Consider the following 57,060-nt stretch of genomic DNA (forward strand, 5'->3'; position numbering starts at 1 on the left):
TACATGCTGCCTTCGCAAGATGCACTCGCCATCGGCCCGCTGCTGCAACAGCGCTTCGGCCTGCCGTTCTGGCAGATCGCGACGACGGCGACCGATGCCAACCGCTTTGCGCTGCGCGTCGCCCGCGCCATCACCGGCCGGGAAAAGATCCTGGTCTTCAACGGCTGCTATCACGGCTCGGTCGACGAGACGATGGTGCGGCTGGTCGATGGCAGACCGGCCAACCGGCCAGGACTGGCCGGCGAATTCCGCGACCTGACCCGGGCGACCGATGTCGTCGAGTTCAACGATGTGCCGGCGCTTGAGACAGCACTCCGGGATCAGCAAATCGCCTGTGTCGTCACCGAGCCGGTGCTGACCAATTCCTGCATGGTGCTGCCCGACCCTGGCTTCCACGAGGCGCTGCGGCGTCTTACCCGCGCGGCCGGCACCCTGCTGCTGATCGACGAGACGCACACGATCTCGACCGGTCCCGGCGGCTACACTAGGAAACACGGCTTGGAGCCGGACCTGTTCGTGCTCGGCAAGCCGATCGCTGGCGGTGTGCCGGCCAGCGTGTGGGGGATGAGCGAAGACGTCGCCGCCCGCTATGCCGACTATGTCAGGACCAAGGAACCAGGCTATTCCGGCATGGGCACGACGCTCTCAGCCAATCCGCTGCAGTTCGCGGCGATGCGCGCCACGCTCGAAGAGGTGATGACCGACGAGAATTATAGCCATATGGACCATCTGGCGCGGCGGCTCGACGCCGGGCTGACCGCCGTCATCGACCGTTACCGCCTGCCTTGGCATGTTGCCCGGGTCGGAGCCCGCGTCGAGTTCATCTGCGCGCCCGGCCCGCTGAGGAATGGCGGCGAGGCGGAAACAGCGCACGCGCCTGAGCTCGAAGCGGCGATCCATGTCGCGCTGGTCAATCGCGGCGTGCTGATCGCGCCGTTTCATAACATGATGCTGATCTCGCCGGCGACCAGCGCTGCCCAGGTGAACCGCCTGATCCCCGCCTTCGGCGCGGTTGCGGCAAGGCTCGCGGCATGAGACAAGCTTGCACATGAGAGAAGCGCACAAGCAAACTTTGAACGCCATCATCGCCTCCGCTTCGGGCTCGACGCCCGCCGAGGCGCAAACCTTTCTCGACGCCCATCCCGAGATCGAAGCGTTCGACATCGTGCTGACCGACGCCAATGGCGTCGGGCGTGGCAAGATCGTGCGCCGGCACGAGTTGATGAGCATCTTCGAGGGCGGCAGGCATATGCCGATCTCGATCCTCGGCCTCGACATCACCGGCGAGGACGTGCACGAGACCGGACTGATCTGGACGACGGGCGACGGCGACCTGCGGGCATGGCCGATCCCCGGCACGCTGGTGCCGCTGTTCGGCACACAGCCGCCGCGCGGCCAGGTGCTGATGGCGATGTACCATCTCGATGGTCAGCCCATGTCCTCCGACCCGCGCCTGGCGATGGGCCGGCAGGTGGAGATACTGGCGGCCAAGGGTCTGCATCCGGCCGGCGCCTTCGAACTCGAATTCTTCCTGCTCGCCAACGAGCGCGACGCCGACGGTAAGGTGCAGCCGGCGCACGCGGTGCTCGACGGCCGCCGCTCGGCCAAGACAGAGGTCTATTCCGTCGACCATCTGCACGGCATGGAGCCGCTGTTTTCCGACATCTATGCCGCGGCCAGGGTGCAAGGCATCCCGGCCGAGACGGTCATTTCCGAATATGCGCCCGGCCAGTACGAACTGACGCTGAACTATCGCAAGGACGTGATGCGGGCGGCCGACGATCTCGTCATGCTGAAGCGGCTGGTGCGGGCACAGGCGCGCCGCCACGGCGTCACTGCCTGCTTCATGGCCAAGCCGATCGAGAAATATGCCGGCTCCGGCATGCATTTCCATGTTTCGCTGCAGGACAAGGCCGGCAACAACGTCTTTGCCGAAGCCAGCGGCGAGACCTGGTCCTTGCCGCTGCTGCGCGGACTGGGCGGCCTCATCCAGACCATGGCGGAATCGATGCTGGTGTTTGCACCGCACGCCAACTCATGGCGGCGTTTTGTTTCGCAATCCTATGCGCCGGTGGCGCCGACCTGGGGCGTCAACAACCGCTCGGTGGCGCTGCGCGTGCCGGCGGGTGATGCAAAAAACCGGCGCATCGAGCACCGGCCGTCGGGCGTCGACGCCAATCCCTATCTGGTGGCGGCAACCGTGCTGGCCGGCATCGTCAAAGGTCTCGATGAGGGCCTCGATCCAGGCCCCGAAACCACCGGCAATGGCTATGAATCCGCAATCACGCGCACCACCATGCCGGTGGACTGGCGCGCCGCGATCGAGGCGGCAAGAGCCTCGACATTCCTCAAAGGGGCCCTGGGGGAAGACCTGCACCGGACCTTCGTGGCGATCAAGCAATCCGAATATCTGCGGGTGGCGCGCACGGTCAGCGAACTGGATTATCATCTCTACCTGCACGAGGTGTGAGGCATCGCATCGCCGGTCGTTCGCCCGGCGAAAGCCGGGACTCGGCTATTTGAAGGAACCTTTCCGGGGCTTCGCTCATTCCGCATCTGATCGCAGCAGCGGGCGAGGCCGCATCAGCCATGATCGCCAGGATGCAGACAACTCCCACGCCACACCACGCCAAGGTGCAGGCAAGACGCTGGCGCAAGGATGAATTGCCGGAGACGGCGGAAGACGATGGCGCAAGCACCATTCCCGAACTCAGCGAAGTGGCTAAGGCCTGCCGCCGCTGCCCGCTGTGGCGCAACGCAACGCAGACCGTGTTCGGCGAGGGGCCTGACAGGGCCAAGGTGATCTTCGTCGGTGAACAGCCCGGCGACCAGGAGGATCTGGCCGGCAAACCTTTCGTCGGCCCGGCGGGAAAGGTCTTCGACGCCATCCTGGACGATGCCGGCGTGGACCGGCTGAAAGTCTATGTCACCAATGCGGTCAAGCATTTCAAATTCGAGCCGCGTGGCAAGCGGCGCATCCACTCGAAGCCGAATGCCGGCGAGGTGCAGGCCTGCCGCTGGTGGCTCGACAAGGAGCTCGATCTGATCAAGCCGAATCTGGCGGTGGCGCTCGGCGCAACGGCGGCGCAGTCGCTGCTCGGCAAGGTCGTGCCGATCATGAAGATGCGCGGCACGGTCGTGCAGCGGGATGATGGCTTGCCTGTGTTCGTCACCATCCACCCGTCCTTTATCCTGCGTATTCGCGAGCCGGCGAACAAACAGGCCGAACGCGAGCGGTTCCTGCAGGACATGAAGGCGGTGAAAAAGCTGATGGCCGCCTGATCCCTAGCTGATCAGGATTGCCCTCAAATCATTGACGTTCGTCCCGGTCGGGCCGGGCACGAAGAGATCGCCGACGGCGTTGAATGCCGTCCAAGCATTGTTGCCGGCAAGCATCGCCTTGGCATCGACGCCTGCCGCCCGCATCCGCGACACCGTCGAGCCGTCGGCAAAGGCGCCGGCATTGTCCTCCGAACCGTCGATGCCATCGGTGTCAGCGGCCAGTGCATGGACACCCTCCATGCCGCTGATGCCGATGGCGAAGGCGAGCAGGAATTCCGAGTTACGGCCGCCCTTGCCCTTTGCCCGCAAGGTCACCGTCGTCTCGCCACCCGACAAGACCAACACCGGCTTTCGGAAAGGCCGGTTGCGCGTCGCGACTTCACGGGCGATCGCCGCATGAAAACCGCCGACCTCGCGCGCCTCGCCCTCAATGGAATCGGAGAGGATGACCGGCTCGATACCTTGGCGCCTGGCTTCGGCTGCGGCCGCTTCCAGCGATACGTCGGCCGAGGCGATCAGATGCACTTCGTTGCGCGAAAAACGCGGATCATCGACGCGCGGCGCATCGGCGGCCGGCGAATTGATATGCGCCATGACAGAGGCCGGCAGTTTCATGCCATAGGCGGCGATCGATGCCAGCGCCTCTTGGCGGTTGCCGGAATCGGCAACGGTCGGGCCGGAAGCCACCAGCGCCGGGTTGTCGCCCGGAATGTCGGAGACCACCAAGGATACCAGCTTTGCCGGATGGGCCGCTGCCGCCAGCCTGCCGCCTTTGATCGTGGAAACATGCTTGCGGATAGTGTTCATGGCAGCGATCGGCGCGCCGGACGCGAGCAGCGCCTCGTTGACGGCGATCTCGTCGGCCAGCGTCAGACCTTCGGCGGGCGCCGGCAGCAGCGCCGAGCCGCCGCCGGAGATGAGCGCCACGACCAGATCGTCCGCGGTCAGCCCCTGCACCTTCTCGAGCAGCCGGCGCGACGCTTCGAGCCCGGCGGCATCCGGCACCGGATGCGCCGCCTCGATGATCTCGATGCGCTGGCAGGTCGCGCCATAGCCGTAACGGGTGACGACCAGCCCTTCGATCGGGCCGTCCCACATTTTTTCGAAAGCCGCCGCCATCTGCGCCGAGCCTTTTCCTGCACCAATGACGATGGTGCGCCCGTTCGGCATTGCCGGCAGATGATCCCTGATCGTCCTCTGGGGATCGGCGGCGGCAACGGCAGCATTGAAGATGGCGGCAAGGAAGGTCTTTGGATCGATCTTTGTCATTTTGCTTCCGGCGGCAGTGTCAGCTCGCGCCCGTCGACGCCGAGGTGGCTGCAGAGCGCATCCACTACGACGCCGTGATCCTCGCGTTCCGGCAGGCCCGAGACCGCGATCACACCGATCACGCCGGCACCTTTGACCGTTATGGGAAAGCCGCCACCGGCCAGCACATAGTCTGATATGTCAAGCCCCTCGCCCGGCTTGAAGCTGCGGTCGGGACGCTGCTGCTCCAGCACCATGCGGTAGGTGCTTTTCAGGAACCGCTGCACCACATTGATCTTGCGCCGCGCCCAATCCGGATTGGAGGCGTTCGAGCCCGGCATTGCCGCGTAGAACAGCGGCCGGTCGAAGGTCCTGATGTCGACGATGATCGGCAAGCCCTGGGCCAGTGCCCGGTCGCGGATCGTCGAGCCGATCTTGAAGGCGACAGCTTCGTCGAAGACCGAGAAGACAAGCTCGGCTTCCTGTTTCTGGATCAGAGCGATGTCGTCCGCAACGGCCATGTCGTTCCCCTGTCAACTTCGCTTCAGGCTTTGACCGATGGCTGCCGCGGGGTCAAGCCGGACGTGTGGGATAGCTAAGCCGCCATATCCGGCTTGGCTGCCCGCCCGGCGACGTAGACCTCGCGCACGGCGCGATCGTCGCCCAGCGTCTGCAGCAGAAACAGCTCCTCCGCCAGCGTGTCCGCCGTCTCCATCCGCAGCCGCATCGCCGGCGTAGCGCACGCGTCGAGGACGACGATGTCGGCATCGCTGCCTTGGTCGAGCGTGCCGACCCTTTCCACGATCGACAGCGCCTCGGCATTGCCGCGGGTGAGCTGCCAGAACGACTGGAACGGATTGAGCTTCTCACCGTTGAGCGCGATCACCTTGTAGCCCTCATCCATGGTGCGCAGCATCGAGTAATTAGTGCCGCCGCCGACATCCGTGGCGGTGGCGATGCGGAGTGGTTTTTCGCGGCGGCGGTAACGCTGATAGTCGAACAGGCCCGAACCGAGGAACAGGTTCGAGGTCGGGCAGAACACGGCGACCGAGCCCGTGTCCGAAAGCGCATCCGCCTCGCGTTCCGACAGATGGATGCAGTGGCCGAACAGGCTTTTGCGCCCGAGCAGCCCATAGTGCTCGTAGACATCGGTATAGTCGCTGGCCTTTGGATAGAGTTGCAGCGTAAAGGCGATCTCAGCGTGATTTTCCGACAGGTGCGTCTGCATGTGCAGATCGGGATGTTCCCGGCAGAGCGCGCTTGCCATTTCCAACTGCTCGGGTGACGAGGTGATGGCGAAGCGTGGTGTGATGGCATAGTGCTGGCGCCCCTTGCCGTGCCACTCGGCGATCAGCGCCTTGCTGTCGTCATAGGCCGATTGCGGCGTGTCGAGCACGCCCTCCGGCGCGTTGCGATCCATCATCACCTTGCCGGCGATGTTGAGCATGTTTCGGTCATGCGACTCGGCGAAGAATGCTTCGGCCGATTCCCTGTGCACCGAGCAATAGGCGGCGACCGTCGTCGTGCCGTGGCGCACAACCTCATCCAGAAACAGCCTGGCGATGCGGCGGCCATGCTGCGCGTTCTGGAACTTGGTTTCCTCGGGGAAAGTGTAAGCGTTCAACCAATCGAGCAGCTCGGCGCCGTAGGAGGCGATGACCTGCATCTGCGGAAAGTGCGCATGCGGGTCGATGAAACCAGGCAGCAGCAAGTGCGGGCGATGGTCGATCTTTTTTGCGCCTTCATCAGCCTTTTTCTCGACGTCGGCATAGGCGCCCGCGGCAACGATCCTGCCGTTGCGGAGCAGCAGGCCGCCGTCGTCCTCGTAGCGCCAGGCGGAATGGTCGTCGACGGTCTCGGGCCAGCGCAGGAAGGACAGCGTGCGGCCGCGCAGGAGTGTGCTGGTCATGCTTATTTCCCTGCCTCCTCGAACCATGCCACCAGCAGCGCCCGCTCCTTGTCGGTGATATGGGTGACGTTGGCGGGCGGCATCGCGCGGCTGCGGCCGGCCTGCATGTAGATCTCGCGGGCTTGCTCGGCGATACCGGCGTCCGTGTCGAGCATCACACCTTTCGGCGCGTGATAGATGCCCTCGTAGGATGGCTCCTGCGCATGACACATCGAGCAACGGCCAAGTACGGTGTCGCGCACTGCGGAAAAATGCGCCGAGGCGATATAGACCTGTGCCGTCGAGGACGCCTTGACGTCGCCGGTCAGCACTTTCGGCGCCGTTGACAGCCAGATGATGACGACGAACAGGACGGCGGCGGCCAGCCAGATCCAGGTCCGGTTGCCCTTGCGCGCATGCATGGTGTTGAAATAGTGCCGGATCAGCACGCCGATGATGAAAACCAGCGAGGCGATCACCCAGTTGAATTGGGTAGCAAACGCCAGCGGGTAGTGATTGGACAGCATCAGGAACAAAACGGGCAGCGTCAGGTAATTGTTGTGCAGCGAGCGCTGCTTGGCGATCTTGCCGTATTTCGGGTCGGGCTTGCGACCGGCGATCAGGTCGGCGACGACGATCTTCTGGTTCGGGATGATAACCATGAAGACATTGGCCGACATGATCGTCGCGGTGATGGCGCCAAGATGCAGGAAGGCGGCGCGGCCGGTGAACAGATGGGTAAGACCCCAGGCGATGAACACCAGCACGCCATAGAGCACCAGCATCAGGCCGGTGTCGCTCCCGCCAAGCGGCGAACGGCATAAGAGATCGTAGACCACCCAGCCGACGCCGATCGTTGCCAGTGACAGCAAGATGCCTGTAGGCACCGACATGGCAAGCACGTTGGGATCGATCAGGAAGAGGTCCGCCCCGGCATAGTAGACGACGCACAGCATGGCAAAGCCCGACAGCCAGGTGGCGTAGGATTCCCATTTGAACCAGGTCAGGTGCTCGGGCATTTCGGCCGGCGCCACAAGATATTTCTGGATGTGGTAGAAGCCGCCGCCATGCACCTGCCATTCCTCGCCGAAGGCGCCGACAGGCATTCCCGGGCGCTGGCGCAAGCCGAGATCGAGTGCGACGAAATAGAAGGACGAACCGATCCAGGCTATGCTGGTGACGACATGCAGCCAGCGCACGGCGAAACTCAGCCAGTCCCAAAAAATCGCGAAATCCAACATTGAAAAGTCGTCCCTGCCGATCGGGTGACTTTACGGACTGGAGCGCAAACGGAAAGGGCCGAGCTGCACGATGACTTTCAAAAAAAAATGGAAAATACTAGGCTCTTCATACGCAGCTGCATGAGAGCCACGAATCCGCATGGCCTATCTCGACAACATCGCCGTTTTCGTCCGTGTCGTCGAGCTCGGCAATCTGTCGGCGGCAGGCCGCGACATGCGCATTTCGCCGGCGGTCGCCTCCAACCGTATCAAGGAGCTCGAAAAGCATCTCGGTGTCAGGCTGTTCAACCGCACGACGCGGCAGTTGATGCCGACCGAGCACGGCACCGTATTCTATTCCGGCGCCAAGCAGGTGCTTGAAGCGGTCACCGAGGCCGAAGCCGCTGTCAGCGCTTTGTCCGGCCAGCCGCGCGGCACCATCAAGGTGACAGCGCCGCTCGGGCTTGGCCGGCGGCTGGTGGCGTCGGGAATCCCCGATTTCCACGACAAATATCCTGACATCGAAGTTCGGCTGAGGCTTTCCGACCACAATGTCGACATCATGAAGGAAGGCATCGACGTTGCCTTCCGGCTCGGCATCATCGAGGATTCCAGCCTGAGAATGCGCGGCATCATGGAGTGTGAGCGGGTGCTGGTGGCAGCGCCGAAATATCTCGAAGCGCGCGGCGAGCCGGCCGAGCCGCAGGAACTGATCGCCAGCAAACACGACTGCCTGATGCTGCGCTACGCCGGCGCGCGCGAATATGTCTGGACGCTGCAAACGGCCGACGGTCCGCGGAAATTCGAGGTGCACGGACCCTATGACACCGACGATGGCGACGTTCTGACCGGCTGGGCGCTGTCGGGCCGCGGCATCATCAACAAGCCGCGCTTCGAGGTCGAGCCGTTCATCCGCGACCGGCGGCTGAAGGTGATCCTGCCCGACACGCCACCGACGCCGGTCCAGTTCGCCGCCGTCTACCCGCACAAGAAGCTGCAGGACCCGAAGGTGCGGCTACTGCTCGATTTCATGGCCGAGCGCTGCCAACGGCTGATCAAGGATATTCTGGCCGGCAGGTGAGCGTTGCTCGAATTCTGGCCGTCAGCCGGCCATTGTCTTGCCACGGGAGGTCGGGTGCGGCGCGGCTCGTGCGCCAGCATGGGCGGCCAGCGCCGTCATGATCTCGGCCGCCGCCAAGGCCGCGATCACTTGCGGACGCTTGTCCCTGACCGCATCGCCGCCAATCGGCGAGACGAGGCGGGCAAATTCCGCCTCGCTGCCGTCCGCCGACTTCAGGAACCAGTTCCTGAACGTCGCCTTTTTGGTTTTCGAGCCGATCATGCCGACATAGGCGGCATCCCGACGTTTCAGTGCCTCGGCGACGATCAGGAAATCCAGTGCGTGGTCGTGAGTGAGGACGACGAACGCGGCGCCAGCCGGAGCTTTGCGCACCAATGCCTCGGGCATCGGCGTCAGACTGGTTTCGACCGCTTCCGGCATACCCTCCAGCGCCTCGGCCCGCGTCTCGACAACGACGACACGGACCGGCAGCAAGGCCACCGCCGATGCCAGCGCCTGGCCGACATGGCCGCCGCCGAAGATGTAGACATGCGGCAGCTGCGCCTGCTCGGCTTCCGCCGCCGCGACAATCTCGGCTTCGAGCGCCGCATCGACCAGCCGGATCAGCACTTTTACCCTGCCGCCGCAGCACTGACCGATTTCCGGCCCGAGCGCGACATCGAGCGTGGCGCTGACATCCCTCCCCCTCGAGAGGAGTGTGGCGGCGAAGCCGCCGCGTGGGCTCGCCGCGGCAGTGCTCGACGCTCTGGCGGTGCCTTCTGAGACGACCCCCTCTGGCCGCTTCGCGGCCATCTCCCCCTCAAGGGGGGAGAAGAACAGCTGCCGCGCCTTGTCGATCGCCATGTATTCGAGTTGGCCGCCGCCGATCGTGCCAAAAATCGCCGCGCCCGAGACGAGCATGAAGGCGCCCTTCTCGCGTGGCGTCGAGCCTTTTGTCCCGGCCACCTCAACCAGGGCGACCCGGCCGGCGCGCGCAAGAAAGGCTTTCAGGCTTTGCACTTTCGAGGTCATGTTTCACTTTCCCTATTGGGAAATATAGAGTTTTTCGGCCTAAATTGCACGCTTCCAAGGATTCCGAGGCCGGGTTCACGTGTTGGCCTTGGCTTCCCACTTCAGCCGCTCGATCGCCATTAGCACCCGCTCCGGCGTCGCCGGTGGGTCGAGGCGCGGGCAGATGCGGTGATCGGCAACGCTCGCCACCGCATCCGACAGCGCATGCAGTACCGACATGCCGAGCGGGAACGGCGGCTCGCCGACCGCCTTGGAGCGGTGCACCGTCGGCTCGCTCGCTTCCGGCCAGTCGGCCAAAGTCACGTTGAAGATCTTCGGCCGGTCCGAGGCCAAGGGGATTTTGTAGGTCGACGGCGCATGGGTGCGCAGCCGGCCCTTGTCGTCCCACCACAATTCCTCCGTCGTCAGCCATCCCATGCCTTGGATGAAGCCGCCCTCGACCTGGCCGAGGTCGATGGCGCGGTTCAGCGAGCGGCCGGTCTCGTGCAGGATGTCGGTGCGCTCGACCATGTATTCGCCGGTCAGCGTATCGACCGACACTTCCGAGCACGCGGCGCCGTAGGCAAAATAATAGAAGGGGCGACCCTCGCCCTTGTCGCGATCCCAGTGGATTTTCGGCGTCTTGTAAAAGCCCGCCGCCGAAAGCTGGATGCGCGCCATATAAGCCTGCCTGACGAGATCGGCGAAGGCGATTTCCTGGTTGCCGATGCGCACCCGGTTGGGCAGGAACAGTACCTGGTCGCGCGGCACCTGGTATTTTTCAGCGGCAAAATTGGTCAGCCGCTCCTTGATCTGCCGGGCGGCGTTCTGCGCCGCCATGCCGTTGAGGTCGGAACCGGAAGACGCGGCGGTCGCCGAGGTGTTCGGCACCTTGCCGGTCGTCGTCGCGGTGATCTTGACCTGGTCGAGGTCGATCTGGAATTCTTCCGCCACCACCTGCGCCACCTTGACGTAGAGGCCCTGCCCCATTTCGGTGCCGCCATGGTTCAGATGCACCGATCCGTCGGTGTAGACATGCACGAGCGCGCCGGCCTGATTGTAATGCGTTGCTGTGAAGGAGATGCCGAACTTGACCGGCGTCAGCGCCAGTCCGCGCTTGATGAAGCGACTGTTGACGTTGAAGGATTCAATGGTGCGGCGACGCCTTGCATAGTCGCAACTCGCCTCCAGTTCGGCGACGATGCGGTGGATGATGTTGTCTTCGACCGTCTGGTGATAAGGCGTGATGTTGCGGTCGCTGGTGCCATAAAAGTTCTTCTTACGGATTTCGAGCGGATCCTTGCCGACGGCAAAGGCGACCTCGTCGATGACGCGCTCGGCGCCGACCATGCCTTGCGGCCCGCCGAAGCCGCGGAAGGCGGTGTTCGACACGGTGTTGGTGTAGAGCGGCGCCGATTGCGCATGAACCGCCGGCCAGAAATAGGTGTTGTCGCAGTGGAACAGCGCGCGGTCGGTGACCGGGCCGGAGAGATCCGCCGAGAAGCCGCAACGCGCGGCGAACATGAAATCGACACCAAGAATATTGCCCTCGTTGTCGAAGCCGACCTCGTAGTCGACAAGGAAATCGTGCCGCTTGCCGGTGGCGATCATGTCGTCGTCACGGTCGGGCCGGATTTTCACGGCGCGATGGTGTTTTTTCGCAGCAATCGCCGCGAGCGCGGCAAACTGGTTGCCTTGCGTTTCTTTGCCGCCGAAAGCGCCGCCCATGCGGCGGATCTCCACCGTCACCGCATGGCTCGGCACGCCGAGCGCATGGCTGACCATGTGCTGGATTTCGCTCGGATGTTGGGTCGAGGAATAAATCGTGACGTCCTGATCCTCGCCGGGAATGGCCATGGCGATCTGGCCCTCAAGATAAAAATGGTCCTGACCGCCGATGCGCATTTTTCCCTTCAGCCGGCGCGGCGCGGCGTTGATCGCAGCCGCGGCATCGCCGCGCCTCAGGGTCAGCGGCGGCGTGACCAGCTTGTCCTTCCTGGGGTCGAGGGCGGCGATGTCGGTGACGAAAGGCAATTCCTTGTATTCGACCTTGGCCAGCCTTGTGGCGCGGCGCGCCTGCTCGCGGGTTTCGGCGATGACGCAAAAGATCGGTTGGCCGAAAAACTGCACCTTGCCGGTGGCCAGCACCGGCTCGTCGTGGCGGCCGGTCGGCGAAATATCGTTTTCGCCCGGCACGTCGCTGGCCGTCAGCACGTCAACGACGCCGGGCGCGGCGCGCACCGCCGACAGGTCCATGCTGGTGATGGTGGCATGCGTGGCGGTCGAAAGCCCAAGGCAGCCATGCAGCGTGCCGGATGGTTCCGGCATGTCATCGATATAGACAGCGGTGCCGCGGACATGCTTGTGCGCGGAATCATGGCGCTGGTCGGTGGCAACGCCACCCGAGATTTTTTGCGCCTTGAGGTTGGGAGCGTGCGTGGTCATTACGCCGCCTCGTACCGCGATATCTGGATCGGCGCCTTGGTGGCGCTGGTCTCGGCGAAGAAGCGCAACAGCAGGTTCCGCGCTGCCAACGCCCGGTATTCGGCGCTCGCTCGCATGTCGGTCAGGGGGGTGAAATCTTTGGCGTACTCGGCCATCGCCACCTCGACCGTCGCCTCCGTCCAGGCCTTGCCGAGCAGCGCCTTTTCCACGCCGAAAGCTCGCTTCGGCGTTGCCGCCATGCCGCCATAGGCGATGCGGATATCCGTCACCGTGCCGTCGCTGGCCAGGGTCAGCAGGAATGCGCCAAGCGCTGCGGTGATGTCCTCGTCACGGCGCTTGGTGATCTTGTAGACGGCGAATTTGGTATCGCTGCCCGGCACTGGGACGTGCACTGCCTCGACGAACTCGCCCGGCTGCCGATCCTGCTTGCCGTAGGCGATGAAGAAGTCTTCAAGCGAGATCGTCCGCCGCTTGTTGCCGCGGCGCAGCGTCAGCCGCGCGCCGAGTGCGATCAGCGGCGGCGGCGTGTCGCCGATGGGCGAGCCGTTGGCGATGTTGCCGCCGATCGTGCCCATATTGCGCACCTGATCGCCGCCGATGCGGTCGAACAGCGGCCCCAGCGCCGGGATGCGTCTCGCCAGCGTCGAGAAAGCCTCGGTGTAGGTGACACCAGCGCCGATCGAAATGATGCCGTTGTCTTCGGAAATCGCGCAGAGCCCGTCGAGATTGCCGATGAAGATCGCCGGCGAGATCTCGCGCATATGCTTGGTCACCCACAGGCCGACATCGGTCGAACCGGCGACGATGGTGGCGCCCGGCTCGTTGTCGAGCACGGCGGCGAGATCGTCGGCATTGACCGGCACGACCAGACGCTGCTTGCCGGCGCCGATCTCGATGCGCGAACCATCTTTCATCGCTGCGAGCTTGCTCGTGATGGCTTTGCGCTCGGCCGCCAGCGGATCCTTTGCCGCCTGGCCGTAGCTGGAGATGGCACGTGCCGCCCGCATGATCGCCTCGTAGCCGGTGCAACGGCAGAGATTGCCCTGAAGCGCCTTTTCGATGGCTGCATCCGAAGGCTCGGGCGACCGCATCCAGAGAGCATAGAGCGACATGACAAAGCCCGGCGTGCAGAAGCCGCATTGCGAGCCGTGCGAATCGACCATCGCCTGCTGCGCCGGATGCAGTTTTTCGCCGTCGCCGCGCAAATGCTCGATGGTCACGACATGCGTGCCATCGAGCGAACCGAGGAAGCGGATGCAGGCATTGACGCTTTCGTAGACCAGCCGGCCGGCCGAGAGCCTTCCGACCAGCACGGTGCAGGCGCCGCAATCGCCCTCGGCGCAACCTTCCTTGCTGCCGCGCAGCGAGCGCTCGATCCGCAGCCAATCGAGCAAGGTCTCGTCGGGCGCAACCTTGGTCAACGCAACGTTCTCGCCATTGAGGATGAAGCGTATCTCGCTGCGTGTTTTGAGTCTCGTCATGTCTCAGCTCCCCCGATAGGTCGAATAGCCGTAGGGGGATATAAGCAGCGGCACATGATAGTGCACCGGCTCGGCCATGCCGAAGCGTATCGGCACGCTGTCGAGGAAGGCCGGTTCCGGCAGTCTCAGGCCCTGCCGGCGCAGATAGTCGCCGGCGGCGAAGACCAGCTCGTATTCGCCGGTGCGGAATTCCGCGTCGGCAAGCAGCGGCGTGTCGCAGCGACCGTCGGCATTGGTGACCGCGGTCTTCAGATGCGTCCGCATGTCGTCGTTGATGCGGTAAAGCTCGATCGACAGGCCGGCAGCCGGCCTGCCGGTCGCGGTGTCGAGGACATGGGTCGTCAGACGTCCGCCTTCGGCTTTCGAGGTTTCCGCCACTGGCTGCTCCCATTCCCGGTACAGTCGAACATGTTTGACGAATTGTGCGCCAATTAAAGGCGATGCATAAGTCCCGGTCGAGCCAAGTGCTGCAAAAACACTTTCAAAAATTTTCGGGGGAATGCGCAAGCAATCCTTTCGACTATCCTGATCACACTATCCGGCAGGAGCGACAATGCGTTACGAACGAGACATGCGCGGCTACGGCGCCAATCCGCCGGATCCGAAATGGCCTGGCCCGGCGCATGTCGCGGTGCAGTTCGTCGTCAATTACGAGGAAGGCGGCGAAAATTGCGTCCTGCATGGCGACAACGCTTCGGAAGCCTTCCTGTCCGAGATCGTCGGAGCTGCACCCTGGCCCGGGCAGCGTCACTGGAACATGGAATCGATCTACGAATATGGCGCGCGCGCCGGCTTCTGGCGATTGCTGCGCCTGTTCACCGAGGCTGCGGTGCCGGTCACCTGCTATGGCGTCGCCACAGCGCTGGCCCGGTCGCCCGACCAGGTCGCGGCGATGCAGGAGGCCGGCTGGGAGATCGCCTCGCACGGACTAAGATGGATCGACTATCGCGACCATGCGCCGGAGGACGAGCGCCGCGACATGGACGAGGCAATCCGGCTGCACTACGAGGTGACAGGGGCACGGCCGACCGGCTGGTATACCGGCCGCACATCGATCAACACCGTGCGGCTGGCGGCGGAAGAAGGCGGCTTCGACTATGTGTCGGACACCTATGACGACGAACTACCTTACTGGTTCGAGCCTTATGGGCCGGATGGGCCGGATGGGTCGGCGAAGCCGCAGCTCATCATCCCCTACACGCTCGACGCCAACGATATGCGTTTCGCCACGCCGCAGGGCTTCAACTCGGGCGACCAGTTCTTCGCCTATCTCAGGGATAGTTTCGACACGCTCTATGCCGAGGGCAAGGCAGGGCGGCCGCGCATGATGAGTATCGGCCTGCATTGCCGTCTCATCGGGCGCCCCGGCCGCGTCGCAGCGCTCAAACGCTTCGTCGATTACGTCAAATCGCACGACAGGGTATGGCTGGCGCGGCGCATCGACATTGCCAGGCACTGGCAGGAGACCCATCCGTTCCGACGGCCGGCGCTGCGCCCGTCGAAAATGGAATTTGAGGCTTTCGTCCGGGCTTTCGGCGGCGTGTTCGAGCATTCGCCGTGGATCGCCGAGCGCGCCTACGGGCTGGAACTTGGTCCGGCGCATGACAGTGCCGGCGGTCTGCATAATGCATTGTGCCGTGTCTTTCGCGGCGCCAGCGAGGCCGAGCGGCTCTCCGTGCTCGACGCCCATCCCGACCTTGCCGGCAAACTGGCGCAGGCCAAAACGCTGACAGCGGAATCGGCCAGGGAACAGGCTTCCGCCGGGCTCGACGCGCTGACCGACAAGGAGCGCGAGCTGTTCTCAAAGCTCAATGCCGCCTACGTCGCCAGTTTCGGCTTCCCCTTCATCATCGCGGTGAAAGGCAAGACCAAGGCAGACATCCTGGCGGAGTTCGAGGCCCGCATCGGCAACAGCCGCGGCGTTGAATTCGAAACCGCCTGCAAACAGGTCGAGCGCATCGCGCTGCTTCGCCTCAAGGACATGCTTCCGCAATAGGCCTTGGCTCCCGCAATAGGCCTTGGCTTCCGCAACTGGCTTTGAACTGATGGGTACGATGATAATGGCCTACCGAACCTATTACGCGCCACATGGCGGCCACCCCGGCCAGAGTGAGCTGCTGACCGGCCGGGCCGTCTTCACCGAGGCCTATGCGGTCATCCCAAGGGGGGTGATGCAGGACATCGTCACCAGCGCCCTGCCGTTCTGGGACAAGACCCGCGTCTGGGTGCTGTCGCGCCCGCTGTCCGGGTTTGCCGAGACGTTTTCGCAATACATCGTCGAGGTCGCGCCCGGCGGCGGCAGCGACCGGCCGGAACCGGATGGCGGCGCCGAAGGCGCCCTGTTCGTGGTCGAGGGCGAGCTCAGCGTCTTGCTGGCTGGCGAGAAGCATGTCTTGCAGCCGGGCGGCTTTGCCTTTCTGCCGCCGGCCAGCGGATGGACTGTTCGCAACGAGAGCGGCGCCGCTGTCCGGTTCCACTGGATCCGCAAGGCCTACGACGCCGTCGAAGGCATTGATGCCCCGCAAACCTTCTTTGCCAACGAACAGGACATTGCGCCGACGCCCATGCCCGGCACCGAGGGCCGTTGGGCGACGACGCGCTTTGTCGACCCTGAAGACATGCGCCACGACATGCATGTCACCATCGTCACGCTCGAGCCGGGTGCGGTGATCCCCTTCGCCGAGACGCATGTCATGGAGCACGGTCTCTACGTGCTGGAGGGCAAGGCGGTCTACCGCCTCAACCAGGACTGGGTCGAGGTCGAGGCCGGCGACTATATGTGGCTGCGCGCCTTCTGCCCGCAGGCCTGCTATGCCGGCGGCCCCGGAAAATTCCGCTACCTGCTCTACAAAGATGTCAACCGGCACGCCAAGCTCGGTATGGTGGGCTTCGGGGGTCGCGCGCGGTGACCCGCATCGTGGCGCGGCCGCTGACCCGCGAAAATTTTGCCGAGTTCGGCGACGTCATCGATATGGGCGGCGACAATCACTACCCGATCAATGGCGGCAAGGCCGAGCGCTACTACGACCTCGCCACGGCGCAAGCGCTGGGGCCAAATGCGCGCGTGCTGATCTCCATGGTGCGCGGCACGCCTTACGAATTTCCGCTAAAGCTGACCATGGTCGAGCGTCATCCGTGCGGCAGCCAGGCTTTCATCCCGCTGTCGCCACGGCCGTTCCTGGTCATCGTTTGCCATGATGGCGACGAAGGTCCAGGAGAGCCGCACGCCTTCATCACCGCGCCCGGGCAAGGCGTCAACTATCCGCGCAATCGGTGGCATAGTGTGCTGACGCCGATCGGCGAGGTCCAGGATTTTCTCGTCGTCGACCGCAGTGGCGACGGCTCCAATCTCGAAGAGTTCCATTTCTCGCACGCTTACGAGATCCATCTCCCCGACGGGACCGCATGATGACCGACATTCCGCTGATCGACCGCCTGCTCGACGTCATCGAGCGTGACATCGTGCCGAAGACAGCCGAAGGCGTCGCCCATGGCAACAAGCTGTTCGGCGCGGCGATTCTGCGCAAGGACGACCGCGCGCTGGTGCTTGCCGAAACCAATAACGAGACCGAAAATCCGCTCTGGCATGGCGAAGTGCACTGCCTGAAGCGGTTCTACGAAATGCCGAAGGCTGAGCGCGTCGACACCAAGGACGCGATTTTTCTCGCCACGCACGAACCCTGCTCGCTGTGCCTGTCGGCGATCACCTGGACCGGCTTCGACAATTTCTACTATCTGTTCAGCCACGAGGATTCGCGCGACAGCTTTGCTATCCCGCACGACCTGAAGATCCTGAAGGAGGTCTTCACCCTCGACCCCGGCGGCTATAATGCCGAGAATGCCTATTGGAAGAGCTTTTCGATCCGCAAACTGGTGCGGTCGCTGCCCGAGGCCGAACGCCAACGGTTGGAAGCGCGGATCGGCAATATCTCGGCGCGTTATGACGAACTGTCCAGCGCTTACCAGGCAAGCAAGGCCGACAACGACATTCCGCTGAGTTGACGCGGATTGACCAGCCGATTTCGTTGGCTGGCCCACGACGCATCGGCAGCAGCTACATCATGTGGCCGCATGAAAACCGTCACTGAATTTCCCCGCAAGGTCGTCGAATTTCCTAACATGGGGATCGTCATGCCGGATGGCTGCCGGCTGTCGGCGCGGGTGTGGATGCCGGACGATGCTGCCGACGATCCGGTGCCGGCGATCCTCGAGCACCTGCCTTACCGCAAGCGCGACGGCACGATCTTTCGCGATCAGCTGACGCATCCCTATTTCGCCGGCCACGGGTACGCCTCGATCCGCGTCGACATGCGCGGCAATGGCGATTCCGAAGGGCTGATGGACGACGAATATTCCGAGCAGGAATTGCAGGACGCTTGCGACGTGATCGCCTGGGCGGCCACCCAGCCCTGGTGCAACGGCAATGTCGGCATGATGGGCATCTCCTGGGGCGGCTTCAACTGCCTGCAGACGGCAGCCAAGCAGCCGCCGGCGCTGAAGGCGGTGATCAGCCTGTGCTCGACCGTCGACCGCTATGCCGACGACATCCACTACAAGGGCGGCTGCCTGCTGATCGAGAATTTCGGCTGGGCCTCGACCATGCTGTCCTACTCGTCGCGGCCGCCGGATCCGCTGCTGGCCGGCGATAACAGATGGCGCGACCTGTGGCTGACCCGGCTGGAGAACCAGCCCTTCCTGGCGCCGCTGTGGCTGAAGCATCAGCACCGCGACGCCTATTGGAAGCGCGGCTCTATCTGCGAGGACTATTCCGCCATCCAGGCCGCCGTGCTGTCGATCGGCGGCTGGCATGACGGCTATCGCAACACCATTTCCCATCTCGCCGCCAATATCGAGGCGCCGGTCAAAGGCATCGTCGGCCCGTGGATCCATAAATACCCGCATTATGCGGCGCCCGAACCGCGCATCGGCTTCCTGCAGGAGGCGTTGCGCTGGTGGGACCGCTGGCTGAAGGGCATCGACACCGGCGTTGAGGCCGACCCCGCCTACCGCGCCTATGTCATGGACAGCGTGCGCCCCGCGCGCTGGCATCCCGAACGTCCGGGCCGCTGGGTCGCGGAACGGGTGTGGCCGTCGCCTGAGATCAAGACGCAGGAAGTCGAGCTGATTCCCGAAGGCAGCAAGCCGGCCATCGTCGCGTCGCCGCAAAGCTGCGGCCTTGCCGGTGGCGAATATTTTCCCTTCACCTTCGGCCCGGAATTGCCCGGCGATCAGCGCCCCGACGATGCGTTGTCGGTGTGCTTCGACCAGCCGGTGCTGACGGAGGCGATCGACATTGTCGGCGCCCCGGAGGTTCTGGTCCGGGTCTCGTCGGACCGGCGCCAGGCGAACATCGCGATCCGGCTGTGCGACGTGCACCCCGACGGCGCGTCGGAGCTGATCTCCTATGGCGTGCTCAACCTGACGCACCACAACTCGCACGAATTCCCGCAAGCGCTGGTGCCGGGCGAATCCGTCACCGCCCGGATCGTGCTCGACCAATGCGCCTATCGCGTGCCATCAGGTCACCGCCTGCGCATTGCCGTTTCGAACGCCTATTGGCCGATGATCTGGCCATCGCCGGAGCCGGTCCGGCTCGACCTGTCGGCGGCAACGCTGACGCTGCCGCTGCGCTCGCTGGCGCAAGGCGACGAAGTCATGTTTCCCACGCCCGAAGCAGCTGCGCCCTGGATAACCGAAACGATCCGCGCCGCCAATTCCGAGCGTCATGTCGATCGCGACGAGAAGACCGGAATCGTCACGCTTTCCATAACAGACGATTTCGGCGAGGTGCGCGATCTGGAGCATGGCCTCGCCAATGGCAGCATTGCGCGAGAGACATGGGCGATCCACCCCGACGATCCGTTGTCAGCGTCGGGCAAGACTCACTGGACGCAGACGCTGTCGCGGAATGGATGGTCGGTGCGCACCGAAACATCAGCCGAGATGCGGTCCGACGCGCAAAACTTCATGGTTAACGCCAGAATCGAGGCCTATGAAGGCGAGAAACTGGTTTTCGAGCGTAATTTCGAGGAGAGCATTCCGCGCGCACTGCTTTGAGCACTTATGCGGATTGGTCCAATTGCGACGTACGATTTACGCCACGGCATGTCGCATTCGGTCTTGCTTACGGCGTTCCCTTGCGGTCATTATTCTCCCCACAAGAAACCATAAAAAAGACCATAAGGTCGAACCAACAGAGTGAGGAACTCAACATGTCGAACGAACTGGAATTTCTTAGCCGGCGCGTCGCATCCGGCAAACTGAGCCGTCGTGATTTTCTCGGCCGGGCGGCAGCGCTCGGTGTCACCGCGACCTTCGCCAACTCGCTGCTTTCAAGTGCGGCGCGCGCCGCGGGTCCGGTCAAGGGCGGCACGCTGAAGGCCGGCCTGGTCGGCGGCGAGTCCACTAACAGCCTCGATCCGGCCCTGTTCATGACCCAGGTGCCGTTCGCCTTCGGCAAGATGTGGGGCGAACTGATCGTCGAGCTTTCACCGGAAGGCACTCTCGAGAACCGTATCGCCGAGGAGATCGGCTCGTCGGACGACGCCAAGGTGTGGACGCTGAAGATTCGCGACGGCGTCGAATTCCACAATGGCAAGACGGTGACCGCCGAGGACGTGGCTGCCACCCTCGAACGCCATTCGGACGAGAAGTCGAAGTCGGGCGCGCTCGGCTACATGAAGGGCATCGAGAGCATCAAGGCCAGCGGCAAGGAAGTCGTGCTGACGCTGAAGGAAGCGAATGCCGACCTGCCCTATCTGCTCAGCGACTACCATCTGATCGTCCAGCCCAATGGCGGCAAGGACAAGGCCGATGCCGGCATCGGCGCCGGGCCTTACAAGATCACCACCAACGAGCCTGGCGTGCGTCATGGCGGCGAGCGTTTCGCCAATTACTGGCAGGGCGACAAGATGGGCCATGCCGACCAGATCGAGATCATCGTCATCAACGACGCCACGGCGCGCACCTCGGCGCTGCAGGGCGGCCAGGTCAATATGATCAACCGCGTCGAGCCGAAGATCGTCGACCTGATCAAGCGCCTGCCCGGCGTCACCATCCGCAACCATGCCGGACCCGGCCACTACGTGTTTATCATGCATTGCAACACGGCGCCGTTCGACAACAACGACCTCAGGATGGCGCTGAAGCTGGCGATCGACCGCGAGGAGATGCTGGACAAGATCCTGCGTGGCTATGGTTCGCTCGGCAACGACTTCCCGATCAACGCGTCCTATCCGCTGTTTACCGAGATCGAGCAGCGCAAATACGACCCCGACAAGGCCAAGTTCCACTACAAGAAGTCGGGGCACGACGGCACCGTGCTGCTCAGGACCTCGGATGTCGCCTTCCCCGGCGCCGTCGACGCATCCCAGCTCTTCCAGCAGAGCGCGGCCAAGGCCGGCATCAAGATCGAGCTCAAGCGCGAGCCCGGCGACGGTTACTGGAACGAAGTCTGGAACAAGCAGCCCTTCTCCGCCTCCTATTGGGGCGGACGCTCGACGCAGGACCAGATGTATTCGACCGCCTATCTGTCGACGGCCGACTGGAACGACACGCGATTCAAGCGTCCCGACTTCGACAAGTTGGTGCTGGCGGCGCGTGCCGAGCTCGACGAGGCCAAGCGCAAGCAGATGTATCACGACATGGCTGTCATGGTGCGCGACGAGGGCGGCCTGATCCTGCCGATGTTCAATCAGTTCATCGACGCGACGGGTGCCAAGGTCGCCGGCTGGGTGGACGATCCGCATCAGGAACTGATGAACGGATACGCTCTGGCAAAGTGCTGGCTCGAAGCCTGAGCCCGGCCTTGCGGACATGTCCTCACCCATCGTGAAACTGGTGGCCCAGCGCATTGCGCTGGGCATCCTCCTTTTGTTGGCCGTATCGGTCCTGATCTTCGCCGGCACCCAGATCCTGCCCGGCGATGTCGCGCAAGCCATTCTCGGACAGTCGGCGACACCGGAATCGCTCGCCAATCTGCGCGAGCAGCTCGGCCTCAACGATCCGGCCCTTATCCGCTATTTCCGCTGGCTCGGCGGCGTCGTGACCGGCGACCTCGGCTCTGCCATGTCGAGCGGGCAGGATATTGCGACGTCGATCAAGGGACGGCTGTGGAACACGCTGTTCCTCGCCTTCTGGGCGGCGGTCGTGGCCGTGCCGCTGGCGATCATCCTCGGCCTGATCGCGGTGCGTTACCGCAATGGCTGGGTCGACAAGCTGATCTCCGGACTGGCGCTTGCCTCGACATCGTTTCCCGAATTCTTCATCGGCTACGTGCTGGTCTATTTCTTTGCCGTGAAGTACCAGATCTTCCCCGGCATCTCGACGGTCTATGACGGAATGCCTTTCGGCGAGCGCATGCAGGCGATCATGCTGCCGGCGGCAGCACTGACGCTGGTGGTGCTCGCCCATATGATGCGGATGACGCGCGCCGCGATCCTCAACGTCATGCAGTCGGCTTATGTGGAAACCGCCGAGCTCAAGGGGCTTTCGGCATTCGCCGTCATTCGCAGGCATGCCTTTCCCAATGCGATCGCGCCAATCATCAACGTCGTCATGCTCAACCTCGCCTACCTCATCGTCGGCGTCGTCGTGGTCGAAGTGATCTTCGTCTATCCCGGCATGGGGCAATATCTCGTCGACCACGTCACCAAGCGCGACGTGCCGGTGGTGCAGGCGGTCGGCCTGATCTTCGCCGCCGTCTACATCAGCCTGAACATCATTGCGGACATAGCGGCGATCGTCGCCAATCCGCGTCTCAGACATCCGAAATAGGGGGGAGCGGGCATGCTCGACTTAAAACGCATCCCCGTCCCGGCGCTGATCGGCCTTGTGCTGACGGCGCTGTTCGTGCTGGCGGCGATCTTCGCGCCGTGGATCGCGCCCTACGGCAATGGCGAGATCGTTGGCGATGTCTGGGGGCCAATGTCGGCGACACATTGGCTGGGCACCGACAATCTCGGCCGCGACCTCCTTTCGCGCATGATCTACGGCGCGCGCATCACGCTGTTCATCGCGGTGCTGGCCACCGCGCTGTCCTTCTCGCTTGGGGCCATCCTCGGCTTCTCGGCGGCGGTTTTCGGCGGCTGGTTCGACACGCTATTGTCGCGCCTCGTCGATCTCCTGATGTCGATCCCGACGCTGATCATGGGCCTCGTCGTGCTCTCGGTGCTGCCGACCAATCTGGTGACGCTGATCCTGGTCATGGGCATTCTCGACTCGACCCGCGTCTATCGCCTGTCGCGGGCGGTCGCCGTCGACATCAACGTCATGGATTTCGTCGAGGCGGCCAAGCTGCGCGGCGAAGGCAGCGCGTGGATCATCTTCCGCGAGATCCTGCCCAACGCGCTGTCGCCGCTGGTTTCGGAACTCGGCCTGCGCTTCATCTATGCCGTGCTGTTCTTGTCGACGCTGTCCTTCCTCGGCCTTGGCGTGCAGCCGCCTAGCGCCGATTGGGGCGGCATGGTCAAGGAAAACAAGGATGGTATCGTCTTCGGTATAGCGGCGGCACTCATCCCTGCCGCGGCGATCGCGATGCTGGCGATCTCCGTCAATCTGGTCGCCGACTGGGTGCTCAACCGCACGACAAGCCTTAAGGGAGGGCGCGGGTGATGGCTGACCAGCGAGCAAAGTCCATGCTGCTCGACATCCGCAATCTGCGCATCGAGGCCACGGTGTTCCCGCCGGGCGAGGCGCCCAAGAACATCGTGCTGGTCCATGACGTTTCGCTGACGCTCGAGAAGGGCAAGGTGCTCGGCCTGATCGGCGAGTCCGGCGCCGGCAAGTCGACCATTGGCCTGGCGTCGATGGGCTATGGCCGCGGCGGCGTGCGCATCACCGGCGGCGAGGTCATGCTGAACGGCCGCGACATCCTCAAGGGCGGCAAGGAGGGTTTTCGCAAGCTGCGCGGCCGCGAAGTCTGCTATGTCGCGCAATCGGCTGCCGCCGCCTTCAACCCGGCGCACAGGCTGATGGACCAGGTGGTCGAGGCGACGCTGCTGCACGGCACGGCAACCCGGGCCGCGGCCGAAAAACGCGCCATCGCGCTGTTCAAGAAGCTCAGCCTGCCGAACCCCGAAAGCATCGGCGAACGCTTTCCGCACCAGGTGTCCGGCGGCCAGCTGCAGCGCGTGATGACGGCGATGGCGCTGTGCTCCGAGCCCGACCTGATCGTCTTCGACGAGCCGACCACGGCGCTCGACGTGACGACGCAGATCGACGTGCTGGCGGCGATCAAGGACGCCATCCGCGACACCCATGTCGCGGCGCTCTACATCACCCATGACCTTGCCGTCGTCGCCCAGGTCTCGGACGAAATCATGGTGCTGCGTCATGGCCGGCTGGTCGAATGGGGCGGCACCCGCCAGATCATCAAGGAACCGCGCCAGGAATACACCAATGCGCTGGTCTCGGTACATGAGATCGAGCACCAGGAGCAGAAGCCCGGCACGACTCCGTTCCTGTCGGTCAAGAACATCACCGCTGCCTACGGCCGCAGCCATATCAAAGTGCTGAAGAACGTCTCGGTCGACATCTATCCGGGCCAGACGCTGGCTGTCGTCGGCGAGTCCGGTTCGGGCAAGTCGACACTGGCGCGCGCCATCACCGGCCTCCTGCCACCCGAAGAGGGCACCGTCACGTTCGATGGACGTCCGCTCGCCAACCGGCTTGCCGACCGGCCCAAGGAGGATCTGCGCCAGTTGCAGATGATCTATCAGATGGCCGACGTGGCGATGAACCCACGCCAGACCGTCGGCACCATCATCGGCCGGCCGCTCGAATTCTATTTCGGTCTGCGTGGAAGGCAACGTGACGCCCGCGTCGCCGAGCTGCTCGACAAGATCGAGATGGGCAAGGGTTTCATCGACCGCTACCCGGCCGAGCTTTCCGGCGGGCAGAAGCAGCGCGTCTGCATCGCCCGCTCGCTCGCCGCCAAGCCGAAGCTGATCATCTGCGACGAGGTCACCTCGGCGCTCGACCCGCTGGTGGCCAACGGCATCCTGAAACTGTTGCTCGAGCTGCAGAAAGAGGAAAACGTCGCCTATCTGTTCATAACCCACGACCTCGCCACGGTGAAGTCGATCGCCGATTCGATCGCGGTGATGTATCGCGGCGAGGTGGTGCGCTACGGCGCCAAGAGCCAGGTGCTGGCGCCGCCGTTCGATGCCTATACCGACCTTCTCTTGTCCTCAGTCCCCGAAATGGAGATCGGCTGGCTGGAAAAGGCGATCAAGGGACGGCGCATGGCCAGCGCCGGCAATTAGACACCCCGGTGGCGCTGAAGACAAAACTTCTGCTGATCGTCCTCGACGGCGTGCCTTACCGCAACTGGCGCCGGCTGATGGGCAATCTCGAAGGCTGGGTGCAATCGTGCGAAGCGTGCATCTGGAAGATGCGTTCTGTGCTGCCGTCGACCTCGGCCAGCTGCTATGCCTCGATCCACACCGGCGTGGCGCCGCAGGTGCATGGCATCCTGACCAACGAGAACCGGTTCCGCGTCGAGCAGCCGGATATCTTCTCCGAGGTCAGCAAGGCCGGTGGCAAGACCGGCGCGGTCACCCATTCCTACTGGTCCGAATTCTTCCGCGCCTATCCTTTCGATCTCGTCGAGGACATGGAGTTCGACGAGCCGGGCGGGCCGATCACCCATGGCCGGTTCCACACCATGACCGGCTACAATGCCCGCAACCAGATGACGCCGAGCGACGTCGACCTGTTCGCGACGCTGACCATGCTGACCAGACGCCACGGTATCGACTACGGCATCCTGCACACCTGCACGCTGGACTCGATGGGCCACCGCTTCGGCCACAACTGCCATGAGATGGACCATGCCGTCTATGCGATGGACGGCATGCTGGCCACCTTCCTGCCGCGCTGGCGGGAAGCCGGCTACGAGGTGATCGTCACCGCCGATCACGGCCAGAGCGATCGCGGCCATCATGGCGGCCACGACGACGAGATGCAGGATTTTGCCTTGTATTATTTCGGACAGGGCAAGGGTCCGGAGCCCGACACGCTGCTCGACCAGCTGCAGCTTGCGCCGACGGTGCTTGCGCGCCTCGGCGTGCCGGTGCCGGCCACGATGAAGGCCAGGCCGTTTCTCGACTGATTTGGTGCCTGGCCCGCTTCCTTGCGGAGAACATGAAGCCCAGAGGCAAATGCGCAACGCCAAATGGAGGCCAGATACAGCAGTCAAAGTTCGAGACAGACCTTGCCAAAATGCTTTTGGGACTCGTAGTGCTTGAAGGCATTGGCGATCTCCTGCAGGGGAAACCGCGGTCGATAGCAGGCTTCAAACGGTTGACCTCTATGGCACGAATCATGTCTTCTTGGTCTGCCCTGCTACCAATCGAGATTCCGCTGACCCTAATCTGATTGGAAAAACAGGGCCGGGATCGAAACTTGTCCGGCAAAGCCAGTCAAGACACCGATTACTGCGATGTGGCCGCCCATCCTGCAAGCTGTTATCGACTGCGCCAACGTGCCGGGCCCGCCAACCTCGATCACATGATCGACGCCGCGTCCGTCCGTCAAAACCCTTGCCTTCTGGCCCCAATCCGGCACTGCCTTGTAATTGACGACAATGTCGGCTCCAAACCGCTTGAGCTTTTCCAGCTTCTCCTCCGATGAAGAGGTGGCAATAACCCGAGCGCCCGCAATCTTTGCGAATTGCAGCGCGAACAGCGATACACTGCCCGTCCCAAGGACCAGCACCGTGTCACCGGGCTTCACCTGGCCGCACACCATCAGGGCTTTCCAGGCGGTGACGCCGGCACAGGTAAGCGTTGCCGCCTCTATATGAGTGAAGTCTGCCGATGCCCTTGTGAAGGCGTGCCACGGCATGCACACATATTCGCGGGCATAGCCGTCAGCATCATCTCCCAATTCGCCACTCTTGTTGGCTGGCGTAGGTTCGCCTGCCAGCCAATGGGGCCAATAGGTGCTGACGACGGCATCTCCGGCCTTGAATTCTTGGACATCTCTCCAGCGCCATCGGACAGCGGGATGCGGCCATCGGCGCACGGTTTCTTTCCCAGCGCCACCATGCTGTCGTGGAAATTCAAGGAACATGCCCGTATCCTGACAAGCAACTCACCCGGCCCTGGTTCCGGGCGATCCTCCTCGACCAGCTTGAGACTTTCCAAGCCTCCCGGGGCCTTCAGCCTAATCTGTCTCATGGAAAGCTCCTTCCGACCGCGCAAGGCTTCATGCGCCCCACCAGTCGCGTGGACGCTCTGACCGCGTTGAACACCGGCATCGGCGATCGATCCACGAGAATCGCGGCCGCAAAGCTGTTGTTGGTCATGACATTCTTCAGCTGGGTTGTGGTTGCGATCGGGACCTTAGTCCCCCGGCAGCGGACCGGTGAGTTACAAAACTGTCGGGAATCCTTGCGCGGAGGTGTCGTCCAATGACGCTCCGTCCGAGGCTGAACGACTGCACCTTGCCCGACGCGGATGACGGCCGCCTTTTGCTTGGCGCCCCGGACCGAGACGGGACCCTAAAAACCGGGAGAACGGTACACTCTGGCAACCTCTCCGCTCTTCGGTTAGCTTTTGAAAATCCGGGCGGAAAGCAGTGAACTTTTTGGGCCGATCGGCGACAGAGCAGACAGCAGCCAGGCGGCTCGACCGGCCATGACGGCAGCGACGGAGACCGATCGGGCGCTTGTCGGCCGGATCGCGAAATCTCTCAACATATGGCGGCGGAGAAGGCATCCGAGAAGCGTCTATCAAGTGAAATTGGCCCAACGGAGATTGGACGACTAGTTTACCGAGGGTTTTCAACTTCTAGGACGGCTTTTATGATATGAACGAGGGTGGCAGACGTCCGCAAATGGATCGAACGCGGTTATTCCGGACGTCTACGCAGGCGCGCCGCCGACCGATCCCCTGACCACCAGGTCGACCGGCCAGACTTCGCCGCGGGCGCCCTCCTCCAATCCGGAAATCCGCGCCGCCAGGCGCTCGGCGACGCGCGCGCCGGCGAGGCGGATCGACGAACGTGTCGTCGACAGCGGTACGGAGAAATTCTCTGGCTTCAGCCAGGGGAAGACGTCGTCATGGGCGATCAGTGACAGGTCGCCCGGAATGGTCAGGCCGAGATCGCGCACCGCGCGCACGACGCCGAGCGCCATGATCAGGCTGGAGCAGACGATCGCGGTCGGCGCATCGCTGCGCTCGAGCAACCGTCTGGCGGCGCGATAGCCGTTCTCCTCGGTCATGGCGAGGGAACAGACCTGGCCTTCGTCAAGCACCAGGCCGCTCGCCGCCAGTGCTCGGCGCACGCCACGCTCGCGGTGGATGGCGAAGGTCTCGCGGCGGTCGCCGTTGATCAGCGCCAGCCGCCGGTGACCGAGCTGGACGAGCAGCCGTGCCGCCTCGTGGAAGGCGCCCTCATTGTCGATATCGGTGAAGGGGTAGTCGAAATCGAGCCCTTCGCTGCGGCCATGGACGACAAACGGGATGCCGAGCGTGTTGACCAGCGCCACCCGCCGGTCGGTCGGCCGCGGCGAGGAGATGTAGATGGCGTCGACCTGCCGGTTGGCGACGATACGCCGGTAGGTCGTCTCCTGGTCGTCGGCATCGGCCGGGGACAGCACCAGGTCGAGTTCGTGAGAACGGGCGTAGTCGCCGAGACCCGAGAGGAATTCGACGAAATGCGGGTCGATGTCGACGGCCGTCCCGGTCGGCAAGACATAACCGATCATCCCGGTCTTGCCGGTGGCCAGCCGGCGCGCGCTCGGGTTGGGGCGGTAGCCGTGGCGCTTGGCGGCGTCGATCACCCGCCGGCGCGTTTCCTCGTTGACTTCCGGGTAGCCGTTCAGCGCGCGGCTTACCGTCGTCTGCGAAAGCGCCAGCATGTGGGAAAGCTGTTTGAGGTTCACCGGAGGCCTCCAAGCCCCAAAGCGCTTTAACTATGGATTGCTCGAGCCGCGGCGGCCCGCGCTGCTGATGCGAGATCATAAGCACCTTTCTAACCGGTTTGAAGCAAATTTGCTTTTGCAGCGCCAAAAACGGTGCTGCAGCGCACTTTGTTTGCTCAGGCGGCCATGGTATCAAATCGATTAAGTTGCCACCCTCTTGACTTCTGATTAATTCAGTGGCGTGATTGAAAGCACCAAAGCGCTTTGGAAGGCTCTTCGAAAGGTTGCGGTTCCTTTGCGAGTGAGTCACAGTCCTGCGGCGTCGGCGGACGGAATGGAGGTTCCGTCCCGTGTTTGTCACCACTGGGAGGGAATACCAATGAGGAAAATGCTTCTGCTGAGCGCCGCCTTTGTCGCGCTCGCCCTGGGCGCACCGGCGCAAGCCGAACTGAAATTCAAGCCGGGCGAAGATCCCCGCTTCAACTGGGCGAATTACGAAGAGCTCAAGAAGGTCGACCTCAAGGGCGAGACGCTGTCGATCTTCGGGCCGTGGCGCGGCGAGGACGAGGGCCTCATCCGCACCGTTCTCGACTATTTTTCGGAAGCCACCGGCGCCGAGGTCAAATACTCATCGTCGGAAAATTACGAACAGCAGATCGTCATCGACACGCAAGCCGGCAGCCCGCCCAACATCGCCGTGCTGCCGCAGCCGGGCCTGATCCAGGATCTGGCGTCCAAGGGCCTGCTGACGCCGCTCGGCGACGACACCGCCAACTGGATCAAGGACAATTACGGCGCCGGCCAGTCATGGGTCGATCTCGGCACCTTCAACGACAAGGACGGCAAGCCGGGCTTCTTCGCCTTCCCCTACAAGGCCGACGTGAAATCGCTGGTCTGGTACTCGCCGGACAATTTCGAGGAAGCCGACTACGAGGTGCCGAAGACGCAGGAAGAACTCGCCGAGCTCGAAAAGCAGATCATCGCCGACGGCGGCACGCCATGGTGCATCGGGCTCGGTTCGGGCGGCGCCACCGGCTGGCCGGCGACCGACTGGGTCGAGGACATCATGCTGCGCACCCAGACGCCCGAGACCTACGACAAGTGGGTGAAGAACGAGATTCCGTTCAACGACCCCGCGGTGGTCAATGCCATCGACATTTTCGGCAAGATCGCGACCGACGACAAGATGGTCGACGGCGGCGCCAAGGCGGTGGCGGCGACCGATTTCCGCGACAGCCCGAAGGGCCTCTTCTCGGTGCCGCCGAAATGCTATTTACACCATCAGGCGTCGTTCATCCCGACCTTCTTCCCGGAAGGCACCGAGATCGGCCAGGACGCCGACTTCTTCTACTTCCCGCCTTACGCTGCCAAGCCCGACCTTGGCACCCCGGTGCTCGGCGCCGGCACGCTGGCCATGATCACCAAGGATAGCAAGAGTGCCCGCGCGTTCATCGAATTCCTGAAGATGCCGCTCGCCCATGAGATCTGGATGGCCCAGGGCGGCTTCGTGACGCCGTTCAAATCGGTCAACAAGGAGGCCTATGCCAGCGACGCGCTGAAGAAGCAGGGCGAAATCCTTGCCGAGGCCTCGACCTTCCGCTTCGACGGGTCCGACCTGATGCCGGGCAAGATCGGCGCCGGCGCCTTCTGGACCGGCATGATCGATCTCGTCGGCGGCAAGTCCGCCCAGGATGTCGCCACCGACATCCAGAAGAGCTGGGACGCGATCAAGTAGGCGTCCCGGCTGACGTGCGGACTACGATCCTGCATGGATCCGGGCCTTAGTGGCCCGGATCCGACCGGCGGCCCGCGCCGCAGCAATTTTTATGAGCACATTCCGGCATGACGCGCGACCAGCAAGAGCAAAACCCTGCCTTGCATCCGGTCGCGTTCCAAACAACTGAATCGGCCTATAATCGCATCGTCAAAGCCATGCTCGATTGGCGGATCATGCGCAGAGGGAGGGACCCGTGGCGGCTCAGATTTTTTCGGCCATATTTGTCATCGTCGTCGGCGTCGGCGGCTGCGTCGCCTATTTCTGGGGTGCCAACAAACTGGTGGACATCATCTTTCCGTCGCGCGGCGTTGCAGGTGCGGCGGCCATCGACAATCTGCGCCGGCAGGGGATGATCCGGCCGTGGTTGTTCGTCGGCCCGGCCATGATCATCCTCACCATTTACCTGATCTACCCGGTCGTGGAGACGCTGAGGCTGTCGTTCCTCGATCGCGGCGGCGCCAATTTCGTCGGCTTCGCCAACTATGAATGGGCGTTCGGCGACCGCGAGTTCCGCAACGCCATTTTCAACAACATCATCTGGCTGGCGGTGGTGCCGACCGCCTGCACATTCCTCGGGCTTATCATCGCCGTCCTCACCGACAAGATCTGGTGGGGCACCATCGCCAAGAGCCTCATCTTCCTGCCGCTGGCCATCTCCTTCGTCGGCGCCAGCGTCATCTGGAAATTCATCTATGAGTATCGCGGCGAGGGCCAGACGCAGATCGGCCTGCTCAACGCCATCATCCAGTATTTCGGCGGCCAGCCGCAGGTCTGGATCTCGCTGCCGTTCTGGAACAATTTCTTCCTGATGATCATCCTGATCTGGATCCAGACCGGCTTTGCCATGGTCATCCTGTCCTCTGCCTTGCGGGGTATTCCCGAAGAGACGCTCGAAGCGGCCGTCATCGACGGCGCCAATCCGTTCCAGATCTTCTGGAAAATCATGGTGCCGCAGATCTGGGGAACGATCGCCGTCGTCTGGACCACCATCACCATCCTGGTGCTGAAGGTGTTCGACATCGTGCTGACCATGACCAACGGCCAATGGAACAGCCAGGTGCTGGCAAATCTGATGTTCGACTGGATGTTCCGCGGCGGCGGCGATTTCGGTCGCGGCGCCACCATCGCCATCATCATCATGATCGCAGTCATTCCGATCATGATCTGGAATATCCGCCAGGCGAACAAAGAGACGGGAGGGCATTGAGATGGCTGTGGCGACTGGAAAGTCCTTTGCCAGCCGTTTCGGCGTCCATATCGCGGTCTTCATCTTCGTCGCGATCTGGACGATCCCGACGCTCGGCATTCTCGTCTCGTCGCTGCGTGACAAGGATCAGATCATCGCCTCGGGCTGGTGGAACTCGTTCGCCAGTTCCACGCAGACTGAAGCGGGGCGGCTGCCACCCGCCTCGGCGCAAGTCGAGAAGGACGGCAAGTTCGTCCTCGAGGGCAACATCTTCGGCGACGATCCGGCCCGCGACATCAGCGCCTTCGGCGTCAAGTCGTCGGCGCCGACGCAATATCCCGCCCGCACGATAGCCGATCTCGGCGACGGCGAGACCTTGCAGCTCAACGCCGACGGCAGTTTCGTCATGACGTCGACCAAGCCGTTCGAGGGCGAGCGCGGCCAGCGCGTCTACTACGCCTCGTCGGCGCCGCCGAAATTCACCACCGACAATTACAATACGGTGCTGTTTTCGGAAGGCATCGGCCGCTCCTTCATGAATTCGCTGACAGTCACCATTCCGGCGACGGTCATCCCGATCCTGATCGCGGCGTTCGCCGCCTATGCGCTGACCTGGATGCGCTTTCCCGGCCGGGCGTTGCTCATCGCGGTGATCATCGGGCTCTTGGTCGTGCCGCTGCAGATGTCGCTGATCCCGCTGCTAAAACTCTACAACGGCGTCGGCAGCTTCTTCGGCGTGCCGTCGAAAACCTATCTCGGCATCTGGCTGGCGCATACCGGCTTCGGCCTGCCGTTCGCCATCTATCTCCTGAGAAGCTACATTGCCGGCCTGCCACGCGAAATCATGGAATCGGCGCGGATCGACGGCGCCAGCGATTTCGAGATTTTCGTCAAGATCGTGCTGCCGCTGTCGTTCCCGGTGCTGGCCTCCTTCGCCATCTTCCAGTTCCTGTGGGTGTGGAACGACCTGCTGGTTGCGATGGTTTTCCTCGGCACCGAGGGCGATCAGATCGTGCTGACCGCCAAGCTCAACGCGTTGCTCGGCTCGCGCGGCGGCGACTGGGAGATCCTGACGACATCGGCCTTCATCACCATTGTCGTGCCGCTGATCGTGTTCTTCTCGCTGCAGCGCTATTTCGTTCGCGGGCTGCTCGCCGGCTCGGTGAAGGGAGGTTGAGATCATGCGATCCGCTGTGAAGGCGACCTTGAAACCGGACCTCGCCGTCGACCGCGACTGGTGGCGAGGTGCCGTGATCTACCAGATCTATCCGCGCAGCTATCAGGATTCGAATGGCGACGGCATCGGCGACCTCAGGGGCATCATCGGCAGGCTGCCCTATATCGCGGCGCTCGGCGTCGATGCTATCTGGATCTCGCCGTTCTTCAAATCGCCGATGAAGGATTTCGGCTACGACGTGTCAGACTATTGCGACGTCGATCCGATGTTCGGCACGCTGGCCGATTTCGACGCCCTGACCGCCGAGGCGCACAGGCTCGGGCTCAAGGTGATGATCGACGAGGTGCTGTCGCATACCGCCGATGTCCACCCGTGGTTTAGGGAAAGCCGCTCGAGCCGCACCAATCCTAAGTCGGACTGGTACGTCTGGGCCGACGCCAAGCCCGACGGCACGCCACCCAACAACTGGCTGTCGATCTTCGGCGGCTCGGCCTGGCAGTGGGACACCAGCCGCCAGCAATATTATTTGCATAATTTCCTGGCCGAGCAGCCCGATCTCAACTTCCACAGCCGCGCGGTCCAGGACGCGCTGCTCGACGTCACCCGCTTCTGGCTGGAGCGCGGCGTCGACGGCTTCCGCCTCGACACCATCAATTTTTACTTCCACAGCCAGGGCCTTCAGGACAATCCGCCACTGCCGCCCGAACAGCGCAACGACCAGACTGCTCCTTCCGTCAACCCTTACAACTACCAGGACCATCTCTACGACAAGAGCCGCCCCGAAAACCTCGGCTTCCTCGAACGCTTCCGCGCCCTGCTCGACGAATATCCGGCGACGGCGGCGGTCGGCGAAGTCGGCGATTCGCAGCGTGGGCTGGAGGTGGTGGCGGCCTACACCGCCGGCAGCAAGCGCGTGCACATGTGCTATTCGTTCGACTTCCTGGCGCCCGAAAAGATCAGTGCCGCAAAGGTGCGTTCGGTGCTGGAAGCCTTTGGCAGGGTCGCCAGCGACGGCTGGTCGTGTTGGGCCTTCTCCAACCACGACGTGATGCGCACTGCCTCGCGCTGGGCGGCCGGCGAGGCCGACCAGACCGCTTATCTCAAGGTGATCTCGGCGCTGCTGATGTCGCTGCGCGGCTCGGTCTGCATCTATCAGGGCGAAGAACTCGGTCTTGGCGAAGCGGAATTGCAATTCGAGGATCTGCAGGACCCCTACGGCATCCGCTTCTGGCCGGAATTCAAGGGCCGCGACGGCTGCCGCACGCCGATGGTCTGGATTGGCGACGACAGCAATGGCGGCTTCTCCACGGCAAAGCCCTGGCTGCCCGTGCCTGCCAAGCACCTTTCGCTGGCGGTCGATGTGCAGCAGGGCGACGACAGCTCGCTGCTCGAACACTACCGGCGCTTTCTCGCCTTCCGCCGTCTGCATCCGGCGCTGGCCAAGGGTGAAATCGAGTTCATCGAAAGCCAGGGCGATACCGTCGCCTTCACGCGCCGCGAGGGCAACGAGCAGATCGTCTGCGCCTTCAATCTCGGCAGCAGACCGGCCGAGGTCAATCTCGGCGGTCGCTCGCTGCAGCCCTTGCCGGGGCACGGGTTTTCGGGACAGACTGGCGCCGGCTCTATCCACCTCGGCGGCTACGGCGCCTGGTTCGGGCGCATCGACTGAGTTGGCAATTCACTGGAGGGAACCCATGGCCGATGTCACGCTAAGGCAGGTGAAGAAATCATACGGCAATCTCAATATTCTCCACGGCATCGACCTCGACATAAAGTCGGGCGAGTTCATCGTCTTCGTCGGCCCTTCGGGCTGTGGCAAGTCGACCTTGCTGCGGTCGATCGCCGGGCTTGAGGAAATCACCTCCGGCGAGCTCAAGATCGACGGCGAGGTGGTGAACGACGTGCCACCGTCGAAGCGCGGCATCGCCATGGTGTTCCAGTCCTATGCGCTCTATCCGCACATGACCGTCTACGACAACATGGCGTTCTCGATGAAGATCGGCAAGGAGAGCAAGGCCGAGATCGACAAGCGGGTGCGCCAGGCGGCGGAAATCCTGCAGCTGACCAAATATCTCGACCGCCTGCCCAAGGCGATGTCGGGCGGCCAGCGCCAGCGCGTCGCCATCGGCCGCGCCATCGTGCGCAACCCCAAGGTCTTCCTGTTCGATGAGCCGCTGTCGAACCTCGACGCGGCCCTGCGCGTCGCCACCCGCATCGAGATCGCCAAGCTAAAGGAGTCGATGCCTGCCACAACGATGATCTACGTCACCCACGACCAGGTCGAGGCGATGACGCTGGCCGACCGCATCGTGGTGCTCAAGGAGGGCCATATCGAGCAGGTCGGCACGCCGATGGAGCTCTACAAGAGACCCGGCAATCTGTTCGTCGCCCAGTTCATCGGCTCGCCGGCCATGAACATCCTGCCGGCGACGATCGACAAATCAGGCAACCCGACCATCGTCAGCCATGTCGGCGGCCGCAAGGCGACGGTGCCGATCGCCACGCCGGCGTCGGCGACGGGCGCTTCGGTGAGCTTCGGCGCGCGGCCGGAGGATCTGAGGATTGCCACCGGCGCAGATTATCTATTCGAGGGAACGGTGGACTATGTCGAGCAGCTCGGCGAGGTCCAGCTCGTCTATGTCGACATCGGCCGCGCCGATCTGCCGCTGGTGACCAAGCTGCCCGGCAATGTCGAGGTCAAGCGGGGTGCTGCGCTGCGGTTGAATGCCGATGCCGGCGACCTGCATATTTTCGATGCCGACGGACATTCATTCACGCTCCACAAAGCGGAAGCAAAGGCAGCCTGAGAGCGGCAGCCGAACTGCTGGTGACCCAAAAACGAGAACGGCGGGCAAAGCCCGCCGCTCTTGTGCGTTCCGGTCGCTGTTAGAGCAGTTCCAGGAAAAGTGTGAAACGGTTTTCCCGGGAAAAGCGCATTGCGCTTTCCCTAGCGAATTGCGCAAAAACAAAGAGATAGAGCGGTTCGGCGTTTCCGTGAAACGATGAACCGCTCTAGCGGCCGAACAGGTTCCGGTCGCTGCCCTGGGGGGCGGACTTCTGTACGTCGCCCGAAGAGTTGAGCAGCTTGTAGACCGGCGAACCGGTATTGCGCACCGAAGACGTCTGCGTGTTGTCGACGTTGATGGTCGCCTGCTTGTTGATGTCGGTTCCGCCAACGTTGTCGTTGCGGGCGTAGGCGCTGCCGGCAACAATCAAAAGCGCGGCGGCGGTAAGAACGATCTTCTTCATTTTCAAAACTCCTGGACTTTCTTATTCCACCAGCGCGGCGGTCAAATGCCGCCGCTGCCGTTGGACCGGACTGTTAGTTGTTGCCGAACAGGTTACGGTCGCTGCCATTGACGGGTTTCTCGTCAGCCGGAACCGGATTCTGCGCCGAAGCCGAATTCCGAATCGAAGCCGTGTACGAGTTGCTGTCGACCGCAGCGGCCGGCTGGCTGGCACCGTTCGATCCAAAGTTGTCGCTGCCGGCAAAAGCGCCGCCTGAGACGGCCACAATGGCTGCGGTGGCAAGAATGAGCTTCTTCATTTCTATTACTCCTGAATCCTCAGATCCCGAGCGGCTGACCTGGCAGCCGCTCTGTCTTTTCCGAAAACCGGTTTCCGCTTTTCGGGATCATGGTTTGGGATCAGCTGTTAATTGTTACCGAAAAGGTTGCGGTCGGCGCCCTGGACGACGGGCTGCTTTTCAGCGTGAGGCGGCTTCTGAATGGAAGCCGTGTACGAGCTGTCAACTGTAGCAGTCGGCTGGTTGGCGGCGTCGGACCCATAATGGTCGCTGCCAGCAAAGGCGCTGCCGGTGATGGCCAGAACGGCGACGGCAGTAAGAGCAATCTTTTTCATTTTTAGCACTCCAGCATCTTAGTTTTCCGTCCGTCTGGCGGCGTGTCTTGGGAGGAATTCGCGTCGTTCGGACAGCCCCGATGTGGGAAGGCCATTCGGCGGATTCCAATCACGAAGTTGTTCCGTGTGGACCAAGAATCTACACCTTGAAATTGTACCAGAGACATCCACAGCAATGGTTTTATGGCTTACTTTTCAGTGACTTATGCCAAATGCGCCATTCGAGGATTTGACGGATTGGCCGACCTGCGTTCACAGCGTGCTGCACGCATTGTCAATAAAAACGAACCGTTCGGTTCGATTTTAGAGGCGGCTAATAGTCACTTTTGTAAACTATTTACCTTCCTGGTCTCCGCCGCGGGTCGGATTCGATGTCACGACAGCCGACAATGGCCGCCGACAAAGCGAGGTCGTCAGCCCTGCAGATATGAACCTGTACGTTTCGCCGGCCGTGTCGCGCCGCATGGATACGATGTCGCTTTCATGCCGACAGTCAGCCGGCCGCCGTGATTAGATCACGCCATCTCAGGTGCCGCTTGGTGACGACGAAGCGGAGAATTGGGAAGCCGGTCAGAACCCGGCGCTGCCCCCGCAACGGTGGTGGAGTTCAAGTCGCAACGGGAGACCACTGGGCCACAAGCCTGGGAAGGTGTCGCGATGAGTCCGCAAGGACACTCCAGAGCCCGGAAACCAGCCCGAGATTTCTAGACTCGACTGATCGCGGTGGGCGGTCAAGAGGTGGATGATGCATGTCCGGCGCTGTCGCCGGCCTGCAAGCGGTCCTCCCTCCATCACCACCAGTTCAGTCCTTACACGAGGACAGGACATGGACGCGCGCAACGACATGCTGAGGCTCCTACACGGCCGCAGGCAAGGCTATTCGCTCGAGCAGCCCTTCTACACCGATCCAGATTTCTTCAAGCTCGACATGGAGCTGATCTGGTATCGCGACTGGCTGTTCATCGGCCACGATTGCGAGTTGCCGAAACCTGGCAGCTACATCACCGCCCAGATCGGCGACTATCCGCTCGTGCTGGTCCGCGACCAGCAGGGCAAGATCAATGCCTTCCACAATTCCTGCCGGCATCGCGGCAGCCGCGTCTGCAATGCCGACAAGGGCACTGCGGCGAAGCTGGTCTGCCCCTATCACCAGTGGACCTACGAGCTGGACGGCCGGCTCTTGTTCGCCCGCCAGATGGCGGACGGCTTCGACAAGGGCCAGTTCGGCCTGAAGCCGGTGGCTTGCGAAAGCGTTGGCGGCTACATCTTCATCTGCCTGGCCAACGAGCCGGCCGACTTCGCGCCGATGCGCGCCATGATCGAGCCTTACCTCCTGCCGCACCGGCTGCGCGAGGCAAAAATCGCCTTCGAATCGACCATCGTCGAGAAGGGCAACTGGAAGCTCGTCTGGGAGAACAACCGCGAGTGCTATCATTGCGCCGGCAACCATCCGGAACTCTGCAAGACATTCCCGGAAGCGCCGACCGTGACCGGGGTGCAGGGCGCCGACAGCGATCCGGAGATGCTCGCGCACTGGGCGAAATGCGAGGCGGCGGGCCTGCCGAGCAAGTTCCGCATCGATCCGGCCGGGCAGTATCGCGCCACCCGCGCGCCGCTGCTGCGCGACGCCGTCAGCTATACGATGACGGGCAGACGCGCGGTGAAGAAGAACCTTTCCGACGGCGTTTCGACCGACCGTATCGGCTCGCTGCTGCTCTATCACTATCCGACGACCTGGAACCACATCCTCGGCGATCATGCCGTCACCTTCCGCGTGCTGCCGATCAGCGCCACGGAAACGGCCGTCACCACCAAATGGCTTGTCCATAAGGACGCGGTCGACGGCGTCGACTACGACCTCGCCGAGCTTACCCATGTGTGGACCGAGACCAACGACCAGGACCGTCGCATCGTCGAGGAAAACGCCTTCGGCATCCTGTCGCCGGCCTATCAGCCCGGCCCCTATTCGGAACTGCATGAGGGCGGCGTCATCCAGTTCGTCGAATGGTACGCCTCCTTCATAGGGCCGCGCCTTGCCGAGGCCGGGCGGCCAGCGCTGCGCAGCGTCGCCTGAACGAGGTCAAGGGGATGAATGCGATGACGGACCTTGGCCTCTACCGCCATCTCGACGAGATGGCGCCCTGGAACGATAGGATCCAGGTGCTGGAAGTGATCGGCGTCAGCGACGAGGCACCTGACGTGAAGACCTTCACCTTCCGCTCTGACAACCAGACCTGGTTCCGTTACAGACCGGGGCAGTTCGTGACGCTGGAACTGCCGACCACCGAGGGCCCGCTGATGCGGACCTATACGCTGTCGTCCTCGCCGTCGCGGCCGTTCTCGATCGCAGTGACGGTGAAAGCGCAGGCCGGCAGCCTCGGCACACGCTGGATGTTCGACAATCTGAAGCCCGGCGTTCACGTGAAGGCCTATGGGCCGGCGGGCGACTTTTCGCTGCACAGCCATCCCGCGGCCAGCTATCTGTTCATTTCGGCCGGCTCCGGCGTGACGCCGATGATGTCGATGCTGCGCTGGCTGAACGATTGCGCGCCATGGACAGATGTCGGCTTCGTCAACTGCGCGCGAAAGCCCGAGGAGATCATCTTCCGCAAGGAGCTCGAGCTGCTCGGCAGCCGCATGCCGGGCCTGACGCTCGGCTTCATGATCGAGGAGCGGTCCAGCCGTGAGGGCTGGTTCGGCCATATGGGCCGGATCGACGCGATACGGCTGCCGCTGCTGGCGCCCGATTTTCGTGAGCGCGAAATTTTCTGCTGCGGCCCCGACCCGTTCATGCGCGCCGTGCGGCAGATGCTGGAGGCTGCCGGCTTCGACATGGCCAACTATCATCAGGAAAGCTTTGCGGCCCCAGGGGTGGAGCAAATACCAGCCCCGTTCGGTTCGCCGGCAGAGGCTGGCCCGGCTACGGGTGGGCCGGCAGAGGGCGGGATCGATGTCCCTGCTGAGGCCGCAACGCCGATCCGCTTTTCGCTTTCGGATGTCGATGCCGACTGCGTTGCCGGCCAGACCGTGCTGCAGACGGCGCGCGCTTCGGGCGTACGAATTCCCGCAGCCTGCGAGTTCGGCCTGTGCGGAACCTGCAAGGTGAGAAAGGTCTCGGGCAAGGTCGAGATGAGCCACAATGGCGGCATCCTCGATCACGAGATCGATGACGGTTTTATTCTCGCCTGCTGTTCAAGGCCGCTGTCGGCGCTCGAAATTGAGGTCTGACAGGTGGGGGCGCTTAAACCCCGTAACGTTCGGTGCGGATGAGGCCTGCCGGAACGCCGGCATCGATTAGCGCCTGGGCGGCGGCCGACACGAAGGCATTCGAACCGCAGACAAAGGCGAACCTTGGCGGCGCGGGCAGCCGCAGCATCGACTGCTCCATCATCGCGGCATCGATCCGCCGCGAATAGTCCGCCGGGCGTCGGGCGGCCTCGCGGGTCAGCGCCAACACCAGATCGAAACCGTCCCGGCGATCGTGGAAGTCGATCAGCTCGTCGCGAAAGATCACCTCGTCCCAGACCCGTGCGGAAAATACCAGTGCCACGGGCACCGCCGATCTGCGCGCGGCGCGAAGGCGGATCATCGCCATCAGCGGCACCACGCCGGACCCGCCGCCGACCAGCAGAAGCGGGCCGCCGTCGCTGTCGGACCAGACGAAGTGGCCGCCGAGCGGTCCGCGCAGTTCGACCTCATCGCCGACCGCCGCGATATCGTGGAAGAAGGGTGAGACCTCGCCGTCATCGAGCCTTTCGATCGCCAGTTCGATCGTCTCGCCGGCTTCCGGCGCCGAGGCGATGGAGTAGGAGCGGCGCGCCTGATAGCCGTCCGGCGCCGTCAGCCTGACATCGACATGCTGCCCGGCACGATAGGCAAAGGGCCGCGACGGCTCGAGGAAAAAGCTGGTGACGCGCGGCGTGCGCTTCTCGATGCGGCTGATGGTCATCGTCTGCCAGGGCGACTGCGCCGCCGGCCCGTCGCTCATGGATCGCCCGTATAGCGCTGCTCGCGCCACGGGTCGCCATAGATGTGATAGCCGCGCAGTTCCCAGAACCCCGGCTCGTCACGCTCGGTGAACTGCAGCCCATTCAGCCATTTGGCCGATTTCCAGAAATAGAGATGCGGAACCAGCAGCCGCGCCGGGCCGCCATGGTCCGGCGTGATCGGCTTGCCTTCATAAAGCAGCGCCACCATCGCCTTGCCGGCGGTGAGATCCTGCGTCGGCACGTTGGTGGTGTAGCCGTCGAAGGACAGCGCCAGCGTGAAGCCGGTCGGCGGCTCGACGCCAGCATCCGCCAGAATATCGTCGACCAGCACACCCTGCCACGCCGTGTCGAACTTGGTCCATGCGGTCACGCAATGGATGTCGCGGGTCATCTTGGTCAAAGGCAGCGCGTTGAACTCTGTCCAGTTCCACGTCTTGATCGGCCGCGGTCCGTGCTTGAGCGTGAACGACCAGTCCTCGGTGCGCACGCGTGGCGTCGGCCCGGCCGACAGCACCGGAAATCCTTGCTCGAGATACTGCCCCGGCGGGATACGGGCATCCGCATCCGTCGGGGGCTTTCGTCCTGAAGAGAAGCCGCGCGTGACCATCGAGACAATCCGTTTGCATCAGGCCGCCTGTCGGCCTTCACCAGTCTTCTCGAAGATGCTCTGGCGGGCAACCAGATTCTTGGCGGAACCTGCGACCAAGCTTGCTCTCAGCCTCGCGGGACTGCCAACATCCGCAGCGGCGCCGGCCTGGATGCCGGAAGCCGACGCCGCCCTGTCAGGATCGACGCTGTCCACCAGCGCGCCGCGCTAGTTGGGCGTCAGGTTCATCGCCTGTCGCACATCCGGCGTGACGTCCATCGGACCGAAGCCGATCGCAGAAGCACGAAGGCCCTGCTGTGCGGATGGCGAAGATCTAATTTAATGGGTCAGTGTCGTCAGCTCGCTGCATTCGAACCCCTGATGAGGGGAATGACGCCACCCTGAGACAAAAAACTGCCTCGCGGCGGGTCGGTGGCGCGAGTCAGCGCCATGCAGAAATAGATAGCATAGTTGCCGGCACAAAACAAGAACAAAATTGCTGACGGGATCACGAGCCCGTTTTCTTCCCGGTTCCGTCCTGCCATCGAAGGCTCTACGCGTCGTCTGTTCGCCTGAGATAACCGGTGGCGATCTCGCGCATCCGTTTGGCGTCGAAACTCGGGCCGTGGCCGCCATGGCCGATGCGGACCGGCAAATCGAGCAGCCGCTGCATGGTTCGGCGATAGGCTGATCGGTCGGAATCCGGCAGGTCGTCGATCAGCATGGCGTCGTAGATGGCGTCGCCGGCGAAGAACAGGCCGTCGGCCTCATCGAACAGCGCGATCGAATCGGGCGAATGGCCGGGCAGATGCAGCACGCGGAATTGCCGGTCGCCGAGGTCGACCAGATCGCCCTCGCCAAGCTTCCGCGTCAGCGGCGCCGGCGGAATCTTGTAATCGGCTGCTCTCCAGCCGGGCGCCGGCAGCTTCGAGACGGCGCCGTCGAGATCATGAAACATGTGGGCGTAGGTGACGGCGTCATCCATGCTGTCGAATTGCGCGGCACTCATTCTCGGCCCCGCCCGCAGCGGGAATTCGTGCAGCGAACCGACATGGTCGAGGTGGATATGGGTGGCGACGACGAGCAGCGGCTTGCCATCAGGCGTGTCGATCTCCGGCGCCAGCGGGCAAATCCCCATGCCGGTGTCGACAAGCAGGTCGACGTCGCGGCCGCGCAGACGCCAGATGTTGGCGCGCACGAAATCATGGACGAACGGCTCGGTCAGCATCGTCGTATCGGCGTCGATGACGGTCTTGCTGAACCAGTCAAGCATCTAGCAGATATCCGGCATCACGAGATTTCCGGCATCCGAGGCGAGCTGGCATCAGACGAACGGCTTTCCGACCTTGTACTTTTCGGGGACCAGCCGCTTCAGATAGGCCATTCCAGCATCGGAGAGCTGGTTGGCATCCGGCAGCATGAAATCGTCGGGCATGTGACGGGTCTTGCCGGCAACGTTTTTCAGCGGCACCTTGTTCAGCACGGTTTTCTCGCCGTCATATTGCAGCGCCACCGAGCCGCCTCCCTCTTCCGCCACCTTGACGGCGAAAGCGCCGGCATCGAAGGCTTCCTGCGCATCGACGGCATTGATGGCGCCGACATAGCCGCGCGGCATGTAGCCGAGCGCATCGACGCGCGCCCGCTTGCCCGGCAATCCTTCGGCCAGCGCGCGCTCGAGGGCGGCCGGCAGGTCGCTGCCCGACAGCTTGACGTTGCCATGCGCATCGCGCTCCAGTTTGTCCGGCGGCACAAGGCTTTCGACCAGCGCCTTGCCGTCGGCGGTGCTGACGCCTTCGGAGACTGCGACGATGCAGCGCTTGTGGCGATCGAGCGTGGCGCGCACGTCGTCGATGAAGGCCGCGGCCGAGAACGGACGCTCCGGCACATAAACGAGATGCGGGCCGCTGTCGGGATCAAGTTGCCATGCGGCGGCGGCGGCGGTGAGGAAGCCGGCGTGCCGGCCCATGACGATGCCGACATAGATGCCCGGCAGGGCACGGAAATCGAGGTCGACCGAGAGAAAAGCGCCAGCGACGAACTCGGCTGCCGAAATGAAGCCCGGCGTGTGGTCGTTCTCCTCGAGATCGTTGTCGATGGTTTTCGGCGCATGGACGAAAGCCATCTTGCCGCCGGCGGCGTCGGTCAGGATCTGCTGCGTGCCGGACGTGTCGTTGCCGCCGATATAGATGAAGGCATCGGCGCCCGCCTTCTTCAGGCCGTTGAGGATGATCTCGCAATAGGCCTCGTCCGGCTTGTCCCGCGTCGAGCCAAGCGCGGCGCTCGGCGTCGCCGCAATCAACCGCAACCGGTCCTCGGCAATCGCCGAAAGATCGACATAGTTGCCGTCGCGGATGCCGCGCACGCCATGGATGGAGCCCAAAACCTTGGCGCCGGGATGCCGCTTGCGAATCTCGAGCGCGGCGCCGACCACCGTCTGGTTGATGACGGCGGTCGGGCCGCCGCCTTGCGCGATGACAAAAGTTCCGGACATGCTTCACGTCTCCCGAGCAGTGGCTTTGCAAGCCACATTCGCCTGTCTTGCGAGATCGCGCAACGGGAGAGTCGAGCGGCCGCGCCAGCCGCCTTGAGGTCAGACGATAACCGGGAGGGTTAGACGACGACGACCGGGTTCTTCCTGGAGACGCGGCTGTAGAGGTCGATGATGTCCTGATTGATCAGGCGAACGCAGCCCGACGACATCGCCTGGCCGATGCTCCACCATTCGGGCGAACCGTGGATGCGGTAGCCGGTGTCCTGGCCGTTCTGGTAGATGTACAGCGCACGCGCGCCGAGCGGGTTGTCGAGGCCGCCGGGCTGCCCGGCCTGCCATTTCACCAGTTCCGGCTTGCGGGCGATCATCTCGGCCGGCGGCCTCCAGGTCGGCCATTCCTTGCCGTACTGGATGTTGGCGCGGCCGGACCAGCGGAAGCCTTCCTTGCCGATGCCGACGCCGTAGCGGATCGCGTCACCGCCGGGCTGCACCAGGTAGAGCAGCCGCTCCTGCGAATGGACGACGATGGTGCCGGGCTGCTCGCCGGTCGGGTCGACGACGATCTGGCGGCGGAACTCCGGCTTGACCTTGAGGTAGGGCACTTCCGGCAGCGTGAAGCCGCCGTCGGTGACGGAGGCATACATCACACCAGGGCTGGTGATGTTCTTGTCGACGCTGATGCTCGGGCGGATGGGAGTGATCGCGCCAGTGGTGACGCCGTCGAGTTGCAGCGCCGACAAATCGAGCGTCTGGCTACAGCCGGCGACGCCGAGCAGCGCCAGCGCACCGGCGCCGGACAACACTGCGCGGCGGGAAAGCTGGAGTTCGGAAATTTCGAATTCGTCGCCATTGGTCGGCGGCGTCAGACCTTGCGGCAACTCACGCATCTAACCCAAACCCTACGCTGTCGGCGGGAAACACGCTCCGGCCGGATAGAGTGCATTTTCACCAATCATGGTTGAAAAAGCGTGAAGAACCGCTGCCTGATGTTAACCAGGGGCATTTTCGATTTTTGCCCCTTTACATCTTTGCGAGGCCAAGGATTTATCCTCTTCTTTGAGCTCAAGGAGACGAACATGTCCTTCGAAAACTGGGCCGCCTTTGCCGCCGCCTCGACGATCCTTCTTGTCATTCCCGGCCCGACCATCCTTCTGGTCGTGTCCTATGCGCTCGGCCAGGGCTGGCGCACCGCGCTGCCGATGGCGGTTGGCGTGGCGTTTGGCGATTTTACCGCGATGACGCTGTCGATGCTGGGCATCGGCGCGCTGCTGGCGGCGTCGGCAACCGTGTTCACGGTGCTGAAGGTGGTCGGCGCCGGCTATTTGATCTATCTCGGCATAAAGCTGTTTCGCGCCGGTGGCACGCTCGAGGCCGAGCCGCGCCTGGACGCGGTGTCCTCGGCCAAGATGATCGCGCATGCCTGGCTGGTCACCGCGCTCAATCCGAAAAGCATCACCTTCTTCGTCGCCTTCCTGCCGCAGTTCCTCGACCGGCACGCCGATTTCTGGACGCAGATGCTGATCTTCGAGGCGACCTTCCTGGCGCTCGCCTTCGCCAATGCCTTCGGCTACGCGCTGATCGCGGCAAGGGCGCGCAACGTCGTGCGTAATCCCCAGGCGATCCGCATCTTCAACCGCACCGGCGGCACGCTGCTGGTCGGCGCCGGTATCGCCACGGTGGCGATGCGCTCGGGCAATTGAGGACATGACGTGGCAGTCAGGGATGCATTCGGGCTGACATTTTCTGGCGCGACTGAGGCCGGGTTCTCGTCCTACAGCCAGGCTGTCCGCGAACTGCAATGCTTCATCGGCGATCCGGTCGGCTCGGTCGATCGCGCCATCGCCGAGGATCCCGGCTTCGTCATGGCGCATGTGTTCAAGGGCTATCTCTTCGGTCTCGCCACAGAGCGTGAGGCGACAGCCGTGGCCAGGACATGCCACGAGGCGGCACTGCCGCTTGCCGCCACGCCGCGCGAGCAGGCGCATGTCGCAGCACTTGGCCATCTTGCCGCAGGACGCTGGCATGAAGCCGCTCGTCTGCTCGAGGATATCGCCATCGAGTTTCCGCTCGATGCGCTGGCGCTGCAGACCGGGCACCAGATCGATTTCTTCACCGGCAATGCCCGCATGCTGCGCGACCGCATCGGTCGCGCGCTGCCGTCGTGGCAAAGCGGCATGCCAGGCTACCACGCCATACTCGGCATGCAGGCGTTCGGGCTGGAGGAAATGGGCGACTATGCGCGCGCCGAAAAGCTTGGCCGCAAGGCAGTCGACATCGAGCCGCGCGACGGCTGGGCGCAGCACGCCGTCGCTCATGTCATGGAAATGCAGAGCCGGCAAAGGGACGGCATCGCTTGGATGCGCGCCAACCCCGACGCGTGGACGCAGGAAAGTTTTCTGCAGGTGCACAATTGGTGGCATCTGGCGCTGTTCCACTACGATCTCGGCCAGACCGACGAGGTTCTGGCGCTCTATGACGGGCCGATCTACGGCGAGCGCTCGATGCTGGCGCTCAACATGGTCGATGCGTCGTCTATCCTGTGGCGGTTGCATCTCGGCGGCGTCGATGTCGGCGGCCGCTGGGCAGCACTTGCCGCCAACTGGGCCAAGGCCAGCGCCGGCAACTATGCCTTCAACGATGCCCACGCAATGATGGCTTTTGCCGGCGCCGGCCAAGAGGCGCCGGTTCGCGGCTTACTCGAGGCGCAGCGCGAGGCCATGCACGGCAACGACGACAACGCCGCCTTTACCCGGGATGTCGGCTATCCCCTGACGCTCGCCATTAAGGCGTTCGGCGACGGCAACTACACCGAGACGGTCCGCCTGATCCGGCCGATCCGGGCGATCGCCCACCGCTTCGGCGGCAGTCATGCGCAACGCGACGTCGTCGACCTGACGCTGATCGAGGCGGCGCTACGGTCGGGCGACCATGCGTTGGCAAGGGCACTCGCCGCGGAACGCGCGCTAGCGCGGCCCGACAGCCCGCTCTCGGCGCTGCTTTCGCGGCGCGCCACCAATTTGTCGGAGAATTGACCGGAGGCGGATCTTGTCTTAAAAACTGCCAGTCAGATTTTTTCGAGATCCGAAAAAATTAATGGTATTTGGGAGGACACCATGTATCTCGGCCTCGATCTGGGCACGTCGGGCGTCAAGGCGCTGTTGATCGATGCCGGGCAGAGCATCATCGGCTCCGGCCACGCGTCACTCGACGTGTCGCGGCCGCACCCCGGCTGGTCGGAGCAGAACCCCGCCGACTGGACCCGCGCCTGCGAGGAAGCGATCACCGAGCTCAAGGTTTCTCATCCAGAACAGCTCGCCGCCGTCAAAGGCATCGGCCTGTCCGGCCAGATGCATGGCGCTACATTGCTCGATGCCGGCGACCAGGTGCTGCGCCCCTGCATCCTGTGGAACGACACGCGCAGCCATGTCGAGGCGGCCAAGCTCGACGCCGATCCGCGCTTTCGCAAGCTGACCGGCAACATCGTCTTTCCCGGTTTCACCGCGCCAAAGCTGGTCTGGGTGAAAAACAACGAGCCGGATGTTTTCGCCAAGGTGACGAAGGTCTTGCTGCCGAAGGATTTCCTACGGCTCTGGCTCACCGGCGAACATATTTCGGAGATGTCGGACTCGGCCGGTACGTCCTGGCTCGATGTCGGCAAGCGAGGCTGGTCATCCGACCTGCTTTCCGCCACGTCGCTCGACGAGAAGCAGATGCCGTTACTGGTCGAAGGCACTGAGAAGGCCGGCGCGTTGCGCAGCGAACTGGCCTCGAAATGGGGAATGCAGGCGGGCATCCCGATCGCCGGCGGCGCCGGCGACAATGCGGCGTCGGCTTGCGGCATGGGCACGGTCGCCGCCGGCCAGGCCTTTGTCTCGCTTGGCACGTCAGGCGTGCTGTTTGCCGCCAATGCGTCCTATCTGCCCAACCCGGAAAGCGCGGTGCACACATTCTGCCACGCGCTGCCCGACACCTGGCACCAGATGGGCGTCATCCTGTCGGCAACCGATTCGCTCAACTGGCTGTCCGAGATATCAGGGAAAGGCGCCGGCGAGCTGACCACTGAGCTCGGCGATACGCTGAAGGCGCCGACCGGCGTGTCCTTTCTGCCCTATCTCTCCGGCGAGCGCACGCCGCACAATGATTCGGCCATTCGCGGCTCGTTTACCGGGCTTGCGCATGAATCGAGCCGCGCCGTGCTGACCCAGGCCGTGCTGGAGGGCGTGGCTTTCGCCTTCCGTGACAGTCTTGAAGCCCTGGCCAAGGCCGGCACGAGGCTGACGCGGGTGACGGCGATCGGCGGCGGCTCCCGCTCACACTACTGGCTGAAGGCAATCGCCACCGCGCTCGGCCTGCCCGTCGACATTCCCGCCGAAGGCGATTTCGGCGCCGCCTTCGGTGCAGCGAGACTTGGCCTGATCGCGGCGACGGGCGCCGATCCGCTCAGAGTGTGCACGGCGCCGGCCACCGATGCCACCATCGAACCGGTCGCCGCGCTAAGCAACGCCTATGCTGATGCCTATCAGCGCTACCGCTTGCTTTACCCCGCTATCAAGGCGGCCACGGCGTGAGTGGTTTCACACCCCCGCCGCGGCCCGAGTCACTGTGCCGGAACCTTGTCGAGAAAGCCGGTGACGCTTTTCAGACGGCCATTGTCGATGACGCCGATGTCGGTGCCTTCGATGACGGAATCAGCGCCTTCCGGCCCGAGATTCCACGAGAAGCGGATTGTGTCGCCAAACCCGTCCGGCTTGCCCTTCAGCGAAAACCGGAAGCCGGCAAAACGCTGCTGGACGCCGTCGATCAGTGCGGCGACGCCGTCATGGCCGTCGCCCTGCATGATCGGATCGCGGTAGCTGACATCCTCGGTGAAGGCCGCCTTAAGCAAGGCTTGCCGGCGCGCGGCGTCGCTCTCGTTCCAGGCGGCGATGTAGTTTTCGGCGATCGTGTTGAGGTCGGTCATGGTCTGTCTCCGTTGTTGAGTGGCTTTGACATGACCCTTTTCATCCAGCGCCAGCGCGAAACCAATTACGCCTGAGGTAATCAGGACGGAACCTGCGAGAGGACAGACAGACATGACCAGCGGCTTTTTCGGCGACATCCAGAAGATCAAATACGAGGGGCCGGATTCGACCAATCCGCTGGCCTACCGGTTCTACAATCCTGATGAGGTTGTCGCCGGCAAGCGGCTGGAAGACCATTTGCGCTTTGCCGTCGCCTACTGGCATTCCTTCGCCTGGCCGGGCGGCGATCCGTTCGGCGGCCAGACCTTCGATCGGCCGTGGTTCGCCGAGGCCGGTGGCACCGACACGATGGAATTGGCTAAGCTCAAGGCCGATGTCGCCTTCGACATGTTTTCGCTGCTTGGTGTTCCCTATTTCTGCTTCCACGATGCCGATGTGCGGCCGGAGGGAAAAGACTTTTCTGAAAGTGCCGCGCGGCTCGACGAGATCGCCGACTACTTTGCGGCGAAGATGAAGCAGACCGGCGTCAAGCTGCTTTGGGGCACGGCCAACCTGTTCTCCAATCGCCGCTTCATGGCGGGAGCCGCCACCAATCCCGACCCGGACGTCTTTGCCTATGCGGCAGCGACGGTGAAGCACTGCATCGATGTCACCAAGCGGCTGAAGGGCGAGAACTATGTGCTATGGGGCGGCCGTGAGGGCTATGAGACGCTGCTCAACACCGACCTTGCCCGCGAGCAGGAACAGGCCGGCCGTTTCCTCAACCTGGTCGTCGACTACAAGCACCGGATCGGCTTCAAGGGCACCATCCTGATCGAGCCGAAGCCGCAGGAGCCGACCAAGCACCAGTACGACTATGACGTCGCCACCGTCTACGGCTTCCTCAAACGCTTCGGGCTGGAGAAGGAGGTCAAGCTCAACATCGAGCAGGGCCACGCGATCCTGGCCGGCCATTCTTTCGAGCATGAATTGGCACTGGCCAATGCGCTCGGCATTTTCGGCTCGATCGACATGAACCGCAACGACTACCAGTCGGGCTGGGACACCGACCAGTTCCCCAACAATGTGCCGGAGATGGCGCTGGCCTACTATCAGGTCCTGCAGGCCGGTGGCTTCAAGTCCGGCGGCACCAATTTCGACGCCAAGCTTAGGCGACAGTCGCTCGATCCGCAGGATCTGCTGATTGGCCATATCGGCGGCATGGATTGCTGCGCACGCGGCCTCAAGGCCGCCGCGCGCATGGTCGGGGACAAGGCGCTGTCGGCCCCGCTGGCCGAGCGCTATGCCGGCTGGAACTCGGCCGAGGCCAAGGCGATGCTTGCCGGCAAGCGGACGCTGGAGGAGATCACCGAGCGCGTCGTCAAGAAGAAGATCGAGCCGCAGCCGAGATCCGGCCGCCAGGAACTGCTCGAGAATATCGTCAACCGATACGTCTGAGGTGCCGCACCGGCGGGTCTCTTGACCGACCCGCCGGCCCGGAACAGCTTTGCGCGAGGCCGGAACCGACGACAAGGTTTTGCCTCGCACCGCCCCTCAATCGCCTCGCTCTTGCCTTCAAACAGCCGTCACGAATCTTGTATATGTATTTCGTGGCGGAAACAGAAAGAAGGAGGCGAAACGATATGCAGCACGAACGCGAAATCGACGCCCTGCTCTCATCTGGCGAGGCCGGATCGATCATCGACCGGCTGATGGCGCTGCCGCACCCGAAGCATGGTGCCCGCGGTGCAAACGAATGGGATCGCGCGGTCGCCAGCCGCTTCGAGACCCACCTTGCGAGACAGATGCGCTCGCAAATCGACGGCAAAAGCGACCGCCGGGACGCTGCCTGATCCCGGCTATCTCCTACGCAGCCTGACCGGCGCTTCGCCGAAAGCTCTTGAAAACGCCCTGGAAAACGCCGCGGCGGACGAGAAGCCTGTTCGCCCGGCAATATCGGCCATCGCCACGCGCGTATCGACCACCAGCCGGCGCGCGGCGCCCAGCCGCAGCCTGAGATAGTAGGCGCCCGGCGTCTCGCCGATCGACTTGCGAAAGATGCTTTCCAGCGTTCGTGCCGTCACCCCGGCGCGCATTGCCACCGCGGCGATGGTCAGGGGCTGGTCGACATGGGCTTCCATCAGCCGGATGGCTTGCGCCAGCCGCGGATCGTAACCGTCGAGGCGGCCGAGCGAGACCAAAGGCTGCGCGTCGGTCGCGGCGCGTGCCTGGTCGTAGATGAAAACACTTGCCACATCGAGCGCGACGGCCATGCCGAGCCGCGTGCGGATCAGATGCAGCATCAGGTCGAAGGTCGGCGAAGCGCCACCGGACGTGAAGACCGGCCCGTCGATGACGTAGCGGTCGGGGCGGACATCGACATCGGGAAAGGCCGAGGAGAAATCCTCCATATCCTCCCAATGGGTGGTGGCGCTGCGCCCTTCCAGCAGACCGGCGCGGGCGACCAGCCAGGTACCGGCTTCGACGCCGCCGCAGGCGCGCGCGGCGCGCGCCGCGCGACGCAGGCCGGCAAGCAGAGACGATGTGGCATAGTTCTGCGTGCCGAAACCGGCGACGACGACAAGCACATCCGTCGTATCCGCCGCATCGAAGCGGCCGCTGACCGCAACCGGCAGGCCGCATGTGGTGACCGGCGCTTCGCCGGTCACCGAAACCAGCCTGAAATCGAACAGCGTCTCGCCGGCAATACGGTTGGCGGCGCGCAGCGGATCGACGGCCGAGGCCACGCACATGATCGACGAACCGGAAAACACCAGCAGCGTCACCTTGAGCGGCGACCGTTCGGCGCGAAAGATCGAAGGCTTTTCGCTTTTCATCATGCGACCTTCGTAAAACGCAAAACAGTTTCCGGCAAGTCAGGCATTGTTGCCGTCTGGTCGATTTGGCCCATGTTTGATTGGCCCTATGTTTGTTTGATCAGGACCGTCTGTGCCGATTGGGAGAAAAGTCGATGCCGCTTGCGATGAACCGTGAGGTTTTCATTACCTGTGCCGTGACCGGGTCCGGCAGTTCGCAGGACCGCAGCCCGCATGTGCCGCGTTCGCCCAAGCAGATCGCCGATTCGGCCATCGACGCGGCAAAGGCCGGTGCGGCGATCGTCCACTGCCATGTGCGCGACCCCGAAACCGGCAAGCCGCGCCGCGACGTGCAGCTTTATCGCGAGGTGACCGAGCGCATCCGCGCGGCAGACGTCGACGTGGTGCTGAACCTGACCGCCGGTATGGGCGGCGACATGGTGTTCGGTTCGCCGGAAAACCCGCTGCCGCTGAACGAAAAAGCCACCGATATGGGTGGCGCCAGCAACCGCGTGGAGCATGTGCGCCAGTGCCTGCCGGAGATCTGCACGCTCGACTGCGGCACCATGAATTTCGCCGAAGCCGACTATGTCATGACCAACACGCCCGGCATGCTGCGCGCCATGGGCGGCATGATGACGGCGCTTGGCGTCAAGCCGGAGATCGAGGCCTTCGACACCGGCCATCTCTGGTTTGCCAAGCAACTGGTCGAGGAAAAGGTGCTGGACCCCGATGCTCTTGTGCAATTGTGCATGGGCGTGCCATGGGGCGCGCCGGACGATCTCAACACCTTTATGGCGATGGTCAACAATGTGCCGTCGAGTTGGACCTGGTCGGCGTTCTCCATCGGTCGCAACCAGATGGCCTATGCCGCCGCCGCGGTGCTGGCCGGCGGCAATGTCCGCGTCGGGCTCGAGGACAATCTCTGGCTCGACAAGGGGGTGCTGGCAACCAATGCGCAGCTGGTCGAGCGGGCGGTCAGCATCGTGTCGAACATGGGGGCAAGGGTTATCGGCCCCGATGAGGTGCGCAAGAAGCTCAATTTGACGAAGCGCGCGCCGCTTTGACAAGGGATTCGGTAGGGAGGAGCCGCCGATGAGGACCGTGAAATTCACCGCGATGAAGGATGGCGACCGCGACGACTACGCCTTCCTCACCGAGCACGAGATCGACTATGCGGCGAAGACCGGCGAACGGCTGCTTGACGCGCTTGTCCAGCTCGACGAGGGGCTGTCCGGCTACAAGGTCACCCGGCTCGGCCATTCGCTGCAGGCGGCGACGCGCGCATGGCGCGACGGCGCCGATACCGACTGGATCGTCTGCGCGCTGCTGCACGACATCGGCGACATCTACGCACCGTACAATCACGACGAATATGCAGCTTCGATCCTAAAACCTTTCGTGCGCGAGCAGTGCACCTGGGTGGTGGAAAAGCACGGTGACTTCCAGCGCCTCTATTACGCCCACCATCTCGGCGGCAATCCGCATGCGCGCGACCGTTTCGCCGGCCATCACTATTTCGACGATTGCGACCAGTTCTGCGAGCGCTGGGACCAGTCGAGCTTCGATCCGGATTATGAGACGTTGCCGATCCACTTCTACAGACCCTTTGTGCTCGAAGTGTTTGCGCGCAGGGCCTATGACCCCACCGTGATCCGCGCCGGCGAGCGCGTGCCTCTCATCGATACCAAAGTAGCCAGGACAAGAACCGGAGCCTCCGCATGAGCATCATCACCAAGGCAGCTGCAATCGGCGGCGGCGTCATCGGCGCCGGCTGGGTGGCGCGGCTGCTCTTGAACGGCATCGACGTGTCGATTTTCGATCCCGACCCCGAATCCGCGCGCAAGGTCGGCGAAGTGATGAAAGGTGCGCGCCGCGCCTACAAGCAGATGCTGCCCGACGGCCTGCCAAAAGAAGGCAAGTTGACCTTTGCCAAGACCATTTCCGACGCCGTCGCCGATGCCGATTTCATCCAGGAAAGCGTGCCGGAACGGCTCGACCTGAAACACCGCGTGCTGGCCGAGATCGACCTCTATGCGCCGGCCAATGCCATCGTCGGCTCCTCGACCTCCGGCATCAAGCCGACCGACATGCAGGTGGCGATGAAGAAGCATCCGGAACGGCTGGTCGTCGGCCATCCGTTCAACCCGGTCTATTTGCTGCCGCTGGTCGAGATCGTCGGCGGCGAGCAGACCTTTCCCGAGGCGATCGAGGTCGCCAAGGAGATGTACGCCTCGATCGGCATGAAGCCGGTGGTGATCCGCAAGGAGATCGAGGCGTTCGTCGGCGACCGCCTGCTGGAGGCGGCATGGCGCGAGGCGCTGTGGCTGATCAAGGACGGCATCTGCACGGTCGAGGAACTCGACGACATCATGCGCTATGGCTTCGGCCTGCGCTGGGCGCAGATGGGCATGTTCCAGGTCTACCGCGTCGCCGGCGGCGAGGCCGGCATGCGCCATTTCATGGCGCAGTTCGGGCCGTGCCTGAAATGGCCGTGGACCAAGCTGATGGACGTGCCGGAGTTCAACGACGAACTGGTCGACCTGATCGCCACGCAGTCGGACGACCAGGCGGATGGCCTGTCGATCCGTGAGCTCGAAAAGATCCGCGACGACAATCTGGTCGCGATCATGGAGGCGCTGTCGAAGCAGAACAAAGGCAAGGGCTGGGGCGCCGGCGCCTTGCACAAGGACTATACCAAGCAGCTCGCCAAGCTTGCGGCGAAGAAGCCCGCTACTTCCAAGGCGGCGGAAAAGGCCAAGGCTGAAAAGCCGAAGAAAAAGAAGAAAGGCTGAGGCAATGGATTTTGGCCTCTCCGAGGAACAGAAACTGATCGTCGAGACGACGCGCGCCTTCGTCGAGAACGAGCTCTACCCGCATGAGCGCGAGGTCGAGCGCACCGGCGTGCTGCGCCGCGAACTCATCGAGGATATCAAGGCCAAGGCGATCGAAGCCGGGCTCTATGCCGCCAACATGCCGACGGAGGTCGGTGGCGCCGGCCTCGATACGGTGACTTGGCTGCTTTACGAGAAGGAGCTCGGCCGCGCCAATTACGCACTGCACTGGACCTGCGTGGCGCGGCCCTCCAACATCCTCTTGGCCGGCACGCCGGAGCAGCGCGAAAAATATCTTTATCCGTGCATTCGCGGCGAGAAGTGGGATTGCTTGGCGATGACCGAGCCGGGCGCCGGCTCCGATCTGCGCGGCATGAAGGCGACCGCAGTGCAGGATGGCGACGACTGGGTGCTGAACGGCACCAAGCATTTCATCAGCCATGCCGATCTTGCCGATTTCGCCATCGTCTTCATGGCCTCGGGAGAGGAAGAGTCTTCGCGTGGAAAACGCAAGAAGATCACCGCCTTCTTCGTCGACAAGGGCACCAAGGGTTTTACCGTGCGTGACGGCTACCGCAACGTCTCGCACCGCGGCTACACCAATGCCATCCTCGAATTCGATGATTGCCGGCTGCCCGGAGCCCAGGTCCTGGGGGAGGTCCACAAGGGTTTCGACGTCGCCAATTCATGGCTTGGCGCAACCCGCCTGCAGGTCGGCGCGACCTGTCTCGGCCGGGCCGAGCGGGCGCTTGGCCATGCCGTCGAATACGCCGCGCAGCGTCAGCAGTTCGGCCAGCAGATCGGCAAGTTCCAGGGCGTTTCATTCAAGCTTGCCGATATGGCGACCGAACTGAAGGCGGCCGACCTGATGGTGTTCGAAGCCGGCTGGAAGTACGATCAGGGCACCATCACCGATCAGGACATGGCCATGGCCAAGCTGAAGGCCACCGAAATGCTTGCCTTCGTCGCCGATGAGGCGATCCAGATCCATGGCGGCATGGGGCTGATGGACGATCTGCCGCTGGAACGCATCTGGCGCGACGCCCGCGTCGAGCGCATCTGGGAGGGCACCTCGGAAATCCAGCGCCACATTATATCGCGGGGGCTGCTGCGCCCGTTCGGGGGCTGATCAATGCACAGGCTTGAACGTCTTCTGCGCCCGAAATCGATCGTCGTGTTCGGCGGCGCTCAGGCGGCTGCCGTCGTCGCACAATCGATCAAGATGGGCTTTGCCGGCGAGATCTGGCCTGTGCACCCGACCAAGGATGATGTCGCCGGGCGCAAAGCCTACCGCTCGGTGGCGGACCTGCCCGGCGCGCCGGACGCCGCCTTTGTCGGCGTCAACCGGCATTTAACCATCGAGGTGGTCAAGGCGCTGGCCGAGCGCGGTGCCGGCGGCGCTGTCTGCTTTGCCGCCGGCTTTCTCGAGACCGAGGCTTATGACGAGCATGGCGAGCGATTGCAGGCGGAACTGGTCGCTGCGGCGGGCCAGATGCCGATTATCGGGCCGAACTGCTACGGCCTGATCAATTATGCCGACGGCGCGCTTTTATGGCCCGACCAACATGGCGGCATCAGGCTGGCCGAGGGTGGCCGCGGGGTCGCCATCATCACCCAATCGTCGAACATCGCCATCAACATGACGATGCAGAAGCGCGGCCTGCCGATCGCCTTTCTGATGACTGCCGGCAACCAGGCGCAGACCGGGCTTTCGGAAATGGCGCTCGGCCTGGTCGAGGACGACCGCGTCACCGCGCTCGGCCTGCACATCGAGGCCTTCGATTCGGTAGCCGGCTTCGAAAGGCTGGCCGCGCGGGCGCGAGAGCTGAAGAAGCCGATCATCGCCATGAAGGTCGGCCGCTCCGAGCAGGCGCGGCAAGCGACCGTGTCGCATACGGCATCGCTGGCCGGCTCGGACGCTGCCTCGGGCGCCTTCCTGAAGCGGCTCGGCATCGCCCGCGTCGATTCCATCCCTGCCTTCATCGAGGCGCTCAAGCTGCTGCACGTCACCGGTCCCCTGCCCGGCTACCGGCTGTCGTCGATGAGCTGTTCGGGTGGCGAAGCGTCTGTCATGGCCGACAGCGCAGAAGGCCGCTGGGTGAATTTCCCGGCGCTGACCGACACGCACCGCGCCCACGTCAAATCGACGCTCGGGCCGCTGGTTGCGGTGGCCAACCCGCTCGACTACCACACCTTCATCTGGAACAACGAGCCGGCGATGACCGCCACTTTCACCGCCATGGTGTCGGGTGGCTTCGACCTCAACATGCTGGTGCTCGATTTCCCGCGCCCCGACCGCTGCTCGGACACCGACTGGTGGACGACGCTGCGCGCCTTCGAGTCGGCGCTGAAGACCAACAAGGCGCAGGGCGCGATCGTCTCGTCGCTGCCGGAAAACCTGCCCGAGGAATACACCGCCGGGCTGATGGGACGCGGCATGGTGCCGTTGTTCGGGATTTCCGAAGCCATGGACGCCGCCCAGGCGGCAGCCTTCATCGGCTGGGCCTGGCGCGAGCCGCAGGCGCAGCCGATCGACACCTCCGCTTCCGGAGCGCCGGCCGGCGACCATGTCACGCCTGATGAGGCCGAGGCGAAAGCGCGGCTGATCGAGGCCGGGCTGCCCGTGCCGAGGGGCGAACGCGCCGGCAATGCGGTCGAGGCGGTCATCTCCTCGATGGCGCTCGGTTTTCCGGTTGCGCTGAAGGCTTTGGGAGTCACCCACAAATCCGAACTCGGCGCGGTGCGGCTCAACCTCAGGGATGCCGAATCGGTCAGCACCGCCGCCCATGATCTCGATGCGCTCGGCACCGGCCTCTATGTCGAGCGCATGGTGCGCGACGGCGTCGCCGAGCTGCTCGTCGGCTTCACCCGCGACCCGATGTTCGGCGCGGTGATGACG

52 protein-coding genes and 1 riboswitch (2 of these 53 running past the window's edge) are annotated in these 57,060 nt (G+C 63.4%); of the genes, 31 read left to right on the plus strand and 21 right to left on the minus strand.

Going from position 1 to position 57,060, the window contains the following annotated elements; translation table 11 throughout:
• The 3 genes from NMG80_RS00275 to NMG80_RS00285 all read left to right on the plus strand — a co-directional run.
• A protein-coding gene (locus NMG80_RS00275) for an aspartate aminotransferase family protein (protein WP_254016270.1) crosses the window boundary here: on the plus strand, nt 1-1,035 show its 3' portion. 348 nt of this gene lie to the left of the window's left edge; only the last 1,035 of its 1,383 coding nucleotides appear in the window; its start codon lies beyond the left edge, outside the window; the stop codon is at nt 1,033-1,035.
• A gap of 13 nt (nt 1,036-1,048) precedes the next feature.
• On the plus strand, nt 1,049-2,470 hold the full coding sequence (locus NMG80_RS00280) for a glutamine synthetase family protein (protein ID WP_254016370.1): 1,422 nt from the start codon (nt 1,049-1,051) through the stop codon (nt 2,468-2,470).
• 131 nt (nt 2,471-2,601) lie between these two features.
• Entirely contained in the window at nt 2,602-3,282 is a 681-nt protein-coding gene (locus NMG80_RS00285) for a UdgX family uracil-DNA binding protein (protein ID WP_254016271.1), read from the plus strand.
• A gap of 3 nt (nt 3,283-3,285) precedes the next feature.
• Here the strand turns inward: NMG80_RS00285 and NMG80_RS00290 are convergent, their stop codons facing one another.
• The 4 genes from NMG80_RS00290 to NMG80_RS00305 form a co-directional block, all read right to left on the minus strand.
• Nucleotides 3,286-4,551 (minus strand): glycerate kinase type-2 family protein, encoded by a 1,266-nt coding sequence (locus NMG80_RS00290; protein ID WP_254016272.1) that lies wholly within the window; start codon nt 4,549-4,551, stop codon nt 3,286-3,288.
• Complete coding sequence (locus NMG80_RS00295; protein ID WP_254016273.1) at nt 4,548-5,051, minus strand: heme-degrading domain-containing protein; 504 nt, start codon at nt 5,049-5,051, stop codon at nt 4,548-4,550. The genes NMG80_RS00290 and NMG80_RS00295 overlap by 4 nt, the downstream gene beginning before the upstream one ends.
• Before the next feature lie 74 nt (nt 5,052-5,125).
• Nucleotides 5,126-6,439, minus strand: coding sequence for a guanine deaminase (gene guaD, locus NMG80_RS00300; RefSeq protein WP_254016274.1), 1,314 nt, complete (start codon nt 6,437-6,439; stop codon nt 5,126-5,128).
• Between the two features lie 2 nt (nt 6,440-6,441).
• A complete protein-coding gene (locus NMG80_RS00305) occupies nt 6,442-7,659 on the minus strand; it encodes a urate hydroxylase PuuD (RefSeq protein WP_254016275.1) in 1,218 nt (405 codons plus the stop codon).
• Between the two features lie 139 nt (nt 7,660-7,798).
• Here NMG80_RS00305 and NMG80_RS00310 point away from each other — a divergent pair, with 139 nt between their 5' ends.
• Nucleotides 7,799-8,719 carry a LysR family transcriptional regulator gene (locus NMG80_RS00310; protein ID WP_254016276.1) on the plus strand — a complete coding sequence of 307 codons (921 nt, stop codon included), beginning with the start codon at nt 7,799-7,801 and terminating at the stop codon, nt 8,717-8,719.
• 21 nt (nt 8,720-8,740) lie between these two features.
• Here the strand turns inward: NMG80_RS00310 and xdhC are convergent, their stop codons facing one another.
• The 4 genes from xdhC to uraH all read right to left on the minus strand — a co-directional run bounded on the left by xdhC (nt 8,741) and on the right by uraH (nt 14,013).
• Nucleotides 8,741-9,730: a xanthine dehydrogenase accessory protein XdhC gene (gene xdhC / locus NMG80_RS00315; RefSeq protein ID WP_254016277.1), complete on the minus strand. Its 990-nt coding sequence runs from the start codon at nt 9,728-9,730 to the stop codon at nt 8,741-8,743.
• A 75-nt stretch (nt 9,731-9,805) separates the two neighbouring features.
• On the minus strand, nt 9,806-12,154 hold the full coding sequence (gene xdhB, locus NMG80_RS00320; protein WP_254016278.1) for a xanthine dehydrogenase molybdopterin binding subunit: 2,349 nt from the start codon (nt 12,152-12,154) through the stop codon (nt 9,806-9,808).
• Nucleotides 12,154-13,635 carry a xanthine dehydrogenase small subunit gene (gene xdhA / locus NMG80_RS00325; protein WP_254016279.1) on the minus strand — a complete coding sequence of 494 codons (1,482 nt, stop codon included), beginning with the start codon at nt 13,633-13,635 and terminating at the stop codon, nt 12,154-12,156. The genes xdhB and xdhA overlap by 1 nt, the downstream gene beginning before the upstream one ends.
• Nucleotides 13,636-13,638: 3 nt before the next feature.
• Nucleotides 13,639-14,013 carry a hydroxyisourate hydrolase gene (gene uraH, locus NMG80_RS00330; RefSeq protein WP_254016280.1) on the minus strand — a complete coding sequence of 125 codons (375 nt, stop codon included), beginning with the start codon at nt 14,011-14,013 and terminating at the stop codon, nt 13,639-13,641.
• A 175-nt stretch (nt 14,014-14,188) separates the two neighbouring features.
• On the opposite strand from uraH, the gene puuE reads away from it, so the two are divergent.
• From puuE to NMG80_RS00380, 10 genes are all read left to right on the plus strand, one after another.
• On the plus strand, nt 14,189-15,631 hold the full coding sequence (gene puuE / locus NMG80_RS00335; protein WP_254016281.1) for an allantoinase PuuE: 1,443 nt from the start codon (nt 14,189-14,191) through the stop codon (nt 15,629-15,631).
• Between the two features lie 64 nt (nt 15,632-15,695).
• Nucleotides 15,696-16,544 (plus strand): bifunctional allantoicase/(S)-ureidoglycine aminohydrolase, encoded by an 849-nt coding sequence (locus tag NMG80_RS00340; RefSeq protein ID WP_436798509.1) that lies wholly within the window; start codon nt 15,696-15,698, stop codon nt 16,542-16,544.
• Nucleotides 16,541-17,044 (plus strand): ureidoglycolate lyase, encoded by a 504-nt coding sequence (locus tag NMG80_RS00345; protein WP_254016283.1) that lies wholly within the window; start codon nt 16,541-16,543, stop codon nt 17,042-17,044. Before NMG80_RS00340 ends, NMG80_RS00345 begins: the two co-directional genes overlap by 4 nt.
• Entirely contained in the window at nt 17,044-17,637 is a 594-nt protein-coding gene (locus tag NMG80_RS00350) for a nucleoside deaminase (RefSeq protein WP_254016284.1), read from the plus strand. Before NMG80_RS00345 ends, NMG80_RS00350 begins: the two co-directional genes overlap by 1 nt.
• Before the next feature lie 69 nt (nt 17,638-17,706).
• The gene (locus NMG80_RS00355) at nt 17,707-19,692 is read left to right on the plus strand and encodes a CocE/NonD family hydrolase (protein ID WP_254016285.1); all 1,986 of its coding nucleotides are present in this window, start codon (nt 17,707-17,709) and stop codon (nt 19,690-19,692) included.
• 155 nt (nt 19,693-19,847) lie between these two features.
• A complete protein-coding gene (locus NMG80_RS00360) occupies nt 19,848-21,434 on the plus strand; it encodes an ABC transporter substrate-binding protein (protein WP_254016286.1) in 1,587 nt (528 codons plus the stop codon).
• Between the two features lie 16 nt (nt 21,435-21,450).
• Nucleotides 21,451-22,410 carry an ABC transporter permease gene (locus tag NMG80_RS00365; RefSeq protein ID WP_254016287.1) on the plus strand — a complete coding sequence of 320 codons (960 nt, stop codon included), beginning with the start codon at nt 21,451-21,453 and terminating at the stop codon, nt 22,408-22,410.
• 12 nt (nt 22,411-22,422) lie between these two features.
• On the plus strand, nt 22,423-23,247 hold the full coding sequence (locus NMG80_RS00370; protein WP_254016288.1) for an ABC transporter permease: 825 nt from the start codon (nt 22,423-22,425) through the stop codon (nt 23,245-23,247).
• Nucleotides 23,247-24,899, plus strand: a complete 1,653-nt coding sequence (locus NMG80_RS00375) for an ABC transporter ATP-binding protein (RefSeq protein WP_254016289.1) — start codon at nt 23,247-23,249, stop codon at nt 24,897-24,899. Before NMG80_RS00370 ends, NMG80_RS00375 begins: the two co-directional genes overlap by 1 nt.
• A gap of 8 nt (nt 24,900-24,907) precedes the next feature.
• Entirely contained in the window at nt 24,908-25,747 is an 840-nt protein-coding gene (locus tag NMG80_RS00380) for an alkaline phosphatase family protein (protein ID WP_254016290.1), read from the plus strand.
• A gap of 257 nt (nt 25,748-26,004) precedes the next feature.
• Here the strand turns inward: NMG80_RS00380 and NMG80_RS00385 are convergent, their stop codons facing one another.
• From NMG80_RS00385 to NMG80_RS00390, 3 genes are all read right to left on the minus strand, one after another.
• Nucleotides 26,005-26,709 carry a zinc-dependent alcohol dehydrogenase family protein gene (locus NMG80_RS00385; protein WP_367185895.1) on the minus strand — a complete coding sequence of 235 codons (705 nt, stop codon included), beginning with the start codon at nt 26,707-26,709 and terminating at the stop codon, nt 26,005-26,007.
• A gap of 103 nt (nt 26,710-26,812) precedes the next feature.
• Nucleotides 26,813-26,944: a hypothetical protein gene (locus tag NMG80_RS36960; protein WP_301942136.1), complete on the minus strand. Its 132-nt coding sequence runs from the start codon at nt 26,942-26,944 to the stop codon at nt 26,813-26,815.
• A gap of 558 nt (nt 26,945-27,502) precedes the next feature.
• Nucleotides 27,503-28,525 (minus strand): substrate-binding domain-containing protein, encoded by a 1,023-nt coding sequence (locus NMG80_RS00390; RefSeq protein ID WP_254016291.1) that lies wholly within the window; start codon nt 28,523-28,525, stop codon nt 27,503-27,505.
• Between the two features lie 358 nt (nt 28,526-28,883).
• Here NMG80_RS00390 and NMG80_RS00395 point away from each other — a divergent pair, with 358 nt between their 5' ends.
• From NMG80_RS00395 to NMG80_RS00415, 5 genes are all read left to right on the plus strand, one after another.
• Nucleotides 28,884-30,239 carry an ABC transporter substrate-binding protein gene (locus NMG80_RS00395; protein WP_254016292.1) on the plus strand — a complete coding sequence of 452 codons (1,356 nt, stop codon included), beginning with the start codon at nt 28,884-28,886 and terminating at the stop codon, nt 30,237-30,239.
• A 235-nt stretch (nt 30,240-30,474) separates the two neighbouring features.
• Complete coding sequence (locus NMG80_RS00400; protein WP_254016293.1) at nt 30,475-31,488, plus strand: carbohydrate ABC transporter permease; 1,014 nt, start codon at nt 30,475-30,477, stop codon at nt 31,486-31,488.
• Between the two features lies 1 nt (nt 31,489).
• Complete coding sequence (locus NMG80_RS00405; protein ID WP_254016294.1) at nt 31,490-32,644, plus strand: carbohydrate ABC transporter permease; 1,155 nt, start codon at nt 31,490-31,492, stop codon at nt 32,642-32,644.
• A gap of 4 nt (nt 32,645-32,648) precedes the next feature.
• Nucleotides 32,649-34,313, plus strand: a complete 1,665-nt coding sequence (bglA, locus tag NMG80_RS00410) for a beta-galactosidase BglA (protein WP_254016295.1) — start codon at nt 32,649-32,651, stop codon at nt 34,311-34,313.
• 25 nt (nt 34,314-34,338) lie between these two features.
• On the plus strand, nt 34,339-35,451 hold the full coding sequence (locus NMG80_RS00415; protein ID WP_254016296.1) for an ABC transporter ATP-binding protein: 1,113 nt from the start codon (nt 34,339-34,341) through the stop codon (nt 35,449-35,451).
• Between the two features lie 205 nt (nt 35,452-35,656).
• On the opposite strand, the gene NMG80_RS00420 is transcribed toward NMG80_RS00415, so the two are convergent.
• The 3 genes from NMG80_RS00420 to NMG80_RS00430 all read right to left on the minus strand — a co-directional run bounded on the left by NMG80_RS00420 (nt 35,657) and on the right by NMG80_RS00430 (nt 36,505).
• Nucleotides 35,657-35,893 (minus strand): DUF680 domain-containing protein, encoded by a 237-nt coding sequence (locus NMG80_RS00420; RefSeq protein WP_254016297.1) that lies wholly within the window; start codon nt 35,891-35,893, stop codon nt 35,657-35,659.
• Nucleotides 35,894-35,966: 73 nt separating this feature from the next.
• The gene (locus NMG80_RS00425) at nt 35,967-36,191 is read right to left on the minus strand and encodes a DUF680 domain-containing protein (protein WP_254016298.1); all 225 of its coding nucleotides are present in this window, start codon (nt 36,189-36,191) and stop codon (nt 35,967-35,969) included.
• A 107-nt stretch (nt 36,192-36,298) separates the two neighbouring features.
• On the minus strand, nt 36,299-36,505 hold the full coding sequence (locus NMG80_RS00430; protein WP_254016299.1) for a DUF680 domain-containing protein: 207 nt from the start codon (nt 36,503-36,505) through the stop codon (nt 36,299-36,301).
• Nucleotides 36,506-37,015: 510 nt separating this feature from the next.
• Nucleotides 37,016-37,218, plus strand: a riboswitch (cobalamin riboswitch).
• Nucleotides 37,219-37,331: 113 nt separating this feature from the next.
• On the opposite strand from NMG80_RS00430, the gene NMG80_RS00435 reads away from it, so the two are divergent.
• Together NMG80_RS00435 and NMG80_RS00440 are read left to right on the plus strand one after the other, a co-directional pair.
• Nucleotides 37,332-38,579, plus strand: a complete 1,248-nt coding sequence (locus NMG80_RS00435) for an aromatic ring-hydroxylating oxygenase subunit alpha (protein ID WP_254016300.1) — start codon at nt 37,332-37,334, stop codon at nt 38,577-38,579.
• A 23-nt stretch (nt 38,580-38,602) separates the two neighbouring features.
• Nucleotides 38,603-39,733 carry an FAD-binding oxidoreductase gene (locus tag NMG80_RS00440; protein WP_254016301.1) on the plus strand — a complete coding sequence of 377 codons (1,131 nt, stop codon included), beginning with the start codon at nt 38,603-38,605 and terminating at the stop codon, nt 39,731-39,733.
• Nucleotides 39,734-39,746: 13 nt separating this feature from the next.
• On the opposite strand, the gene NMG80_RS00445 is transcribed toward NMG80_RS00440, so the two are convergent.
• The 5 genes from NMG80_RS00445 to NMG80_RS00465 all read right to left on the minus strand — a co-directional run bounded on the left by NMG80_RS00445 (nt 39,747) and on the right by NMG80_RS00465 (nt 44,458).
• Nucleotides 39,747-40,493: an FAD-binding oxidoreductase gene (locus NMG80_RS00445; protein ID WP_254016302.1), complete on the minus strand. Its 747-nt coding sequence runs from the start codon at nt 40,491-40,493 to the stop codon at nt 39,747-39,749.
• Complete coding sequence (locus tag NMG80_RS00450; protein WP_254016303.1) at nt 40,490-41,101, minus strand: molybdopterin-dependent oxidoreductase; 612 nt, start codon at nt 41,099-41,101, stop codon at nt 40,490-40,492. Before NMG80_RS00450 ends, NMG80_RS00445 begins: the two co-directional genes overlap by 4 nt.
• Before the next feature lie 532 nt (nt 41,102-41,633).
• Nucleotides 41,634-42,353, minus strand: a complete 720-nt coding sequence (locus NMG80_RS00455; protein WP_254016304.1) for an MBL fold metallo-hydrolase — start codon at nt 42,351-42,353, stop codon at nt 41,634-41,636.
• A gap of 51 nt (nt 42,354-42,404) precedes the next feature.
• Nucleotides 42,405-43,571 (minus strand): diphosphate--fructose-6-phosphate 1-phosphotransferase, encoded by a 1,167-nt coding sequence (locus NMG80_RS00460; RefSeq protein WP_254016305.1) that lies wholly within the window; start codon nt 43,569-43,571, stop codon nt 42,405-42,407.
• Nucleotides 43,572-43,690: 119 nt separating this feature from the next.
• Nucleotides 43,691-44,458: a L,D-transpeptidase gene (locus NMG80_RS00465; RefSeq protein ID WP_254016306.1), complete on the minus strand. Its 768-nt coding sequence runs from the start codon at nt 44,456-44,458 to the stop codon at nt 43,691-43,693.
• Nucleotides 44,459-44,647: 189 nt separating this feature from the next.
• Here NMG80_RS00465 and NMG80_RS00470 point away from each other — a divergent pair, with 189 nt between their 5' ends.
• The 3 genes from NMG80_RS00470 (at nt 44,648) to xylB (ending at nt 48,139) form a co-directional block, all read left to right on the plus strand.
• Complete coding sequence (locus NMG80_RS00470) at nt 44,648-45,271, plus strand: LysE family translocator (protein ID WP_254016307.1); 624 nt, start codon at nt 44,648-44,650, stop codon at nt 45,269-45,271.
• Between the two features lie 9 nt (nt 45,272-45,280).
• Complete coding sequence (locus tag NMG80_RS00475; protein ID WP_254016308.1) at nt 45,281-46,603, plus strand: tetratricopeptide repeat protein; 1,323 nt, start codon at nt 45,281-45,283, stop codon at nt 46,601-46,603.
• Between the two features lie 81 nt (nt 46,604-46,684).
• Complete coding sequence (gene xylB, locus NMG80_RS00480) at nt 46,685-48,139, plus strand: xylulokinase (RefSeq protein ID WP_254016309.1); 1,455 nt, start codon at nt 46,685-46,687, stop codon at nt 48,137-48,139.
• A 29-nt stretch (nt 48,140-48,168) separates the two neighbouring features.
• Here the strand turns inward: xylB and NMG80_RS00485 are convergent, their stop codons facing one another.
• Nucleotides 48,169-48,531, minus strand: a complete 363-nt coding sequence (locus NMG80_RS00485; protein ID WP_254016310.1) for a nuclear transport factor 2 family protein — start codon at nt 48,529-48,531, stop codon at nt 48,169-48,171.
• A gap of 112 nt (nt 48,532-48,643) precedes the next feature.
• On the opposite strand from NMG80_RS00485, the gene xylA reads away from it, so the two are divergent.
• On the plus strand, nt 48,644-49,969 hold the full coding sequence (gene xylA / locus NMG80_RS00490) for a xylose isomerase (protein ID WP_254016311.1): 1,326 nt from the start codon (nt 48,644-48,646) through the stop codon (nt 49,967-49,969).
• A gap of 185 nt (nt 49,970-50,154) precedes the next feature.
• Complete coding sequence (locus tag NMG80_RS00495; RefSeq protein WP_254016312.1) at nt 50,155-50,364, plus strand: hypothetical protein; 210 nt, start codon at nt 50,155-50,157, stop codon at nt 50,362-50,364.
• 6 nt (nt 50,365-50,370) lie between these two features.
• On the opposite strand, the gene NMG80_RS00500 is transcribed toward NMG80_RS00495, so the two are convergent.
• Nucleotides 50,371-51,351 (minus strand): GlxA family transcriptional regulator, encoded by a 981-nt coding sequence (locus tag NMG80_RS00500; protein WP_254016313.1) that lies wholly within the window; start codon nt 51,349-51,351, stop codon nt 50,371-50,373.
• Nucleotides 51,352-51,482: 131 nt separating this feature from the next.
• On the opposite strand from NMG80_RS00500, the gene bcoG reads away from it, so the two are divergent.
• The 5 genes in view from bcoG to NMG80_RS00525 are tightly spaced (at most 28 nt apart) and all read left to right on the plus strand, a layout consistent with a single transcriptional unit that may run on beyond the window.
• Nucleotides 51,483-52,394 carry a 3-dehydrocarnitine:acetyl-CoA trimethylamine transferase BcoG gene (gene bcoG, locus NMG80_RS00505; protein ID WP_254016314.1) on the plus strand — a complete coding sequence of 304 codons (912 nt, stop codon included), beginning with the start codon at nt 51,483-51,485 and terminating at the stop codon, nt 52,392-52,394.
• 28 nt (nt 52,395-52,422) lie between these two features.
• Nucleotides 52,423-53,052 (plus strand): HD domain-containing protein, encoded by a 630-nt coding sequence (locus NMG80_RS00510; RefSeq protein WP_254016315.1) that lies wholly within the window; start codon nt 52,423-52,425, stop codon nt 53,050-53,052.
• Nucleotides 53,049-54,122, plus strand: a complete 1,074-nt coding sequence (locus tag NMG80_RS00515) for a 3-hydroxyacyl-CoA dehydrogenase NAD-binding domain-containing protein (RefSeq protein WP_254016316.1) — start codon at nt 53,049-53,051, stop codon at nt 54,120-54,122. Before NMG80_RS00510 ends, NMG80_RS00515 begins: the two co-directional genes overlap by 4 nt.
• Nucleotides 54,123-54,126: 4 nt before the next feature.
• On the plus strand, nt 54,127-55,290 hold the full coding sequence (locus NMG80_RS00520; protein WP_254016317.1) for an acyl-CoA dehydrogenase family protein: 1,164 nt from the start codon (nt 54,127-54,129) through the stop codon (nt 55,288-55,290).
• Between the two features lie 3 nt (nt 55,291-55,293).
• A protein-coding gene (locus NMG80_RS00525; RefSeq protein ID WP_254016318.1) for an acetate--CoA ligase family protein crosses the window boundary here: on the plus strand, nt 55,294-57,060 show its 5' portion. 312 nt of this gene lie beyond the right edge of the window; the window shows 1,767 of its 2,079 coding nt (coding positions 1-1,767); its start codon is at nt 55,294-55,296; the stop codon falls past the right edge of the window.

The organism is Mesorhizobium escarrei (assembly GCF_935825525.1).
GTDB lineage: Bacteria > Pseudomonadota > Alphaproteobacteria > Rhizobiales > Rhizobiaceae > Mesorhizobium > Mesorhizobium escarrei.

Bases quoted from the DNA above. Each gene is read 5' to 3' on its own strand.
- NMG80_RS00280 (WP_254016370.1), top strand. From the start codon at position 1,049: ATGAGAGAAGCGCACAAGCAAACTTTGAACGCCATCATCGCCTCCGCT.
- NMG80_RS00285 (WP_254016271.1), top strand. From the start codon at position 2,602: ATGCAGACAACTCCCACGCCACACCACGCCAAGGTGCAGGCAAGACGC.
- NMG80_RS00290 (WP_254016272.1), bottom strand. From the start codon at position 4,551: ATGACAAAGATCGATCCAAAGACCTTCCTTGCCGCCATCTTCAATGCT.
- NMG80_RS00295 (WP_254016273.1), bottom strand. From the start codon at position 5,051: ATGGCCGTTGCGGACGACATCGCTCTGATCCAGAAACAGGAAGCCGAG.
- guaD (WP_254016274.1), bottom strand. From the start codon at position 6,439: ATGACCAGCACACTCCTGCGCGGCCGCACGCTGTCCTTCCTGCGCTGG.
- NMG80_RS00305 (WP_254016275.1), bottom strand. From the start codon at position 7,659: ATGTTGGATTTCGCGATTTTTTGGGACTGGCTGAGTTTCGCCGTGCGC.
- NMG80_RS00310 (WP_254016276.1), top strand. From the start codon at position 7,799: ATGGCCTATCTCGACAACATCGCCGTTTTCGTCCGTGTCGTCGAGCTC.
- xdhC (WP_254016277.1), bottom strand. From the start codon at position 9,730: ATGACCTCGAAAGTGCAAAGCCTGAAAGCCTTTCTTGCGCGCGCCGGC.
- xdhB (WP_254016278.1), bottom strand. From the start codon at position 12,154: ATGACCACGCACGCTCCCAACCTCAAGGCGCAAAAAATCTCGGGTGGC.
- xdhA (WP_254016279.1), bottom strand. From the start codon at position 13,635: ATGACGAGACTCAAAACACGCAGCGAGATACGCTTCATCCTCAATGGC.
- puuE (WP_254016281.1), top strand. From the start codon at position 14,189: ATGCGTTACGAACGAGACATGCGCGGCTACGGCGCCAATCCGCCGGAT.
- NMG80_RS00340 (WP_436798509.1), top strand. From the start codon at position 15,696: ATGGCCTACCGAACCTATTACGCGCCACATGGCGGCCACCCCGGCCAG.
- NMG80_RS00350 (WP_254016284.1), top strand. From the start codon at position 17,044: ATGACCGACATTCCGCTGATCGACCGCCTGCTCGACGTCATCGAGCGT.
- NMG80_RS00355 (WP_254016285.1), top strand. From the start codon at position 17,707: ATGAAAACCGTCACTGAATTTCCCCGCAAGGTCGTCGAATTTCCTAAC.
- NMG80_RS00360 (WP_254016286.1), top strand. From the start codon at position 19,848: ATGTCGAACGAACTGGAATTTCTTAGCCGGCGCGTCGCATCCGGCAAA.
- NMG80_RS00365 (WP_254016287.1), top strand. From the start codon at position 21,451: ATGTCCTCACCCATCGTGAAACTGGTGGCCCAGCGCATTGCGCTGGGC.
- NMG80_RS00370 (WP_254016288.1), top strand. From the start codon at position 22,423: ATGCTCGACTTAAAACGCATCCCCGTCCCGGCGCTGATCGGCCTTGTG.
- NMG80_RS00375 (WP_254016289.1), top strand. From the start codon at position 23,247: ATGGCTGACCAGCGAGCAAAGTCCATGCTGCTCGACATCCGCAATCTG.
- NMG80_RS00385 (WP_367185895.1), bottom strand. From the start codon at position 26,709: ATGTTCCTTGAATTTCCACGACAGCATGGTGGCGCTGGGAAAGAAACC.
- NMG80_RS36960 (WP_301942136.1), bottom strand. From the start codon at position 26,944: ATGACCAACAACAGCTTTGCGGCCGCGATTCTCGTGGATCGATCGCCG.
- NMG80_RS00395 (WP_254016292.1), top strand. From the start codon at position 28,884: ATGAGGAAAATGCTTCTGCTGAGCGCCGCCTTTGTCGCGCTCGCCCTG.
- NMG80_RS00405 (WP_254016294.1), top strand. From the start codon at position 31,490: ATGGCTGTGGCGACTGGAAAGTCCTTTGCCAGCCGTTTCGGCGTCCAT.
- bglA (WP_254016295.1), top strand. From the start codon at position 32,649: ATGCGATCCGCTGTGAAGGCGACCTTGAAACCGGACCTCGCCGTCGAC.
- NMG80_RS00415 (WP_254016296.1), top strand. From the start codon at position 34,339: ATGGCCGATGTCACGCTAAGGCAGGTGAAGAAATCATACGGCAATCTC.
- NMG80_RS00420 (WP_254016297.1), bottom strand. From the start codon at position 35,893: ATGAAGAAGATCGTTCTTACCGCCGCCGCGCTTTTGATTGTTGCCGGC.
- NMG80_RS00425 (WP_254016298.1), bottom strand. From the start codon at position 36,191: ATGAAGAAGCTCATTCTTGCCACCGCAGCCATTGTGGCCGTCTCAGGC.
- NMG80_RS00430 (WP_254016299.1), bottom strand. From the start codon at position 36,505: ATGAAAAAGATTGCTCTTACTGCCGTCGCCGTTCTGGCCATCACCGGC.
- NMG80_RS00435 (WP_254016300.1), top strand. From the start codon at position 37,332: ATGGACGCGCGCAACGACATGCTGAGGCTCCTACACGGCCGCAGGCAA.
- NMG80_RS00440 (WP_254016301.1), top strand. From the start codon at position 38,603: ATGACGGACCTTGGCCTCTACCGCCATCTCGACGAGATGGCGCCCTGG.
- NMG80_RS00445 (WP_254016302.1), bottom strand. From the start codon at position 40,493: ATGAGCGACGGGCCGGCGGCGCAGTCGCCCTGGCAGACGATGACCATC.
- NMG80_RS00450 (WP_254016303.1), bottom strand. From the start codon at position 41,101: ATGGTCACGCGCGGCTTCTCTTCAGGACGAAAGCCCCCGACGGATGCG.
- NMG80_RS00455 (WP_254016304.1), bottom strand. From the start codon at position 42,353: ATGCTTGACTGGTTCAGCAAGACCGTCATCGACGCCGATACGACGATG.
- NMG80_RS00460 (WP_254016305.1), bottom strand. From the start codon at position 43,571: ATGTCCGGAACTTTTGTCATCGCGCAAGGCGGCGGCCCGACCGCCGTC.
- NMG80_RS00465 (WP_254016306.1), bottom strand. From the start codon at position 44,458: ATGCGTGAGTTGCCGCAAGGTCTGACGCCGCCGACCAATGGCGACGAA.
- NMG80_RS00470 (WP_254016307.1), top strand. From the start codon at position 44,648: ATGTCCTTCGAAAACTGGGCCGCCTTTGCCGCCGCCTCGACGATCCTT.
- xylB (WP_254016309.1), top strand. From the start codon at position 46,685: ATGTATCTCGGCCTCGATCTGGGCACGTCGGGCGTCAAGGCGCTGTTG.
- NMG80_RS00485 (WP_254016310.1), bottom strand. From the start codon at position 48,531: ATGACCGACCTCAACACGATCGCCGAAAACTACATCGCCGCCTGGAAC.
- xylA (WP_254016311.1), top strand. From the start codon at position 48,644: ATGACCAGCGGCTTTTTCGGCGACATCCAGAAGATCAAATACGAGGGG.
- NMG80_RS00495 (WP_254016312.1), top strand. From the start codon at position 50,155: ATGCAGCACGAACGCGAAATCGACGCCCTGCTCTCATCTGGCGAGGCC.
- NMG80_RS00500 (WP_254016313.1), bottom strand. From the start codon at position 51,351: ATGATGAAAAGCGAAAAGCCTTCGATCTTTCGCGCCGAACGGTCGCCG.
- bcoG (WP_254016314.1), top strand. From the start codon at position 51,483: ATGCCGCTTGCGATGAACCGTGAGGTTTTCATTACCTGTGCCGTGACC.
- NMG80_RS00510 (WP_254016315.1), top strand. From the start codon at position 52,423: ATGAGGACCGTGAAATTCACCGCGATGAAGGATGGCGACCGCGACGAC.
- NMG80_RS00515 (WP_254016316.1), top strand. From the start codon at position 53,049: ATGAGCATCATCACCAAGGCAGCTGCAATCGGCGGCGGCGTCATCGGC.
- NMG80_RS00520 (WP_254016317.1), top strand. From the start codon at position 54,127: ATGGATTTTGGCCTCTCCGAGGAACAGAAACTGATCGTCGAGACGACG.